This is a genomic window from Pseudomonas berkeleyensis (genome assembly GCF_014109765.1).
GTDB classification, from domain to species: domain Bacteria; phylum Pseudomonadota; class Gammaproteobacteria; order Pseudomonadales; family Pseudomonadaceae; genus Aquipseudomonas; species Aquipseudomonas berkeleyensis.
In genome coordinates this window covers 2,360,001-2,417,671 of the sequence record NZ_CP059139.1, presented here as the reverse complement: position 1 = coordinate 2,417,671, position 57,671 = coordinate 2,360,001, and the positions used below count along the sequence as shown (strand labels likewise).

Sequence of the window (57,671 nt, the reverse complement as noted above, 5' to 3'; positions counted from 1 at the left end):
ATGAACAGTACCGACCAGCCGAACATGAACGCGGCCAGCAGCGAAGAAGCCGTCCACAGCAGCAAGGTGGCCAGACTCAGCGTCACCACCAGCGGGATCAGGTCGAACAGCAGGATGCTCAGGGTCTGGTTGACCCCCAGCGCCACCTCGGACACCCGATGCGCCAGCGCCCCGGCGAACTCGCTGCTGACGAAACGATGGGAATGTTGTTGCAGGTAGGCAAACACCGCATGGGTCACGGTGCGCCGCTGCTGCGGTAACACACGGATATGCACGCCGGTGGCACCGCGGGTGAACAGCACCTCCAGCAGCACTACCCCAGCGAACACCAGCACCGGCCATTGCAACACTACCAGCGCCTGCTCAGCGCTCAACCCCTCGCTGACCAGCCGAGTAATCTGCCCCAGTCCCCAGGGCACCAGGATCGTACAGATCACCGCGGCAATCTGCAGCAGCAGGATGGCCAGGTACCAGGGCTGGTAGTGCCTGACGAAAAACAACACGAACTGCAGCGGCGTATCCGGCAGGCTGCGGATGTTCCAGTCGAGCAAGGTGCTCGGAGGGCGGGGGTTGAAGCGAAAAACGCTCATGGCGCAGGTGTCCTTGCGGCAGATGGAGGGCGCAGTTACGCGCGAAAGGTGAGTGGCAGCGTGAAACGGGTCAGCGACAGAGGTTCGCCGTTCTCCTCGTTGGCAGGCCTTGTCTTTTACGGTCGAACAACAGTGGCCTACTGCCAAAGCAGGCTGTATGCCAACTTGCAAATGCAGGAAAAACGGGCCGTTGCGAGGAGCTACGGAGATTGACGAGCGGTGGCCAGAAACACTTTGCTGAATCGCTGTTCGCTACAGGACAGCGCCATGCACAGGCAGCATTCGCGCTGCTCATCCGTATGGATGCCATACGCCGGTGACCGTAGGGTGCGCCGTGCGCACGGTCTTCGGCACCGCGTCAAAACGCTGGTGCGCACGGCGCACCCTACCGGGTTTCATCCACCTGTCACCGCGCTGCCGGCCTGGCGGCCCAGGCGGCGAAATACCAACCAGGACGCCGCGCACAGCAGACCGCACAGCAGCATGGTCAGACTCAGGTCGGAAGACTGGATCTCGCTGTGCCCACGCAGGTTCATGATGGCGCTGAGCAGCACCGCCGCCAGCCCCACGGCCAGGCTCATGCTCAGTTGCATGGACATCGCCGACAGGCTGCTGGCGCGGCTGGTCAGCTCCGCCGGTACGTCGGAGAAGGTCAACGCCCCCAGGGTGCTGAACTGCAGCGAACGGATGATGCCGCCGACGTAAAGCAGCAGGACGATCAGCCAGTACGGTGTCTGCGCCTCGAAGATCGCGCACAGAGCGATGGAGAAACCGGCCAGTAGCGAGTTGCCCATCAGCGTGCGACGGAAGCCGAAGCGTTTGACGATGCGCACCGAGAGAAACTTGATGGTCAGCGCCCCCGCTCCACCCGCCAAGGTCAGCAGACCAGCCACCAGAGGGCTGAGGCCGAAGCCGACCTGGAACAGCAGCACCAGCAGAAACGGCTGCGACGCACTGCCCAGACGAAACAGGTTGCCTGCCCAGATCGCCGTGGCGAAGGTCGGCACGCGCAGCAGGCGCAGATCGATCAGCGGGTGCGCCACACGCCTCGCATGACGCACGTAAAGCGCCGCGCTAACGATACCCAGCACCAGCAGCACGATGATCCAGCGGCTCGGCAGCAGGCCGTGACCAATGGCCTCGAAGGCGAATACCAGGCTGGCCAGACCAATGCCGCTGAGCAGGAAACCGCGGCCATCGAGTTGCGCCTCGGTTTGCGCAGGGTAATCGGGAAGGTGCCGCAGGATCATCGCGATACCGAGCACACCAATGGGCAGGTTGATCAGGAAGATCCAGTGCCACGACAGCACGCTGACCAACAGACCACCCAACGGCGGGCCGAGTACCGGCCCGATCAACGCGGGAATCGACAGGAACGCCATGGACTGCAACAGATGCTCTCGACGCGACCAGCGCAGCAGGATCACCTGCCCCACCGGTACCATCATCGCCCCGGACGCCCCCTGCAGCAGGCGTGACAGCGAGAGCTGCAGCAACGAGGTGGAAGTCGCGCAGGCCAGCGAGCTGAGCATGAACAGCACGATGGCGGCGACGAACACCCGTCGTGGCCCGAAGCGATCCGCAGCCCAACCGCTGACCGGAACGAACAGCGCCACCGCCAGCAGGTACAGCGACACCACCAGGTTCATGCGCACCGTCGGCTCGCCGAACTCCACCGCCATCTGCGGCAAGGCGGTGAGCACAGCAGTGGCGTCGAGCAGCTCCATGAACAGCGCGCAGCCGATGATCAGCGGGACGGTGCGCCTGAATGGCGTCGAAATGGGTTCGGCCTGGTTGACCTCCAGAGGTTCTCTGCAACCCACCTCAGAACAACCCGGAAGCCGGCGGCTGGGTGCCCTTGAGCTGCCAGGCGCCAACCACCGCCGCCTTCCAGTGGCGTGGATTGTGATTGGCCACGGTGCGTGCGTTGCGCCAGTGCCGGTCGAGGTTGTGCGCGCGCCCGGTGGTGGAAGCGCCGCCGACGTCGAACAACAGCTCGCCAGCCTTCAGCGCCGATTCCACCGCCAGGTACTGCGCCTGTGCCACGTCAATCGACGCGCGTGTGATCGCCTCCTGACTCAGCTCTTCGGCCCAGGCCGCGTCGATACTTTCCGCGGCGCGCAGCACCAGCGCCTCGGCAGCGAAGGCACGGGCAGAGATTTCTCCCACCGAAAGCTCCACGTAGGGATCGTCCACCGAGCGCGTGGCCGTGCTGTGCTTGATCGGTCGTGCGTACTCACGGGCAAAATGCACCGCATCGTTCAGCGCATTGCGAGCGATACCCGCCTCTACCGCCGCCAGGAACAGCTGCAGGAACGGCGTGACGATAGAACGCTGGCCCTCTTCGCCCAGGCGCTGGCGAATCTCGTGCGGATGCACGAGCACGTTATGCAGGTGGGTGGTGCCGCTGGCGGTGAGGCGCTGGCCCATGGCGTCGAAATCGTCGACCAGCTCCAGCCCCTCGCGATCACGCGGCAGGATGAACGACACCGGCTGCTCGTTCTCGTCCAGTGCCACGGCACTGACCCAGTCGGCGTACAGCGAGCCGGTACTGTAGTACTTGCTGCCATTGGCGCGGTAGTGCTCGCCTTCGCGCACGATGCGCGCGCTGATCGCGCCATTGGCGCCGCCGATCTCCCAGCCGGCGTTGCCGAACACTTCACCGGCCAGGTAACGCGGGAACCAGCGCTCGCGCTCCGCCTCGCTGCCACGTACCAGCAACCCCTCGATGAAGGAAAAGCTCGGACGCAGTGCCTGGGCGATATTGGAATCCACGGCGGCCAGGTCGACGACGAACTGCACCACCTCGCGCACGCTGGCGCCACTGCCACCGTAGGCCTGGGGAATGCGCCAGGTCAGCAGGCCATCGGCGGCCAGCTCACGGATCTGCTGTTGCGGCAGTACGCGCTGGCGTTCGCGTTCGGCGACGCCCTCGGCAATCTTGCTCAGACGGTTCTCGGCACGCTGTCGCAGGTCGGCGACGTCGAGGGTTTTGTTGGCGGTGATGCTGCTGGCCTGAAGGCTCATATCGAATATCCCGATGCGGGGGGACTGCAGCGACGCGACGGTACGCTGTGTCCCCGGACGTAGTTTCTTTCTCGTGCTCATACCCTGGTTCCGGCCAGTGCCTGAGCGATGGCAAACATCCCGAGCGGCTCAATGAGCAATGGCTTCGACACGAACGCCGCGCTCCTCATGGATGTACAGGAAGGGAATTGCCGCCAGCAGCGTGCGCGTGTAGGCATGCCTGGGCCGGGCGAACACCTCGCGCACCGGGCCGCTCTCCACCACCACGCCGTCCTTCATCACCAGCACGCGGTCGCTGACCTGCTGCACCACGCCCAGGTCGTGGGAGATGAACAGGCAGGCCAGACCCAGGCGCTGCTTGAGGTCGGCGAGCAGTTGGAGAATTTGCGCCTGCACCGACACGTCCAGCGCCGATACCGGCTCGTCGCACACCAGTACGTCGGGCTCGGCAGCCAGGGCGCGGGCGATGGCTATACGTTGGCGCATGCCGCCGGAGAGCTCGATGGGCCTTCTCGTCAGCAGCACCGGATCGAGCTGCACCAGCCGCAGCAATTCCTCGGCGCGCTGGCGACGTGCCTCGCCACGGGCTACGCCGGCCACCGCCAACGCTTCGTCCAGCACTCGTTGCACGGTGTAGCGCGGGTCGAACGAGCTCAGCGGATCCTGGAACACGACCTGGATGCGCTTGCGCTCCTCGCGCTGCTGCGCGGACGACAGCTCGCGCCAGGGGCGGCCACGCAGCAAGACCTGGCCGCCATCAGGTTTTTCCAGCGCCAGCAGCATGCGCGTCAGGGTGGTCTTGCCCGAGCCGGATTCGCCGACGATGCCCAGGGTCTCGCCGGCGCGCAGGGTGAACGAGGTCGGCGTCACCACCGTACGAGACTCTCCGTCAGGGCCGACGAAGCGCTTGCTCAACTCGCGTGCCTCGACCACCGTCGGTTGCTCGGCAAAGGCGTCGGCATTGTCGCTCGTTAGTGCCGGGTCGCGCCGCACATGCACCGCCGCCGCTGCGCGCAGCAGACTCTTGGTATAAGCCTCGCGCGGCGCGTAGAGCACCTGTTCGACCGGCCCCTGCTCGATGATCTCTCCATGGCGCATCACCGCCACGCGGTCGGCCAGGCGCGACACCACGGCCATGTCGTGGCTGACCACCAGCATCGCCCGTTCCTGACTGCGCAGCGAGATCAGCAGATCCATCACCTGCGCCTGCACCGTGGCATCGAGCGCGGTGGTCGGCTCGTCGGCGATCAGCAGATCCGGCTCGCAGGCGATGGCCGAAGCGATCAGCGCGCGCTGACGCAAGCCACCGGATAGCTGGTGCGGGTACTGGCGGGCACGCAGCTCCGGCTGCGGCACGCCAACCGCACGCAACAGCTCGATGATCCGCTCCTCGCGCTGCTCGCGGGTCAGTTCGGTATGCAAACGCAGCGCCTCGTCGATCTCGCGGCCAATCGGACGCAGCGGGTCGAGCGAACCGAGGGCATCCTGCATGACGAAGCCGATGCGCCCACCGCGGATACTCTGCCAATCACGTCCACGGCAAGTGAGCAGATCCTGCTCGTCGAAACGCAGGCGCGCCGCCTGGATCTGCGCGCCCTGCCCGGCCAGACCGACCAGAGTGCGTGAGGTGACGCTCTTGCCCGAGCCGGACTCGCCGACCAACGCCAGGCACTCGCCCCGGTAGAGCTGGAAGGACACGCCCTTGACCACCGGCGCCGCGCCGGCAAAGCCAACACGCAGGTCGCTGACGTCGATCAGCGGGGCGATGGGAGAAATCAGCGTGGTCATAGTGCCTTGCCCTCGCTGTGGCGCAACAGCGCGCGGCCCAGCGCAGTGATCGCCACCACGGTCAGGGTCACGGCGATGCCGGGCGCGGCCACCAGCCACCAGGCGTTGGCCAGGAAGTTGCGTCCCACGGAGAGCATCGCCCCCCACTCCGGCGCGGGGGGCGGCGCACCGAAACCGAGGAAGCTCAGCGAGGCACCGGCGGCGATGTTGCCGCCAACGCTGATGGTGGCGAGGATCAGGATCGGCTTGATCGCATTGGGCAGCACATGCCGCAGGATCACCAGCAGGCGCGGCAGACCGAGCGTCAGCGCCGCCTCGACATAGGGCGCTCGGCGCACCACCAGGGTCTGCGCACGCACCATGCGGGCGAAACGCGGAATGCCGGCGATGCCGATGGCGATCACCGCGTTGAGCATGCCCTGCCCCCAGAAGGTGATGATCAGCAGCGCCAGCAGCAGATCGGGAAAGGCCAGTAGCACGTCGATGAACCGCATGATCGCCGCGTCCAGCCAGCGGTGACCAAGCCCGGCAGCCAGGCCCAGCAGCACGCCGCCGACCAGGGCGATGACGGTGGCCGCCACGCCCATCAGCAGGGATGCACGAGCGCCGTGCACCAGGCGCGCGAGCACATCGCGGCCGTTCTCGTCGGTACCCAGCCAGTGCGCCGCGCTCGGTGCACGGAAGGCATCGCGGGCGCTGGCAGCCAGCGGGTCGCTGTGCACCAGCCAGCTCGGCTCGATGCTGGCCAGCACCAGCAATGTCACGAACAACCCGGCCAGCAGCAATCCAGGGCGACGCAGCGCCGGCAGCGACCAGGCTGGCAAGCGCAGGCGCGCACTCGGACGCTCGGCGCCGAACACATCGGAAGAGGAAAGACTCATGACAGGCTTCTCCACGGTCTCAGGGCGCCGGGTTGGGCAGGCGGGCATGGATGGCATTGAGCGCCGTCAGCAATTCGTCATCGAGCGGCAAAGCCAGGCTGTCCAGGTTCTCCTGCAACTGCGCCAGGCTGGTGGCGCCGCTCAGTGCGCTGGTAACGAATGGCCGACTGGTGACGAAGGCCAGCGCCAGCTGTGCCGGCGACAGATCGCGGCTGCGCGCCAGCTCGACGTATGCACGCACCGCACGCTGCGCCTCTGCACTGGCGTAGCGGGCGAAACGTCCATAGGGAGAACCTTCTGACAATCGCGCCCCCACTGGCTGCGCACCGTCGAGGTACTTGCCGCTGAGCACGCCGAAAGCGATCGGCGAATAGGCCAGCAACCCGACGCCTTCGCGATGGCTGTACTCGGCCAGGCCGACCTCGTACAGGCGGTTGAGCAGACTGTACGGATTCTGGATGCTGACGATGCGTGGCAAGCCCAGGCGTTCGGCAGCCTTGAGAAACTGCCCCACACCCCAGGGCGTCTCGTTGGACACGCCGATATGGCGGATCAACCCCTCCTTCACCAGCTCGGCGAGCGCCGCCAGGGTTTCTTCGATGGCCACGCTTTCTTCGTCATCGACCCAGGGATAGTCACGCAGGCCGAAGAAGTTGGTGCTGCGATCCGGCCAGTGCAGCTGGTAGAGGTCGAGGTAATCGGTCTGCAGGCGGTCGAGGCTGCCTTGCAGTGCAGCGCGCAGGTTCTTCGCATCGTGGTTCGACTTGCCGTCACGAATGTGGTTCTGCGATGGCGTACGTGCCGGGCCGACCGCCTTGCTAGCCAGCACGATGTCCTGGCGGCGCTTGCTCCTGGCCAGCCAGGAGCCAATGAAACGCTCGGTGCTGCCCCAGGTGTCGGCACGGGTCGGCGTGGGGTACATCTCGGCGGTGTCCACCAGGTTGACGCCCTGGGACAGCGCATAGTCGAGTTGCTGGTGGGCGTCGGCTTCACTGTTCTGGTGACCCCAGGTCATGGTGCCGAGACCGATGACGCTGACCTGGATGCCACTGTTGCCGAGTGGGCGGTATTTCATGGATGTGTCTCACGCAATGGCGGTTGTTTGTGTAGGGCGGGTGCAACCCGCCGCCGCTGGTTGGCGGTTTGCACCCGCCCTACGGATTCAGGCCGAGACGGCCTGGTTGGTGCGCTCGTACTGGCTGCGCGGGTGCGGCAAGCCCAGGTGGTCACGCAAGGTGCTGCCGGCGTACTCGTGGCGGAAAACGCCGCGTTTGCGCAGCAGCGGCACCACTTCGTCGACGAACACCTCGACGCCGGAGGGAAACATGTCCGGCATGATGTTGAAGCCGTCAGCGGCGCCGGCCAGGAACCACTGCTCGAGGCTGTCGGCGACCTGCTCGGGGGTACCGACGATCAGCCGGTGGCCGACCAGAATGCGCCGTGACAGCTCACGCACGCTGAGCTTCTCGCGTCGCGCCAGGTTCAGTTGCGCTTCGAGGAAACCGTGCGAGCCCTTGAACTCGCTGACCGGGCCGATGCGCTGCCAGGGCAGCTCGGCGTCCAGGTCGAGCTCGTCCAGTGGAATGCCGATGCGAAAGGCGATCTGCTGAGCCAGGGTGCTCTCGCCCAGGTAAGCGTTGAGGCGGTCGAAACGCGCCTGGGCCTCGGCCTCGGTGCTGCCGATCACGGTGGACAGCCCCGGCATGATCTTCAGGTGCTCGGGGTTGCGCCCCCAGGCCCGGGCACGGTTCTTCATCTCCTGGTAGAACGCCAGACCGTCGGCCAGGGTGGTCTGGGTGGTGAAAATGGCGTCGGCGTAGCGCGAACCGAGCGTCTTGCCGCCTTCGGACGAGCCGGCCTGGACGATCACCGGGCGGCCCTGCGGCGAACGCGAGACATTCAACGGCCCGCGCACCGAGAAGTGCTGGCCGACGTGGTCGATGGTGTGAACCTTGGCCGGGTCGGCGAACACGCCACGGGCGGCATCGCCGACGATGGCATCGTCCTCCCAGCTGTCCCAAAGTTTCTGTACCACTTCGACGAACTCCTCGGCTCGCCCGTAGCGCTCGGCATGCAATGCAGAACCGGCCTGGCCGAAGTTCTGCGCAGCAGCGTCGTTGTAGGTGGTGACCACGTTCCAGGCCGCACGGCCACCACTGAGATGATCCACCGAGGCCAGACGGCGGGCCAGGTTGTAGGGGTCGTTGAAGGTGCTCGATGCGGTGGCGATCACGCCGATGTGCTGGGTAGCCAGGGCGATGGCAGTGAGCAGTACGGTCGGCTCCAACCGGCCAGAGGGCTGGCGTGACACGTCACCGGCCAGCGCTGGGCCATCGGCGAGGAAGATCGCATCCAGGGTGCCGCGCTCGGAAACCCGGGCGATATGGCTGAAATAGTCGAGATCGGTCAAGGCGCCAGCCGGTGCCTCGGCCTCGCGCCAGGCAGCCGAGTGGGCGCCGAAGCCGAGGATGTTCATGCCGATGCTCATCTGCCGCTTGCTGCTGCTCATGCCAGATCCCCCTCGTTGACTGCCGGTTGTACTGGCTGCTCCTTGTCCTTCGCCTTGGCTTCGGCAAAGCGCTCGGCCCAGGCTTTGCTCGGCACGATGCCGTTGAGGTAGTAGTCGCCCAGGTAGGCCTCGCGCAGGATCGCCGGGTTGTGCGAGGCCAGCGTGCGCGCATTGCGCCAGTGCCGGTCGAGGCGCCGCGCGGCGCTGGAAGCGGAAGCACCACCGACTTCGAACAACAGCGTGGTGGCTTCCAACACCTGACCGATCACCACCTGCTGCGCCTGGTACGTGCGGATATCGGCCTCGGCGTACTGCTCGGCCGTGGCCTGACCAGACAGGTAGGCGTGCCACAGCTCGTCCAGGCTGCGCGAGACCTTCTCCACCACTGCCTCGCTGGCGAAGGCCAGGCTCGACAGGCGGCCGACCACCCGCTGCACCAGCGGATCCTGGCGCGGGCTGGACTGCCCGGGAATGCCGAAGGTGCGCGTGCGCCCCTGGACGAAGGCGATGGCGTCGCGCTGCACGGCGCGGGCGATGCCAGCCAGGGTGGCGAGGTGCACCTGCTGGTAGAAGGCGCTGATGTAGGAGTCGGTTCTGCCCTCACCCAGCTTGAAGCGGCGGAAGATCTGCTCGTCCTTGACCTCGACCCGCTCGAAACGGGTAGTGCCGCTGGCGGTCAGACGCTGGCCGAAGCCATCCCAATCATCCAGCCGGGTGACGCCGGGCGCCGTAGTCGGCACGGCAATGGCCACGTGCTCGTCGCCCTGGTTGGCCGAGACGGCGATCCAGTCGGCATACAGGGTGCCGGTGCAGTAGTACTTCTCGCCGTCGAGCAGCCAACGCCCGCCGTCTTCGGTCAAATTGACGCTGTTGCCGGTGGTTTCGGTGCGCTCGGCCATCGCCGCACCGAACAGCTCACCCGCGACCACGCGCTGAAACCAACGCGCATTGCCCTGCTCGTCCTCGTCGTTGAGGCGCCCTTCGACGAAACCGAAGTGTGCGCGAAAGATCTGCGGCAAGTTGGAATCGGCCTCGGCCAGGCGGCTGACCAGGCGGAACAGCTGCTCCAGGCTGGCACCGAAGCCGCCGTGGCGCTGCGGCACGCGTAGGCGGCCGAAGCCGGCATCGCGCAGCCAGGCCACGGCATCGTAAGGCAGCTCACGCTGCTGCTCGCGGGCGATGGCGCCTTCGGCGATGCGCTCGAAGACAGGTTGGAAAATACTCAGCAGATGCGCATCGCTGGGCGATGCGGCCTGCTCGTCGAGCGCCGCGTGGGGCGTATCGGCTTCGCTGAAGATCATCTCGGAATCCTTGCTAATAGCGGAAAGTTGCAGTGATGACGACTCGTCAAACAAGGCACGCAAGCGGCTCAGGGCAGTCACGCTGTTCATGCTCATCGCGCGTTTACCCTGGGGTCTATCAGTGGCAGCAACAGGTCGACGACGAGGTTGACCACCACATAAATCAGTGCCGCCAGCAGGGTGATGCCCAACACCATGGGCACGTCCTTGCCGTTGGCGGCATCGAGCATCAGCCGGCCGACGCCCTGACGGGCGAACAGGGTCTCGGTGATCACCGCGCCGCCGAGCAGGCTGGCGAGGATGAAGCCGGACAGAGTCACCAGCGGGATCAGCGCATGGCGCAGGGCGTGCCCTAGGCGTACGCCGGCCTCGGACAGGCCGCGCGCGCGGGCCATCATGATGAAAGGCTGTTCGAGGATGTCCTCCAGCTCCTGACGCAGCACCTGGATCAGCACTGCGGCCACCGGCAGTGCCAGAGTCAGGGTCGGCAGTACCAGGGTGCGCCAGCCGCTGGAGCCGGTCGGCGGCAGCAGGCGCAGCTGGAAGGAGAACACCAGCAACAGGAGGATGCCGAGCACGAACGACGGCATCGACGACAGCACCAGCTCGGTACCCGACGACAGCGAAGCGACCCAGGGTTTGCGGCGCGCGGTCAGCACGGCGACGACGATGGCCAGCAGCACGGCCACCAGGGCCGCGAGGAAGGCCAGTTGCAGGGTGGCGCCCAGGTGTTCGCCGATGGCGCGAGTGACCGGAATGCGCAGACGGTAGGACTCGCCCAGATCACCCTGAGCCAGGCGCCCCAGGTACTGGCCGTATTGCACGATCAACGGTTGATCGAGGCCATATTCCTGGCGCACCTGCGCCAGCACCTCCGGCGTCGGCATGGCTTCCGGCCCACCGAGAATCGCCAGCGCCGGATCGCCACCGGTCAGGTTCAGGCCGATGAACGTCAGCGTCGCCGCGCCCCACAGCACCAACACGCCGGCCAGCAGACGCCAGATGACACGCTGCAGGATGCTCATGGCCGCTCCTTGTCCAGCCAGACGCTGGTGAAGAACGGCGTGTTGTGCGAGGTATCGAAGATCAGCCCTTTGACATAGGCCTGATGCGCGACGATGTGGTGGCTCTCATAGGATGGCGCGGCGGGCACCAGTTCGGTGAGGCGCTGCTGCGCCTGCGAGTAGAGCTGCTGCAGGCGCTCGGGGTCGATGCTGCGCCGCGCTTCGCTGAGCAGGCGGTCGAGGGTTTCGTCGCGCAGACGGCCGACGTTCTGCCCGAGCAGCTTGTCGGTGGGAATCGATGCGCTGTGGTAGAGCATGAACAGCCCATCCGGGGTATTGCTGTGCCAGTAGCCGCCCCCCAGCAGTTGATAATCACCGGCGTAACGGCGCTCGGTGGTCTGCGCCAGCGGCAGCACTTCCAGTTCGATCTGCACGCCAGCCTTGCGCGCGTCGGACTGGATCGCCACCGCCACGCTGCTGGGAAACGCCGGGTTCTCGCTCATCAGCAGCTTCACGCTCAAGCGCTGGCCATCCTTGATACGGATGCCATCGGCATCGCGCTGGCTCCAGCCGGCTTCGTCGAGCAAGCGGGCAGCAGCCTGCGGGTCGTACTTCAAGGCTTCGGTGAACGAGGGATCGTAAAAGCGCGTGTTGATCGCCAGGTAATCGCTCTTGATCTGGTACTCGCCGAAGCCGATCACCCAGGCCAGGCCTTCGCGGTCGATGGCCTGGGTCAGCGCCTTGCGTACCCGCACGTCATCGAACGGGAAGCGCTCGGTGTTAAAGGTCACACTGCGAAATGGATTGCCCTTGCGGATGCGGCTGTGCAGCACCAGTTCGGGATTGGCGCGGATCGCCGCAGCATTCTGCGTTGGCGCATCCAGGGTGAAATCGTGCTGACCGGCCAGCAGCGAGCTGTAGCGAATCATCGATTCGGGCACGAAGGTCAACTCGATGCGCTCGAGGTAGGCCGGCCCCTGGTGCCGGGTGACCGCTGGCGCCCAGTTGTAGTCCTCGCGACGCACGAAGCTGGCGCCCTGCTCGCGGGTATAGCTGTGCAGCACGAAGGGGCCGCTGCCGATGGGTTTCTCGGCGATGGACTTCGGGTCTTCGAGAATCTGCTTCGGCGAAATCATGCTCAGCCAGGATTGCGCCAGCACGTCGAGAAACGCCGAATAGGGCTCGCGCAACGTCGCTTCGAAGGTGTATTCGTCGACCGCCCTGCCCTGCACGTAAGGCGCGATGTAGGCAGCGGCCAGCGGCGACTTGGTGGCCGGATCGCGCATGTGCTCGAGGTTGACCCGCACTGCTTCGGCATTGAATTTCGTACCGTCGCTGAAGGTGACGTCATCACGCAGGTGGAAGGTGTAAACGGTGCCGTCCGCGGAAATATCCCAGGACTTGGCCAGCCAGGGCGAAATGGCCCCCTGCTCGTCCTGATAGACCAGGGCGTCGTAGAGGATGCGCCCCAGCCACTGCACGTTGCCATGGGCGATGGAGTGCACGTCGAAGGTGCCGGTATCCAGCGCCACCGAGGCACGCAGGGTGCCGCCCGGTTTGCCAGGTACCTGCTCGTGATAGTCACTGGCCGGATAGCTGAGCACACCATCGACCACCTGGGCCGCCGGGGCAGGCTCAGCCGTAGCGGAGGCACTCGATGGCTCCTCGCTGGGCGAGCAGCCGGCCAGCAGCCAGAAGCTGCCCAGCACGATGGCGAGCCAGGCTCCGACGCTGACAGCCCGCTTGCCTGGAACTTCGCGTGTGTTTCGTTGCATGACGCAATTTCCTGATGAAACCGGTGAACGGCGGCGGAGTTCCCCCCGCCGCCGCATGATCAGAAGCGGAAGGCCACGCCGGTGAAGGCGCCGAAGCCATCGCCGACGTACAGCGCTGCCGCATCGTTGCCACGGGCGTTGTAGGTCGGAAGGACCGCGGTGGCGTAGTCCTCGTCGGTGAGGTTGCGCAGGTCGAGGAACACCTGCCAGCGCTGGCCCGGCTCCTCGTAGCCGAACTTCGCGCCCCAGACGGTGTAGGACGGGGCGTAGAAGCTGTTGGCGTAGTCCACCGGTGTGCTCGATGCCGTGCGTACATCCACCCCGGCATAGAAACCGCTTGGGTGCTGATACTTCAGCTCGGCCTGGTAGATGTGCTTGGGCAAGCCCGGCAGCTCGTTGGCCCGGAAGGTGTCATCGTTGCGGTAGTAGAAGTCGTTCAGGGTGTAGGCCTGACGCAGCACCAGGCTGTCGCCACGTGTGCCCTGCCAGAGCTCGGTATCCAGACCCGCTTCGATGCCCTGGTGGATGGTCGGGCTGGCGTTGTTGGTGGACGTCACTGCCGGAGTCAGGCCGGTCGCCGGAATCACCTCGACGTTGAGCAACTCGTTGTGAACCCAGGAGCGGTACAGCGCCAGGCTGCCGGAGAAGATGCCCTGTGAACCACGGATACCCACCTCGAAGGTATTGGCCTTCTGCTCCACCAGGGTCTTGGTGTAGTTGTTGGTCGGGCCGGACGGCGAGATCGACCAGGCACTGGGCGGATCGATGGAACGGCTGACGTTGGTGAACAGCTGGATATCCGGAGTCAGGTAATAACGCAGGCCCAGGCGTGGCGCGAGGCTCCAGTTGTCGTACTTGTAGTGCTGCGGGAAGGGGCTGACGTTGGCCCGGTCGGAAAACTCCACATCCACGTCGCGCACGATGTTGACCAGTGACAGGCCGCTGGTCAGCCACAGTCGCTCGGTCAGCTCCAGGTCGTTGCCGACCGAGAATACGGTATCGAAGGAACCGCTGTAGCGGGTGTCCTTGAGCAGTGCCCGCGTGGTGCCGCTGTAGGTCTTGACCTCGGCGCGATCATGCAGGGTATTGCTGAAGGCGAAGGTGGTATTGCTCTGGTGACCGAACCACTGGTCGCTGCGCAGGTAACGCAGCGAGGTGTTCAGGTCGCGCCATTGCCAGTGGTTGGGCGTTGCCGGGCTCTTCTTGCCGAGGATCTGGCTGTAGTTGTGGTAGACCAGCCCCAGCTCCAGCTTGGAGTCGTCATCGAAGGCGTAGGTGGTCTTGCTGCCGACCCAGATCGAACCGTTCTTGGTCGAATCGCCGCGCTGCGCCACGGTGGTCGGGTTGGCCTGGGTCGAGTCATCCTTGAGCTGACCGCGTGTCAGGGTGCTGGAGTTCTCGTGGTACTGCTCGCGATAGCGCACGATCAGACGTGTATCGAGCTTGGGGCTGAAGCGGTAGCCGAAGTTGGATACCACGCCCTTGGCTTTGGTGAAGGTGTAGTCCTGGTAACCGTCACGTTCGGAGTTACTCAGACTGATGTAGTAATCGGCATTGCCCTCCACGCCACCGGTACTCAGTTGCTGCTTGCGCCAGCCGAAGCTGCCCGCCTCGAAGCGGGCGTAGTTACCTGGCGAGGTATAGCCCGTGTGGGTGACCATGTTGATCGCGCCGCCGAGCGACAGCGCGGTGTAGTCATAGGCATTGGCCCCGCGCAGCACTTCGGTGTAGTTCACGCCGGAGGTTTCCAGCAGCTCGTAGGGGGTGCCGCCTGGGCCGGTCAGCGCCAGGCCATCGAAGAGGAACTTGACTCCTTCACGGAAGTAACCGGGCGAGGCGTTGGCGCCCGAGCCACGGATGGAAATCTTGATCGCATCGTTTCCGCCAGCCGATTGGGCGATCACACCCGGCTGGAATGCCAGCACATCCTCCAGCGTGGATGCACGGCCCTTCTCCACCTCGGCGTTGTCCACCACGCTGGTGCTGCCGGCAACTTCCTCCAGCCTGGCCTCGGCCTGCTGCGCTTCGCTTTTCTTCTCCCCTTTCACCACCACGGTTTCCAGCCGGGTATCGGTATTGGCCGCCACCTCCGCCGCCAAAGCCAAGTTGACCCCGCACATCAACAATGTGCCAATACTTACCGCCTTCCACAGTGGCTTGATGCCACCTGCAAAAGCCCCACCGTTCCCCTCTAAAGATAACCAGCGCACGCTGCTACTCCTATGCTCAGACAGATTCATTTTCGAGCTTCTTGTTATCTTTCTAGCGCTCTACAAAACCTATTTAGCAAGGGTCGTTCCAAAACATAAAATCATTCAAAAACAGATACTTATAAAAATATAAGAACATTCAAAAGCTACCACCTCATGGCATTCTGCTGAACCACTGTTTCGCCACGAACAGTGATTTCGGTTATATGCTTGTTCATCTTTAAACTTTGCATTCGCACTGCAATTTAAATTCAACAAGAACAACTGCATGCACAGGCGAATAACGGCCGCCAATCAACCACCGAGTGGCAGGAAGTTAATTTCGGATAGAGGCAGGAAGTGTTTGAGAATCATCGCCAGAGATGCGCATTGCACGCAGCCCGATGGGCTCCCGTAGGGTGCACCGTGCGCACCGAAGCAGCCGCCGCAACACCGACTCCGCGAAAGCCCTGGTGCGCGCGGCGTACCCTACCCAAAGCCGTTGATGCTCACGCCCTACATAGCCCTCACGTGGGGGGAATATGCGCGCCGGGAAAACTGTCCCCCAGCGCGCAACACTCACTCCAGCCAGACGCTGGTGAACACCGGTGTGTTGTGAGAGGTGTCGTAGACCACACCGCGTACCCGCGGGCCATGCGCGGTCAGGCTGTAGTTCTCGTAAAGCGGCACGGCTGGCACCAGCTCGGTCAGGCGCTGCTGCGCCTCGCTGTATAGCTGCCGACTACGCGCTTCATCCTGGGAACTTCGACCCTCGGTGAGCAATTCGTCGAGCCTGGCATCGCGCAACCGTGCCGTGTTCTGGCCGATACGCCGCGACGAAATGATCTCGTTGCTGTGATAGAGGATGTACAGGCCGTCCGGCGTGTTGGTGTGCCACACCCCGGCGCCGGTTGCCTGGTAGTCGTTGGCGGCGCGCCGGTCGAGGATATGCAGCGGCGGCAACTGGTCGATGCGCAGCTCGAAACCGACTTTCTTCACGTCGGCCTGGATCGCCACCAGATCGGTCAGCGGATACAAACCCTCGGCTGCCAGCACCTCGGCACTCAGGCGCACACCATCACGTACCCGATAGCCCTGTACATCGCGCTCACCCCAGCCGGCCTCGTCGAGCAAACGATTGGCCGTATCAGGGTCGAACTGCAGGGCTGCCTGGAACGCCGGGTCGTAATATCGGGTATTGGCGGCCAGGTAATCGCTCTTGGCTTTGAACTCGCCAAAACCGCTGATACGCACGATACCCTCGCGATCTACCGCCAGGGCGAAGGCCTTGCGCACGCGCACATCGTCGAAGGGAAACTTTTCGGTGTTGAAGGTGATGCCACGATTGGGGTTGCCCTGACGGATGCGACTGTCGAAGCGCAGCCGATCAACGGCACGGATCGCCGCGGCATTCTGCGTCGGCGCATCGGTGGTGAAGTCGTACTGCCCGGCCGCCAGCGAGCTGTAGCGGATCAGCGCCTCGGGAACGAAATCCAGCTCGATGCGTTCGAGATAGGCCGGCCCCTGATGCCGCAGAAAATCCGGCGCCCAGGCGTAATCCTCACGGCGCACCAGGCGAATACCCTGTTGGCGGGTATAGCGCTCGACCACGAAAGGCCCCGAACCCACCGGCGCCTCGGCCAGTGCCTTGGGATTCTCCACGATGGCTTTCGGCGACTGCATGGACAGCCAGGACTGCGCCAGCACGTTGAGGAACGGCGTATAGGGCTCGCGCAGGTTGGCGCGAAAGGTGTATTCATCCACCACTTCGCCGTCGATGTACGGTGCGATGTAAGCCGCTGCGAGGGGCGACTTGGTCGCGGGGTCGCGCATGTGTTCGAGGTTGATGCGCACCGCTTCGGCGTTGAATTTCGCGCCATCGCTGAAGGTCACATCGTCGCGCAGGTGGAAGGTGTAGGTCTTGCCGTCCTCGGACACCTCCCAAGCCTTGGCCAGCCAGGGCGTGATGCGCCCCTGATCATCCAGGTACACCAGGTTGTCGTAGATCAGCCTGCCCAGCCACTGGGCATTGGTATGGGAAATGGCGTGCAGATCGAGCGATCCGGTATCCAGCGCGACCGAGACCTTGAGCGTGCCACCGGGCTTGCCCGGCGTCTGTTCGAAATAGTCGCTGGCCGGGTAGATGAACGCCTGCTCTGGCGCCGCATCGCTCGTCTGCTCATCAGGCGCGTCACCACAACCGGTCAGGATCGTCAGCACCGCCAGGGCGAGCAGCCGATGTGTCGCTACAGCAATTTTCAGCATGGGGTTCTCTCCATCAACCGTGGGCAATCAGAGCCGCCCACGGTCGACGACGCTCCGGATGGAGCGTCGTCACGGGTCAGTGGAAGCGATAGGAAATCCCGGCGTACACGCCGAAACCGTCACCGACATAGAAGTTCGGCGAGTCCACGCCCCTGAGGTCGTAGGCGGTGTTCGCTGCGGTGACGTAGTGCTCGTCGGTCAGGTTGCGGGCGTCGAGGTAGACGCTCCAGCGCTCGCCCGGATCGTCGTAGCCGACCTTGGCGCCCCACAGGGTGTAGGACGGCGCCTTGAGCGTGTTGGCGTAGTCGACGTAGTAGCTCGATGCCGTGCGCAGGTTGACGCCCGCGTAGAACCCGGCCGGGTGGCGATACTGCAGCTCGGCCTGGTAGTAATGGCGCGGCAGGCTGGGCAACTCGTTGCTGCCAAACGCATCATCGTCGCGGTAGAAGAAATCGTTGAAGGTGTAGGCCTGACGCAGGATGACCTGATCGCCCCGCGCGCTTTCCCACAGACGCGTGTCCAGACCGGCCTCGATACCCTGGTGGATGGTATCGCTGGCATTGGCATTGGCCGTAACCGCGTCAGTGGTCTGAGTCGCCGGCGTGATGATCACGGTCAGCAGCTCATCGCTGATCCAGGAGCGATAGACCGACAGGCTGCCGTCGAAGATCCCGGCCGAGCCGCGCACGCCAAACTCCACCGTGGTGCCCTTCTGCGGATCAAGCGGGCGCAAATAGGCATTGGCGGTACTGCCGTGCTGCCAGGTAACGGGCGGGTCGATGGAACGGCTGACGTTACCGAACAGTTGCACCGATGGGTTGAGCTGGTAGCTCAGGCCGAGGCGTGGCGCCACGTGCCATTCGTTGTAGCTGACGTTGTCCGGGAAGGTGCTGGTATTGGCCGTGTTCGAGTATTTGATGCGCGCGGTACGGTCGATGTTGATCAGTGACAGGCCGGTGGACAGCGTGTACTGGTCGTCCAGGTGCAGCTCGTTGCCGAGGGCGAATACGGTATCGCGCGAGCCGCTGTAATCGGTGTAGCGCACCTTTTGCCAGTCGCTGCGGCGATAACCCTTGACGTCACCACGCACCAGGCGGGTATCGCTGAACGTCAGCGTGGTATCGCTGGGCAGGCCGAACAGACGGTCATCGGTGCGCAGGTAGCGCAACACGGTATTGACGTCGGTCGAGCGCCAGTCCTGCGCCGTTGCCGCGTAGCGCCAACCGTTGAGCAACGGATAGTCGTTGACGCCCAGGCCGATTTCCAGACGCGAGTCATCATCGAAACGGTAGGTCGTCTTGCTGCCGATCAGGGTCGTGCCGTCCTTGCGCCGATCCGACAACAGGCGGTTGTGGGTCGGATCATCCTTGATCTGCGCCTTGGTCAGCGTACTGCCATTGAGCAGCTTCTCCTCGCGATAGCGAATAGTCAGGCGGGTATCGAGCTTGGGATTGAAGGTATGGCCAAAATTGGCGATGAAGTCCCTGCCCTTGTTCGGTGTGTCGTCCTGATAACCGTCACGCTCGTTGTGCAGCACGGAGATGTAATAGTCGGTATCGCCGGACACTCCGCCATAGCTGAGTTGCTGCTTGCGATAGCCGAATGGTCCGAAGTCCAGACGCGCATAGGCGCCCGGCGATGTGCGGCCGGTGTGAGTGATGAAATTGATCGCGCCACCCAGTGACAGCGCGGTATGGGAGAAGGCGTTGGCACCATAGAGCACCTCGGTACGGTCGACGGCCGCCATGTTCAGCAGGTCTTCCTGGGTACCGCCCGGCCCGGTGATGGGCAAACCGTCATAGAGGAATTTGATGCCCATGACGTAGCCCTGGTAGAAAGTATTGAGGCCCGAACCACGGATGGAAATCTTGTTCGCCCCGGTACCGCTGGTGGCCTGGGCGAAAACGCCGGGCTGCAGCGCCAGTACGTCTTCGGCGTTCTGCGCCCTGCCCCGCTCCACCTCCTGGTTATCGACGACACGTGCCGCACCCGCGACCTTCTCCAGTTCGACCCTGGCTTTCTCTACCTCACTGGCTTTGCCGCCCTCGACCACCACCGTGGCCAGACGCGCATCGCTACCCTCCTCTGCAGCCTGAGCCGTGCCGCCCAGGCAAGCCAGCGCCGCCCCCAGCGCCCATAGTGCAGTTTTGCCTCCTCCCTGCGGCAAGATGTCGGACACTCCCCCGATATGACGTTTCACGTGTTATTCCCCTTAATTGATCGTTGTGCAAGGCAGGTATCTATCGGAGATACCAGGCAGCACTCAGCAGCGTCCGTGCCACAACTAAAAATCAATAATGGATAACAAGTTAGCGCCAACGAAGAACACTTTGATACCGCAACCGACGAACAATCTGCTGAACCAATGTCCGGATACGAACACCATCAAGCAGCCAACTACCACAGGCAGATATCGATATATATTAAAAGCAAATAACGTCGATAAAATTACGCGGCCGCTGTCGCGCACGACATAGCCATTGAATATGTAACGAGCGCAGGGTTCGCCATGCAAACCGCCTTAGCCCATGGTAGCCGGTGCGCACGGCGCACCCTACTTCTGCGGATACTTATGCGTAAAGACACTAATACTGCATCACCTCGAATACTTATCCGAGACACGCTGTCTTATTGGCAATATCGAATTAGCCGGAGTCGGCCTAGCAGAATATAAAGCGAATTACCGGAGCACCCATTGCAGGCGCCTCGTGAAGTTGAAGGCAGACTTTCGATCAGCCGTCCGTTTCAAGACGGTTATCTGTAGCCAGTGTTTACATGAAAAAAGGGGCCGTACTCCCTGCCCGGAAGTACGGCCCCATAAACTTAGGCTCGGTACGAAAAGTGCCTGCGCTCGGTGATGCTGCGTTAAAAACAGGCTCAGAATGCTCATTTACAGCCTGTAAACTCCGCTTCCTCACCTGTTTTTGCCTTGCCTGACCTTCGCTCGACGACTTTTCGTACAGACCCTAGCGGGCAGTGATGACTGCCAGCTTGGTGATACCGGCGCGCTCGATGGCCGCCATGGCCCGTGCCACTTCGCCGTAGTTCACGCCATCGTCGGCCTGCAATTGCACGCGCAGTTCCTCATGCACGACTTCGGCCTCCTGCTTGGCCTGGATCAGGCTGCTCTCCAGCAGATCCGCCTGAATCTCGTCCTTGTTGATGAACAGCTTGCCCTCACCGTCGATGCTCACCACCAGCGGGTCTTTCTGCTCCAGCGGGGCCACGGCCTCGGTCTTCGGCAGGTTGATCGGAATCGAGTTGGTCAGCAGCGGCGCCGTGACGATGAACACAACCAGCAGCACCAGCATGACGTCCACCAGCGGCGTGACGTTGATTTCGGAAAGGACTTCGTCGCTGTCCTGGGTCGAGAAGGCCATGTCAGACCGCCTCCTTCGCGACGCCGGCGTCGCCGGTCACAGGGGCACCCTTGCCAGCACGCGGGCTGACGATGACCTTAAATGCACTCTTCTGCGCCAGGCTGTAGAAGTCGTGGGCGAAGTCGTCGAGGTCGGCGGCGGTCAGCTTCAGGCGGCGCAGGAAGTAGTTGTAGACCAGCACCGCCGGCACGGCGACGGCGATGCCCACGCCGGTGGCGACCAGTGCGGCACCGATGGGGCCTGCCACGGTTTCCAGGCTGGCATTACCCGCCGCGCTGATGCCCTTGAGGGCTTCCATGATGCCCCACACGGTGCCGAACAGGCCGATGAAGGGCGAGGTGGAGCCGATGGAAGCGACCACCGCCAGGCCGGCTTCCAGCGAACGACGCTCGCGCTGGATCTGCTGGCGCAGGGAACGCTCGAGGCGATCCTGGTGATTGATCGACTGCGCCAGGTCGGTCGGCTGGCCACCTTGCACCTGAATCGCAGCGAAGCCGGCCTGGGCCACACGAGCGACCGCGCCGTTCTGCCCGGCGCTCTGCTCGGCGGCGCTGTCGAGGCTGGTGGCGCTCCAGAAGCCTTTCTGGAACTGGCGATCCTGATGGCGCTGGCGGGCGAACTGGATGCCCTTGATCAGCGCCAGCCCCCAGGTGACCACGGAGAAGCCGATCAGCAGCCAGATGACCGCGTGTTCGACCGATTGAAAGGGAGAATCTACGAGCAGGTTCATGATGCGTTCCTCGGGTAAGTCAGGTCGGCCGGCGTCTGCGCCAGCCTCAGTTCAAACGGAATTCCAGCGGTACCGATACCCAGCCGGCGATGGCTTCGTCGCCACGCTTGGCCGGCACGAAGCTCCAGCGCTTGACTGCGCGGATGGCGGACTCGTCGAGCACGTCGCGGCCGCTGCTGCGCTGAATCTGGATGTCGCTCGGCTTGCCATTGGCCAGCACGTGTACGCGCAGCAGAACGGTGCCTTCCCAGCCTCGCCGTTGCGCCAGCGAGGGGTACTCGGGCGCCGGGTTCTTCAGGTAGCCGGCGCTGGCCGACGGTGGAATCTCCACCGGTGGCGCGGGCGGTGCTTCTGCCACGGGCGCCGGGGTTGGCGGCGGAGGTGGCGCCTCGACCGGCTTCGGCGCCGGCTTGGCTTCCTGCTTGGGCGGCTGTGGTTTGGGCTTGGGTTTGGGCGGCGGTTTCACCGCCAGCTCCTCGACCACTGGCGGTGGTGGCTCGACCACGGGTTCCGGCTCGGGAATCACTTCCGGAGGCGGTGGCTCGACCACGGGCGGTGCCGCGCTGGTGAATTCGATGGTCATCGGTGGAATCTGCACCGGCACTTCCGGCAGCACCGGCTCGGGCCGGCTGGCCAGCCAGGAAATGGCTGCGACATGCAGGGTCAGGGCGAACACGCCGAGCAGAATCGCTTCGCGGCGGCCCAGTACCGGCTTGCCAGCTTGTGGCGCAAGGCGCTGCAGGCCCAAAGCCTGGCGTACGCTGACACCTAGATCACGTAGTTCGCCCGGCTTGCGTGTATCACGCCAGAGCACTTCGGAAAGGTTGTCGGCTTTGAGGACATTGCCCATGGGCAAGACTCCTGTTGCTGTAGGGACTGCTGATCTCTGTCGGCACCTGCGATTGCCAGGCCCGCCGTAGAGCTGCGGCGATGATTGATTCGGCTCCTTATCCCATAAAGTAATTTTTAATAAGATATTAATTTCCAAAAGGAATAAAAAAACATAAATAATTGATTAAAAAGGATTTTTTAAAAGCCATTACTGAAATGCATGGAAAAAATGCGATAAAGGCATTGCGCCCATCCAGCCCACCGGCAAAGAAGCGCGTCATGGCAGAACCAGCGGCGCTCTATCTGCCAGATCGGCCAAAGCAGGCATGCGAATAAATTCCTAAAAGGAATATGCATATCCAAATCAATAGATTGACGGAATAAAAACTGACCATTAAAACCGGCGCAATCGTGGCGACTCGCCCGCCTCTATCGACCTGCCAACGCCGGAACCCACATGGATTTGCGTCAGCTCCGCTACCTTGTCGCACTCAACGAACACCGCAGCTTCGTTCGCGCAGCCGAGGCGATGGGTATCACTCAACCGGCATTCAGCCGCAGCATCCAGGGCCTGGAGCAGGAGCTTGGCTGCGTGCTGATCGACCGTGCGAGCAAGGATCTACGCCCCACCCCAGAGGGACAGATCGCACTGCAACATGCCCTGGCGTTGATTCGCGGTGCCAGCAACCTGACCAGTGAAATCACCCAGATGAGCAAGCTGGATGCCGGCGACCTGCATTTCGGTTGTGGCCCGGCGCTGGCCACCAGCCTGCTGCCCGATGCATTGTTGGCGTTCATGCAGCGTTACCCCCGCATTCGCACGCGCTTCGAAGTGGACAACTGGGAGCAACTGAGTCGCAACCTGAACCGTGGCGAGATCGAATTCTTCATCGCCGACATCCGCCACTGCGAAGCCGACCCTGGGGTTCAGACACAACCGCTACGGCCGCGCGCAGGCCTGTTCTTCTGCCGCCCCGAGCACCCCTTGCTGGGCAAGGAAAGCCTGTCGACCAATGACCTCTTCGACTTCCCCCTGGCGGCCAGCCGTATCCCGAGCGAAGCGCGCAAGGTGTTGGCCAACCTCAGCGGCAAGATCGATATCAGCATTCATCTGGAATGCGAACAGATTCCCCTGCTGGTGCAGTTGGTCAAACGCAGCGATGCCATCGGCATCGCGACCCATGAAGCCGTGGCGGACGAGTTGGCCCGTGGTGCTCTGGTGCAACTGCACCTGCGCAACCTGCCAAGCAACCTCGATAGCCTCAGCGCCCGCTGCGGCATCGTGACCCGTACGGGTTTTCGCCTGTCCCCTGCGGCTAAGGCGATGATCGACCTGCTGTTGACACTGGATCACTCGAAGTCCGCTCAGGTGGCTTGAACGGTAACGCCATGAGGCGCTGCCCATTACGCCGCAAGGCAGAGCAGCCGGCGGCTGACGGGCATTCGTGCCCGATCCGAAAAATATAAAAATATTCTAAAAAAGTATTTATCTATTCCATTTGGCATAGATAGTCTTGCTCCACCGGACCGCCGGACACCCTGACAACACCTACAACGTCCCGCGGCTCGGCATCCTCGTCAGAAGGGCCAGCTCGCCTTCGAGGAGCACCACCATGACCCCGTTTCCCTTCGTGCGCCGGGTACTGGCCGCACTGACCCTGTCGAGCGCGACCCTGGTCGCCCAGGCCGCCGACTTCACCGTTGCCTACCAGACCACCGTCGACCCGGCCAAGGTCGCTCAGGCCGATGGTGCCTATGAAAAAGCCACCCAGGCCAAGATCGATTGGCGCAAGTTCGACGGCGGCGCTGAAGTGATCACCGCCGTTGCCTCGGGCGATGTGCAGATCGGCTACGTCGGTTCCAGCCCGCTGGCAGCGGCAGCCACTCGACAACTGCCGGTACAGACCTTCCTTATCGCCGCGCAGATCGGCGCCGCCGAAGCACTGGTCGTACGCAACGGCAGCGGCATCGACAAACCGGCCGACCTTATCGGCAAGAAGGTCGCCGTGCCGTTCGTTTCCACCGGCCACTACAGCCTGCTGGCCGCGCTCAAGCACTGGAACATCGACCCGAGCAAGGTGCAGATCCTCAACCTGGCGCCACCGGCGATCACCGCTGCCTGGCAGCGTGGCGACATCGACGCCACCTACGTCTGGGATCCGGCGCTGGGTGTGGCCAAGGAAACCGGTAAGGTGCTGATCACCTCTGGCGAGCTCAGTGAGCTGGGCGCACCGACCTTCGATGCCTGGATCGTGCGCAAGGACTTCGCCGAGAAGCATCCGGAAATCGTGCGTGCCTTCGCCAAGGTCACCCTCGATGCCTACGCCAACTACCGCAAGGATCCGCAAGCCTGGCTGGCCAACCCGGACAACATCGCCAAGGTGGTGAAACTTTCCGGCGCCAAGGCCGAAGACATCCCGCTGCTGTTGCAGGGCAACGTCTTCCCGCTGGCCGCCGACCAGGTCACCGCCCTCGGTGCGCCGACCACCCAGGCCGTCAGCGCCACCGCGGGCTTCCTCAAGGAGCAAGGCAAGGTGGACAAGGTGTTGCCGGACTACGCGCCCTACGTCAGCAACCAGTACATCACCAACTGAGCCACGTTTTTCCGGGCGGCCACGCCGCCCGGTCTCCTTTGATGCCCGGAGTCCATTCCATGCCCCGTATCCATCGCCTGTTCGCAGCCGTGGCCGCTGCTGCGTTCGCCTCGTTCAGCCAAGCTGACGACCTGACCATCGCCTACCAGACCGGCATCGATCCGACCAAGGTCGCTCAGGCCGACGGTGCCTATGAGCAAGCCATTGGCCAGAAGATCGACTGGCGCCGTTTCAACAGCGGCGCCGAAGTGGTCACCGCTATCGCCTCCGGCGACGTGCAGATCGGCAACCTCGGCTCCAGCCCACTGGCAGCCGCCGCCAGCCGCAACCTGCCCATCGTCACCTTCGTCGTCGCCGCGCAAATCAATGCCGCCGAGGCGCTGGTAGTACGCAATGGCAGCGGTATCGAGAAACCCGCCGACCTCACCGGCAAGACCCTCGCCACGCCGTTCGTGTCCACTTCGCACTACAGCCTGCTCGGTGCTCTCAAGCACTGGCAGGTCGATCCGGCCAAGGTGCGCATCGTCAACCTCAACCCGGCCGAGATCAACGCCGCCTGGCAACGCGGCAACATCGACGGCGCCTTCGTCTGGTCGCCGGCACTGGGCGAGATCAAGAAAACCGGCAAGGTGCTCACCGACGCCGCCGAAGTCGGCACCTGGGGCGCACCGACCTTCGAGGTCTGGGTCGCACGCAAGGATTTCGCAGAGAAACACCCCGAAGTGCTGGAACAGTTCGCCAAGGTCACCCTCGACAGCTTCGCCCGCTATGCGGCGGAGAAAGACCAGTGGACGGCCGACTCCGAACCGGTGCGCAAGATCGCCGCGCTGACCGGCTCCAACCCCGCGGACGTACCCGAGCTGCTGGCCGGCTCCGCCTTCCCGGATCGTCAACAACAACTGGCACTGCTCGGCGAGCGCACCGCTGGCGACATCGCCGCCACCGCCGCCTTCCTCAAGGAACAGGGCAAGGCCGACCGCGTACTGCCGGACTACTCGCCCTACGTCAGCAGCCAGTACATCAAACCCTGAACCCGCGCCTGCCTTGAAGAGAACCTGAACATGGCCCTACTCGAACTGGAGCACATCAGCGCACAGTACCCGGGCGCCGCCAACGCGGTGTTGAGCGACCTGTCCTTCAACCTCGGCCCCGAGCAACTGCTGGTCGCACTCGGTCCCTCCGGCAGCGGCAAGACCACCCTGCTCAACCTGATCGCCGGCTTCGTCTCTCCCAGCGCCGGGCGCATCAGCCTCGATGGCAAGCCCGTCGCGGGGCCTGGTGCAGAGCGTGGCGTGGTGTTTCAGGACGACGCCCTGCTGCCCTGGCAGAACGTGCTGGAGAACGTCGCCTTCGGCCTGCAGCTGGCCGGCGTGGGTCGTGCCGAGCGTGAGGCCAAGGCACGCGAACTGCTCGCACTGGTCGACCTGGCCGGCTTCGAGCAACGCCGTATCTGGGAACTCTCCGGCGGGCAGAAACAACGCGTGGGCCTGGCCCGCGCACTCACCGCCGACCCGCGTGTGCTGCTGATGGACGAACCCTTCGGTGCCCTCGACGCCTTCACCCGCGAGCAGATGCAGGAGCTGCTGCTGCAGGTCTGGCAGCGTACGCACAAACCGGTATTTCTGATCACCCACGACATCGAGGAAGCCGTATTCCTCGCCAGTGACCTGGTGCTGCTGGCCCCCAACCCCGGGCGCATCGTCGAGCACCTGCGGCTGGACTTCGGCCGCCGCTATGCCGCTGGCGAAAGCGCCCGTGCGATCAAGTCCGACCCCGCCTTCATCGAAACCCGCGAGCACGTACTCGCCCAGGTCTTTGCCCAACGGCAAGGGAGCCGCACATGAGCAGCTACGAATACCTCTACGCCAAGACGCCCGAAGAACAGCGCGCGGTGAAACCGCGTCGTGAGCTGAGCCTGCTGACCATCAGCAGCCTGAGCATCGCCAGCCTGCTCTGGCTGTGGTGGGCAGTGACCACCGCCGGGCTGATCGAGCCCCTGTTCCTGCCCAGCCCGCAAGCCGTGCTCGCCCGCGGCTGGCAACTGCTCGGCGAAGGTTACATGAACGCCAGCCTGTGGCAGCACCTGGGCGCCAGCCTCGGGCGCATCGGCCTCGGCCTGCTGGCCGCGGTACTCACCGCCGTGCCGCTGGGCATCGCCATCGGCCGCCACCGCATCGCCCGCGGCATCTTCGACCCGTTGATCGAGTTCTACCGGCCGATCCCACCGCTGGCCTACCTGCCGCTGATCGTCATCTGGTGCGGTATAGGCGAGCTGTCCAAGGTACTGCTGATCTACCTGGCGATCTTCGCCCCGGTGGCCATCGCCACCGCCACCGGCGTGCGCAACGTCGACCCGACCAAACTGCGCGCCGCGCAATCGCTCGGCGCCACGCAGGCGCAGCTGATCCGCCACGTGATCCTGCCCAGCGCCCTGCCGGACATCCTCACCGGCATCCGCATCGGCCTTGGCGTGGGCTGGTCGACCCTGGTCGCCGCCGAGCTGATCGCCGCCACCGAAGGCCTAGGCTTCATGGTGCAGTCGGCGGCGCAGTTTCTGGTCACCGACGTGGTGATCCTCGGCATCCTCGTCATAGCCCTGATCGCCTTTGCCCTGGAACTGGGCCTGCGCGCCCTGCAACGCAAACTGGTGCCATGGCACGGCCAGGCGCATTGAGAGAGAACCCGACATGACCCTGCATATCACCCCGCTCAGCCCGGCACTCGGCGCCCAGGTCAGCGGTATCGACCTGCGCCAGCCCCTCACCGCCAGCCTGCGCCAGCAAGTCGAAGACGCCCTGCTGCAATACCAGGTGCTGTTCTTCCGCGAGCAGCCCATCGAGCCACAACAGCAGGCTGCACTCGCCGCCCAGTTCGGTGACCTGCACATCCACCCGCTCTACCCCAACGTGCCCGAGCAACCTGAAATCCTCGTGCTCGACACCGCCGTGACCGACGTGCGCGACAACGCCATCTGGCACACCGACGTCAGCTTTCTGCAAACCCCGGCCCTCGGCGCGGTACTCGCCGCCAAGCAATTACCGCCCTACGGCGGCGACACCCTGTGGGCCAGCAGCAGCGCCGCCTATGACGCTCTGTCGCAGCCGCTGAAGCAATTGCTCGACGGCCTCACCGCCACCCATGACTTCACCCGTTCCTTCCCGCTGGAGCGCTTCGGCAATACGCCCGAAGCCCTGGCGCACTACCACGAGGTGCAACGCACCCACCCGCCCGTGGTACACCCGGTGATCCGCACCCACCCGGTTACCGGGCGCAAGGGTCTGTTCGTCAACGACGGCTTCACCAATCGCATCAACGAACTGGAAGCGGCCGAAAGCGACGCCCTGCTGCGCTTTCTCTTCGCCCACGCCACCCGCCCGGAATTCACCATCCGCTGGCGCTGGCAGGAGAACGATGTGGCCTTCTGGGACAACCGCATCACCCAGCACTACGCCGTCGACGACTACCGACCGCAACGGCGGGTGATGCATCGGGCGACGGTGTTGGGGGACAGGCCGAGGTAGGACGCCTTGGCGGGGGCATTTCGGTCTGAGCGATTAAAGCTCGCCTGATCGGTGCCGTTACAGATGGGACAAGGCTCTGGTTGAAGAATGCGCGCCGCGCCGATGACCAGATACCGCCCAACGACGGCCAAACGATCAGAGGACGATCCGCTACATGATAAGCGCCCCCCGTTTCAGCTCATTCACCGTGAACGATCCTGCGTCGAACAAAGTGCTGCGCGCGACCGAAATCCCCGTGGAAACGACCACCGAAATAGACGAAGTCACGAACGAAGAGTTAACGGTCAAAACCAGCAACGTGCGCATCAGCGAAGAAGCGCTCGACACGCTGAGGCTCGAACAACAAACGCAAGCCATCCGCAGCCAGCAGACTGATACCGACAAGCTGGTCATCTCGCAGAGCCAGATAATCGAGACGCCAAACGCACTCAGCGAGGATGAGCAGGCGGAATTCATGGCATGGATCAACGAAACTCCCCAAGCCAGAGTAGCCCGCGGAATCAGGGAGCATCTTCAGGTCGTCGATAGCGCGACCCACGAAGTGAGCCAGAGCACCCAGGCGCTGGAACAGACCTACAACAGCCTCATCGAACGCATCGACCTGCATCGCCCAGACCTCGCCAACAAGTCCTTTGGCTTCAGCGTCAATGCCGAAGGCCGGATCGTCCTGCTCGACACCGATGACCTGAACGCCAAACAAGTCGACTATCTGGAGCAGGCGCTCAATGGTTCCAGCACCTTGGTCAAGCAAGCCATCGATGTCGCGAACGCTCACATCGCCTTGGCGAAAGCTGAATGGCACACCCGTGGGATCGTCCTCACCCGTGAAAACTACGCGAAGACCATCGATATCGGCGCCGACCTCGCCTACCTGCGCGCGGCCAAAGCCCTCCCGCGTGGCACCGGTGAAATCCCCACCGCGCCGGTCCCGGTTCAGGATTACTGGCGACAACAGTTGGTTGACAAGGGCCAACGTGCCCCTGGTTTCAGGCCATAGCTCCCGACCATCGATGGATATCCGTTACCTCAGCGCCGGTGCCTTCGAAGGGGCTGGCGCCTGTAGGGGCATGTGGCAACGCGACCTCGAAACGGTATCGGCACAAGCGCTCGACCTTCGCGCTTGACTCTGCCCCTAGGGGCAACCTGCATGCTGCCGGCTCTCTTTAAGATCGGAGCTGGATAGCTGATGACTGCATTATCGATGGTCACCGGTGCCAACGGGCACCTTGGCAACACCCTGGTTCGGCAGTTGCTCGCCCGTGGCCAGCCGGTACGTGCCGGCGTTCGTGACCCCGCACACAGCTACGCCTTGCAAGGGCTTGGCTGCGAAGTGGTACGCGCGGAGCTACAGGACATCGACGCCCTGCGCCAATCGCTGCAAGGGGTCGATGTGCTGTATCAGGTCGCCGCCGTGTTCAAGCATTGGGCGAAGAGCCCGCAGGCTGAAATCATCGAGCCCAACGTACAGGGCACGCGCAATATCCTGCGCGCCGCCGCCGAGGCCGGCGTGCGCCGTGTCGTCTATGTCAGCTCCGTCGCGGCGGAGGGACACGACGGCCAGTATCTGGATGAAACGGTCTGGAATGACGAGCAGCGCAACCCCTACTACCTCTCCAAGATTCTCTCCGAGCGCGCCGCCTGGGAGGCGGCGCAGGCATACGGCATCTCGATGGTCACGGTATTGCCCTCAGCGATCATCGGCCCCCATGCCGAACGCCTGACCGACACCATGGGTTTTCTCGCCGCCGTGCTGGTCCGCAAACTGGTGCTGGATCCGGATTTCCATTTCAATTTCGTCGATGTGCGGGATGTCGCCGATGGCCTGATTCAAGCCGCCGAGCGAGGTCGCCCTGGCCAGCGCTACATACTCGCCAACCGCGAGTCTTCGTCGTTGGGCGAGGTGATCGCCGCCCTCGATACGCTCCGCCCTGGGCAGCGTCTGCCTGCGCGTGCGCCCAAGGTCTTGCTGCTGTCAGTCGCCATGCTGCAAATGTGGCGTGCACGCCTCACTGGCCAGCCAGCCGAATTGCTGCCCAGCCAGGTGCGCATGTTCCATGGTGTGCGCCAGCGTTATTGCATCGACAAGGCCGTCGACGAGTTGGGCTACCGACCGCGCCCGCCACAGGAGGCCCTCAGGCAGGCGTTCGAGTACCTGCTGACGCGCTGACTACAGGCGCGAACTGCCGGTTTATCTGCGCCTGCAACTCGGTCAGGCGCTGTTCCTGAAGCTGCAAGGCCTGTATCTGGGCTTGCAGCTCCTGGCGCTTGGCTTCGATCCCCTGATTGGCGAGCGCCAGGGGAAATGGCGCGTCATGCCGCTTGGCGGCCAGCAGCTCGCTCATCTCCCCCAACTTGAACCCCACCGCCTGAGCCGTGCAAATCATCTGCAGCAAGGTCAGGTGAAAAGGCGTGTAGCGTCGGTAACTGCCGAGACGCTGCGGGCTGATCAGCCCCATCTGTTCGTACAAACGAATGGCTTTGGGCGTACACCCCGACAACCTGGCCACTTCACCGATGTACATACGCCGTCCTGTCAACGCTCGATTGGGAGGCGAAGCTTAATGGCTGCACAGGGCGCTGTCTTCAGATCAGGTGGAGGGCTTTCGTGAGTGGCTGCTATCGGCCAGAAGCTGGCATTACCAATGGGATGGTTTCTCCTGAACGACCGGGGTTTAACAGCCTCAATCTTGCCAAATAACATAAGCCTGATTGATGCTAAATAAGCCAAGTCGGCCGAAAATTCGGAGGAAGTCGCGAAACTACGAATTAGACTATCTTAGTTTGTGGCGGATCTACAGAAGTCCCGCCCGGCCCTCATGTGGGTTATTAGTAAAAACTGTTAGATACACATTCCGCATAGCTTCCAAGGGTGGGTGTTGATTCTCAATTACTATGATCTGGCTGCCGCTACTATGGTGACGGATCAAGTACTCATAGAATTTCTCTTTCAAATTACTTCCTCTCAGAAGTAAATCATCATCACCTTCAGGTGCGAAATAGGCAAGAAGCGGAGAGTCGAGCACTAGGAAACCTGGGTGGGGCAAAGAGTTTTCTTGCGCATATTCAAGCAATCCTAGGCTAACAGCCGCATGCGTGATGGATCGCAACCCTTTTCCCCGGCTGCCCCTAGGCTTACCATCGATAATAAAATCGCTGGAACCCTTGTCAAACACAACCTTACACTCGCCAGGAAAATTCCAATCATTCAGAATTGACGAGATTTTATCTGATAAAGAGTTGCCAATAGTGTCGGGAATGCTGACTGCGGCCGTTGTCTTACCACCAGCCGAAGAGCTCTCTTTTTCAAGCAATAATTTACGCTGAGTTAACTGATCGATACGCTCAAAACCATTTATTTTCCTTGACAAATCTTGCCGTAGTTCAACCAAGGTTTCAAAGTCGATTTTTTCTTCATCTTTGCGTGGGGATAGCGCTTCCTTTAAAGAAGCCTCGATTTCATCGTATTCTTTCTGCTGATCTAGGTAGCCTCTTGAAAGCTCCTCTCTTTCAATCTGTAGCTCATCAATGGTTCGAACTAGGTCGACCCTGAGCTTTACAATTTTAGCAATCTCGGCGGAGGCTGCCAGAACTGCCGAGCGAATAACCGCGTCATCGTCATCTTCAAGATGCTGATTGCACGGTGCAGCACCGCACATAGGGCAGTTCACTGCATCTACATAGACGAGCATAGAGCCACTTTCTTCAATCGCCTCTAAGCGCGCAAGATCGACATCATAATGATCACGAAGGAGGTCAAACCTTGTGAAAAGGTCAGTTATTTCGTCAATGCGCTCAGAAACCAATTGCCGCTGAAATACGTTATTTTGACGCTGCTCCAAAAGCTCGGAGATTAATTCCTCATTTAGGGCAATCGATTTTCGATGTCGCTCTAGTGTAACTCCGATTTTTTCAAGCTGAGCCTCGAGCTCTTCGCGCTTGCTGTCACCCACATCAGCATTCAACTCGAGAATCAAATCATCAAGCAAAGAAATCTTGCCTGAGTTGTCGATCGCTCTCGCTGCCGGGGTATTGATTGCTGAGTCATCCATGCCCGTAACAAGCAATTTAACGGTAGCTAATTCAGAGGTTTTTGTAGTGAATTGACCGCTCCAGAACGGTGACCCCTTGGTAGCAATCTCTTCCTCCTGGACAATGACAAGTCTTGCTATGTTTCGGAACCCCAGGCTCTGTAAAGTGGATTTCGCGCTGCTTTTCAGAACCTTCTTGCCGAGCAGTCCAAGCTTATCGAGCAAGAATCCCGAAAGGTTATCTATACTGCCGTGAGCGTGAGTAGCCTTTAGTACCGTTGATCCATCTTGACTGCCCTCGATCAGCTTAAAGCCTCCACCATTTATCGCTCGCTCCAAACTCCACTCTTCACCAGAGCCTGACTCTAACGACAAAGTTATTCGATCATACCCCTCCAGTTCATCAATTTTTCTAAGCTCAGAGCCACCTAACATATAATCGATTGTCTCAGCCAGATAGGATTTACCAGTATCCGACGCACCACAAATTACGTTCACGCCATCAAAAAAATCTACATGTCGCTCATCAGCCGGCCCAGAGAACTGAACACATCGCAACTGGAAGCTAAATTCACTCATTATTCCGAGCCTCTCTGTTCAAGAGCCTGAAATTCACTGGCCCATCTAAAGATTCGATGAGTAATTTTTCGGACTTCATCTGTAGGTGTACTTCCATACGTCTCATACGCCCACTTGGCTCTGTCTAACAACATAAGAGAATAATTTGATGTGAGTGAGGATATAAATGGCTGAGCGGCATCGGTAGCGATGTAGCTGAACCCTTCATGCGACGCAATCCGACTTAACAGCCCCCGCCTAACCATCAGCTTCAACCCTGACTCTATCAATCCTCTGCGCACAAGAAGCTCACCTGCTCGCAAAGGTAATGGTGCATGTAGACTACTAGGCCCTCTGGCATCTTCAGAGTGCACTACCAAATAGTCCATCTCCACCAAGCGCTGTAGATCCATTGCCATTGGAAAGGCAGCAGTTAGAATGGCTAGAGAACGTACCCCTGTCTCCAAAGGGCCATTGAAAGGGTTATTATCTGTTGATTCAGTCATTCTCAGTAACCCACATTAACCGATCATCATTTGCCAACTGATGGCATATGCCCTGACGATCTTGGGTTTTGAATGCTGAGGCTAATGGATTTGCTGAGGCAGCAATGGTTGAAGAATGGGTAATAGTGGCCTTCATTCGTGCAAATCCGTCTGCATGGTCATCCTCACAAACATCTACAACCCCATGGAATATTTCATCTTGCAGGGCTGCGAAGGTACCTTCAGGTACAGTATCTCTAGCGAAGTTCCTTAAAGACTCAGCATGGTAAAAACGCTCTCTCTGCCGGAGATAGTCTTTCTTTAGTGCGCCGTGAGACTCAAGATCAGTCTCGTCAATTATGGTTCTCTTAAGATGATTCCCATAAGCATCAAATATCTGCCGGATATAGCGGCTTTCACTTCCGGTTGGCACTGCTGGAGGTTTCAATGAGTCGGGCCTGAATGGAAGTCCACCACCAAACCTCACGGCATGGAACTGAGTACGGCTATGACCATCTATCAGTTCGGCAACGGATTTTGACGAAAATATTGAGAAATCGAATGACTGAAAATAATCGAGAAGCTCGTCCGATAGCGGAATCTCCATCGTCGATGTGATCCCATTTTTACAATATTGGCCCCAATTCTCCTCCGCCTTAAATTGTAGCTCCTCAGGATTGCTCAGAAGCTGCTCTAAGGTAGTTCCGATGTCTTGAGAGCCAGCAAAATAATGCTTGCGTGGAGGGGCATAATGTCCTTTAAACGAATAGTAAATTATCTTCCCAATCTCGACCCAGATATCACTAGGTCGGAGCGGGTGACCATATCGCTTACACTGATAATTATCCCAGGTGCCTTTGAATCCTTCAGGAGAGCAAAAGCCTGCGATGTCTACACCCAAGTCCCCCGAGCCTCCGAAGCGTCGGACTTTTGGGTATTCAGTCTTCAGGCTACTTCCCCATTCCTCTACGAATTCCTCCCACTCTTCTGGGCTGAAGCTTCGAACTCGAAGGGGTTTAGGTACCGGAATACCACTTATTACATGCGTCGAGGATGCGGAAGACGTCCGTTCCCTCGGGGTAATTTCTTGTAGATCGATGTCCGATATCACAATGCTCGCCTGCTATGTTGGAGCAGTGGCCCCCAGTATCCGAGGTGCCGATGTTTTCACTCCCCAGGATCTAAAACGTCCGTGCTGGGGGTGGGCCGACGCTAGCAGAATGCCACTTTCTCGTCTATCGCATGAGCATGCAGTCACCACCATTCTTGGACGCCCGCTAATAGCGCTGGATTCAACGGTAAAAAGGGGGGCGCACAACAAAGGGACAGATTTATTTTCTCTACTCTAATGCCTGCTTTTGGCCGATAGCTGCCGCTCCACACCTTGCCCTGCGCCCTCTCCTACGCTAGAGTCCGCCCTGTCACGGTCAATCCCGTGGCCGGGCGTCAGAACCCGAAATAAACCAAGGCGCGGTAGCGCCATAGCTGAGTAGCCGGCGCTTTTTTTGTGCCTGGTTACCGCATTTCTATGGTGGGCCGCACGGGGCAGGCTTCGGCCTGGCCGGTTGCCTTGGTTGCCGGTTTCTGACCCCCGTGCGGTCCGCCTCCCATCACCGCGTCAGAACGGCGGGAAGCGGCTCCTTAAACAAACCAAGGAGCATATGGAGAATGCACTATCCCCCTTTTACCCAAGGGCTCCGCCCTGGGCTGCTGGCTGTTGTGCCGACTTCCGTTTTGGAGGTGCTGCATGACCAAGTCTGAATCCGTCGTTATCCCCTTTCCTTCACCACGCAATCCCTTGCAGAGCTTTGTCGCGGACGAGTGTCCGTTGCAGGCAGCAGCCGAGTATCGGGCAGCGTTGCTGGCCAAGCTGTTGCGGCGAATGCCGGAACCGGAGTTGGCCAATAGCACCAGTGCGCTGCTAAGCGAGTTGATCGTGCTCTACCGCAGAGCAATCGCCCAGGCATCCGGGAGGGCTGCCCATGATTGAGTTGCAACGGTACCTCACTCACCTGCCTGCTCATGACGGGCAACCGGCTGCCGACTTCGGTTGGAGCGCAGATTGCCAGGCGAGCTTCGGTCACGGCGTGCAAACCGCGCAGGCCTGGCTGGATGACGCCAACAGCGGCTGGCTATGGGCCAATCTGCTGCTGGAGCGCCAGCTGTACCCGCCGGGTGCTCAGCGCCATGCCTTCGAGCTGGGCTTTCTCAGCCGTATCCACCAGCGTCTGTGCTCCCCCTTGGGTGGCGATCACAGGGCAAAGCGCACGGAGTTCAAGCTGTAGGCAATCGGCGTGGCGCCTGTGCGTTTGCAGTTTGCTCTCGCACAGGCGCCAGCCATCCACCTCCGTGGAACACCTGGAAATGGTAAGACCCTATCAGAGGGCGATCCCGTCAACATAAAAGCCGCGAGGTAGAACCGTGAAGTACATCATTGAAGCTTTTGACAAAGAAACTGAACTTCTAGCCTTTGAGATTGCTCTTCCTGATGGTTGCGATGCTCAGCTAGCAGCAATTATGGGTTGGTCAACACCTCAACGCGGCGATGAGGGATATAACCTTAGTGCCGAGCAGATGGTTGCAATTGAGAAATTAGCGGGCAGGCACTTCCACGAAGAAAACTATATTTTTCAGCTCACATGCAATACAGATTAAAGTTATTAGATAACAACTGAAGCCACCCACCTTCAGAATAAGTTGAAGAAGCCTCAACTGACGCACCATCCGTAACTAAGGAGCGGGGAATGGAAGGCTGTTTATAGGTTTCAGAAAATAAGTCAGCAGACCATTAAAGTACTGGCATGAAGAGTTTTGCCCGGGAGCCCGCCCTTGACTAAGCAAGTAGGGTGGACTCAGGAGCGCCAGCGAACAGTCCACCAACAGAGTAAAAGATGCACTACTTCGCGCCACGGATCGCCATACGACAATACGTAGCGTTGTGTGCAGGCCATTCAGCGGTGCGCACAGCGCACCCTACGGTCGTGCTGAACGTTAGGGGTTGGCATGCTGCCGGACGCCTTGGCTTAGAGCCAGCGCCTTACCGTGCGGCAGTACTGTTCGAAGTCGTTGCCGAAGAGGTTGGCCAGGGCGCGTTCCTCCGGGCTGATCTGAAAGCGGTTCATGAACAGTACGAAGCCCAGCACGCCCAACACTGAAACCGGCGAGCCCAGCAGAATCGACCAGGCCAGCAAGACCGTCGCGAAGCCCAGGTACATGGGGTTGCGCGTGTAACGATAGATGCCCGAACTGACCAGTGCCGATGCCGTTTCTGGTTGCAGCGGGTTGACCGTGGTGCTGGCCTGGCGGAAGGAGGCAACACCTGCCAGGCAGATGAAGGCGCCCACCAGCAAGACCGTGAGCGCGAGGCCGACGCGCCACTCGATGGGCAACGCCAGCGCCCCTGGCAGGTGGTAGGCCGCCAACCACATCAGCACGCCGAACAGGGCTGCGACCACTACCGGGGGTATGCGATTTTCCAGTACGTCCATGACGTCATTTCCTTGTATTGGCGACTTCGTTGCGAGCTTCTGGTGCAGTGGCTCGGGTTGCGGCACAGCCGATGAACTGCGCCTGCGAAGAGAACCTAGGGCGTCTCGCGGCTCATTGAACAAGAGGATGAAGGCTGTAGCTACTACAGGGTCAAGCGCCAATGGCTCGGCAACAGGCCGGCGCCCTGCAATGCCGCGCGAAACGCCCGTCAGCTATAGCACCGCGCGAATACCGGCGAACACCAGCAGATGAAGCGGATAGAAGAAATAGCCCCAGCGCGTGACCGGCCAGATGCGCCAGGTGATGGTCGTGCGCAGCAGCCACAAGCCGATAAGAGGCGCAGCGAACTCCGCCGCGATGCTGATGCCGACGACCTCACCTGACCAGCCTTCCGCCCAACGATTGCGGCTGTTGGCGAGCACACAGAGCAGCGCCGGCAGCAACCACGCGGGCCCAGGCCGCTGGATCGCGATGACCAGCGCAGCCGGCACCAGGGCGCCGAACACGCCGTACATCAGGCGCTCGTGCATCGCTGCGGCCAGGGTCAGGCTCAACAGCCCCAGCAGCAGACCATGGCGTCCCTGATGATGGACACCCCAGGCGATCAGCAGGCCGATCAGCAAGGTGGGCATGATGTTCAGCGTGCTACTGGTGGAGAGCAGGCGGTAAGGCAGTTCGGAGACAACGCAGAAGGCCACCAGCCACGCCAGATAGCGACCGTTGGCATCGGTAAACAATTGGCCTGGCCGTGAGCGGCAAACGTTGGCCGCGACACCCAGGCAGAACAATGGAAACGCCAGCCGCCCCACAAAGAACAGCCAGGCTTCCGCTTGCGGCCAGAGGTAACGCGAGTGGTCGATGACCATGCTCAGCATGGCCAGCCACTTGATCAGATCCAGGCTGCTGTCACGCCTCGCCTGGGTTTCCGGGTTCGTGCCGGATGCCGTGAGGGTGGACATCATTCCCCTACCCTGTCAGCCCAATCCAGCCATGCCAACCGACGTAGACCCCTACGGCGATGATCAGTGCACTGGAGAGATAAGGCGCACGCCGCGCCACGCTGTTCAACCAGGGCCATCGACTGGACGCCTGCCTGGCGCCGATGGCGGCTGCGACACCAACGCTGACCAGTGTCAGCGCCAGCCCGATGCTGAAACACATCACCAGCACGGCGCCCAGGGCAACTTCTTTGACTTGCAGGCATAGCAACAACACGGTGATGGCGGCCGGACAGGGAATGAGCCCGCCGGTCAGGCCGAACAGCATCACCTGGCCGGTCGTGACGTTACGACTGCTGAAGCGCTTACGGATATCGTTGGCATGCGCACGCGCATGGGCATCCTCGTAGTCCGCCTGCGGCAGCTCCAGACCATCCCTATCCGCGTGGGCGTGGTCATGCTCATGGAAGCTCAGGTCATAGTCATGTGAATGGCCTGCGTGCCCCAGGCTCAGGCGTGCGGTGAATGCGTGTGGCTCAGGAATCGCGTCCAGCGACTCCAGATAGCCGCCTCGGTCGACGAAGCGGAACGGATGGGTCTGACCGTCGCAGCGGGTCGTGAGCACGCTGACCTGGTCAGCCGACCAGGCATGGCCAGTCAGTGCACGCAGTCGCCAGCGTGGCGGAACGCCGTCCTCGAAGATCGACAGCTCGACACGCCCGTGGCCGGTGTCGAGCTGGTGCGTTTCGTCTGCATGGTGATGGTCGTCCTGTTCGAAACGCCACATCCGTTCGCCACGCCAGGTGCGCCAGAACATCCACAGGGAGATGGCGACGATGATCACCGCCGACGCGAGCTGGAAGTATGGCTCGGTGGTCTCGGCGTCGAGATTCTGGCCGAGGTACATACCGCCCAGTGCCACCAGCCAGACCACGGCCGTATGCGAGACGGTGGCAGCCAGGCCAAGCACAACGGCCTGCTTCACGCTGCCGCGAATGGCGATGATGAAGGCGGCCATCATCGTTTTCGAATGCCCTGGCTCCAGGCCATGCAGGGCACCGAGCAGGATAGCCGTGGGGAAATAAAGCCAGGCGTGCGCTGCTCCCTGCTGCAGCAATTCGGCGAAGCTCGACATGACGGCTCCTACAGGTATTTGGTGATCTGCTTGAACTCTTCCAGTGGTGCGCGCTGGCCACTGGTGAGTGCCCCAACGGTGTCTTCGAGGCAGTGATCGATGTGATCCTGAATCAGGGTTCGCTTGGCCTGGCAGACCGCCTTCTCCACCGCATGCAGCTGCTGGGCGATATCCACGCAGGCACGGCCGTTTTCGATCATGGTGACGATGCTGCGCAGGTGCCCTTCGGCACGCTTCAACCGTTTGACGATGTCGCCATGGCTCTGGTGCGGGTGATCGTGTTCGTGCTGGCTCATCAGGAGGCTCTCATGCGGGATAGCGCTGCCACATCCTATCCTCCTGGGGAGGATAGCGAAAGAGCGTCGGAATGGAGAGTCGGTAGGTATCGGTGCCCGCGGCGCCCCCTTACCCCGCGTTACCCCGCGCGGATAGCCGTGCACGTCGGCTGCTTTCAGCCTGGAGTAAGGCAACTTGAGAAAGGCGGAATTTACAGGTCTCCAGGGCCCGCCCAATACGGGTTCCGCCTGCGCAGGCCAGATACAGCTTCACACTCGCCCCCGAACCGCACACCACGTTGTCACGACGCGATGACACCCGGTCGAGCAACCTGAGGCAGGATGGGCTGTGGTTCGGGATGCCAAGTGATACCATTGCGCGCTTCGACGCCGCGCTGAGCACCACCAGGCCCCGGCGCCAGATGCCCGACACGTCCACCTTGCCTTACCAGCCTTAGCGGCTCGTCTGCCGGCAGGGTCGTAGCGTTCACTCACATGCGCAGGTTCGTCTTCCTCGGTTCGGGCCGGGTCGAAAGGCTCGAAGCGGTATCCACCGTTAAACAGCGCACCTCAGTTACTGATAGGTAAGTCCTTTGATCTCCACCGCGAATATCACCATGCAGTTCGGCGCCAAGCCGCTGTTCGAGAACGTTTCCGTCAAGTTCAACAACGGCAACCGCTACGGTCTGATCGGCGCCAACGGCTGCGGCAAGTCGACCTTCATGAAAATTCTTGGTGGCGATCTCGAGCCCTCCGGTGGCCAGGTGATGCTCGAGCCGAACGTGCGCCTGGGCAAACTGCGCCAGGATCAGTTCGCCTACGAAGAATTCAACGTGATCGACACCGTGATCATGGGCCACGAGGAGCTGTGGAAGGTCAAGGCCGAGCGCGACCGCATCTACTCGCTGCCGGAAATGAGCGAAGAAGACGGCATGAAGGTCGGCGAACTCGAAGGCGAGTTCGCCGAGATGGACGGCTACACCGCCGAGTCCCGCGCTGGCGAGCTGTTGCTCGGCCTGGGTATTCCGCTGGAACAGCATTTCGGCCCGATGAGCGAAGTCGCCCCCGGCTGGAAGCTGCGCGTGCTGCTGGCCCAGGCGCTGTTCTCCGATCCGGACGTGCTGCTGCTCGACGAACCGACCAACCACCTGGACATCAACACCATCCGCTGGCTGGAAAACATCCTCACGGCGCGTAACAGCACCATGATCATCATTTCCCACGACCGTCACTTCCTCAACGCGGTCTGCACCCATATGGCCGACCTGGATTACGGCGAACTGCGCCTGTTCCCGGGCAACTACGACGAGTACATGACTGCCGCGACCCAGTCGCGCGAGCAACTGCTGGCCGACAACGCCAAGAAGAAGGCGCAGATCGCCGAGCTGCAGACCTTCGTCAGCCGCTTCTCGGCCAACGCCTCGAAAGCCAAGCAGGCCACCAGCCGCGCCAAGCAGATCGACAAGATCCAGCTGGCCGAGGTCAAGCCGTCGAGCCGCGTCAGCCCGTTCATCCGCTTCGAGCAGACCAAGAAACTGCACCGCCAGGCAGTGACCATCGAGAAGGTGTCCAAGGCCTTCGACGACAAGGTGCTGTTCAAGAACTTCAGCTTCACCGTCGAAGCCGGCGAGCGCGTAGCGATCATCGGCCCCAACGGTATCGGCAAGACCACCCTGCTGCGCACCCTGGTAGGCGAGATGGCCCCGGATGCCGGTTCGGTGAAATGGACGGAGAGCGCCGAGGTGGGCTACTACGCGCAGGATCACGCCCACGACTTCGAAGATGACGTGACCCTGTTCGACTGGATGGGCCAGTGGACGACCGGCGAGCAGGTGATTCGCGGTACCCTCGGGCGCATGCTGTTCTCCAACGACGAGATCCTCAAGTCAGTCAAGGTCATCTCCGGTGGTGAACAAGGCCGCATGCTGTTCGGCAAGCTGATCCTGCAGAAGCCCAACGTGCTGGTGATGGACGAACCGACCAACCACCTGGACATGGAATCGATCGAGGCGCTCAACCTGGCGCTGGAGAACTATCCGGGCACGCTGATCTTCGTCAGCCATGACCGCGAGTTCGTCGGCTCCCTGGCCACACGCATCATCGAACTGTCGGATAACGGCGTGACCGACTTCAGCGGCACCTACGACGACTACCTGCGCAGCCAGGGCATCATCGTCTGATACCTGCCGCACAATGAAAAAGCCCGCTTTCGCGGGCTTTTTCGTTTCAGGCGTCAGCTCAGGCTTTGGCGAACAGCTCGCTGATACGCTGCGCTGCGCCTTTCATGGCCTCTGCACGCGGCTCTTCGCCATAGGCCAGACCTTCTGCGCGAACGATCTCGATATCGTCGATGCCGACGAAGTTCAGAATGCGCACCAGATAGTCTTCATGCGCCTGGCCGGAGGGCTGGCCAGCGTGAATGCCACCAGCGCTGGAAACGATGACCACAGTCTTGCCGCCTGCCAGTCCGACCGGGCCATTCTCGGTGTACTTGAAGGTTTTGCCAGCGACGGCGATGCGGTCGATCCAGGCCTTCAGTTGGCTGGGAATGGCGAAGTTGTACATCGGTGCGCCGATGACGATGGCGTCAGCTGCGAGGAACTCTTCTACGGTGCGCTCGGCCAGTTCGACCTCGTGCTTCTGCGCAGCGTCACGCAGTTCGGCCGGGGTACCAGCAGCCACCAGGCTGGCGGCGGAGAGATGGCTCAGCGCATCGCTGGCCAGGTCGCGGTAAGTCACTTGAACATCGGACTCGGCGGCGCTCCAGGCCTTGACCACATCACGGCTGAGCTGACGGGAAGCGGACGCATCACCCAGGATGCTGGAATCGAGGTGCAGCAGTTTCATTAGGCTCTCCAGAGTGGCATGCGCCGTGGCGACGCGAAGGAGGTAGATGCTACCCATGGAGCCAATAGTCGATAAGATGGCAAAAATGCGATAGTTCGTCCCACTGATAGGACACTGATATGCATGATCTCAACGATCTGTTCTATTTCGCCAAGGTGGTGGAGGCCGGTGGTTTCGCCGCAGCCGGGCGCGCACTGGGCATTCCCAAGTCGCGCCTGTCGCGGCGTATCGCCGAGCTGGAACAACGTCTCGGCGCGCGCCTGCTGCAACGTTCGACACGCAAACTGGCGCTGACCGATATCGGCGAGCGTTACCTGCGCCATTGCCAGGCGATGTTGCTGGAGGCCGAACAGGCCGAGGAGACAGTGGCCAACCTGACCAGCGAGCCGCGCGGTCGGATACGTTTCTCCACTCCGCCCGGCGTGGCCTTGCTGCCCGGCCTGATCAACGAGTTCCTCGCCCGCTACCCCAAGGTGCAGCTGGAAGTGGTGCAGACCACTCGCCGCATCGACCTGCTGAACGAGGCCATCGACGTCGCCCTGCGCGTGCGCAACGTCGATGATGAGGAACCAGGGCTGATCACTCGCCGTCTGCTGCCGGCCCGCGCCCATGTGGTGGCACGGCCGGATCTGGTCGCCGGGCTACGCCTCGAACAACCGGAGGATCTGCAACAGTTGCCGGCCCTGGGCGCCATCGGCGCTGACCGGCGCATCCATCTGCGCTTTTGTCACGCCACGTCCCAGGAGTTTCGTGAAATCGCCCTGGAGGCGCGCCTGGCCGTCGACGACTTCCCCATGCGCAAGTCGGCGGCACTCGCAGGTGTGGGCATCACCCTGCTGCCCACCACGCATTGCCATGAGGAATTGGCCGATGGCCGGCTGATCGCCCTGCTGCCGGAGTGGACGGTGCCGCAAGGCCACATCCAGCTGGCCTATACCCACAGGCGCGGCATGTCGCCGGCAGTCCGCGCCTGGATCGAGCTCCTGAGCGACGCCTTCAGCCGCTGGAGCTTCCCGCTCTGACTCAGATGCGGAACTGACGCACCAGCGCCCCGAGGCGATCACCGAGGCCCGCCAGGCTGCGGGCAGTCTGCGCACCACGCTCGGTTTCGTCGGCCACGCTGTCCACGGCGACGGCGATCTGGTGCACGCTGCGGTTGATCTCCTCGGCCACGGCCGTCTGCTCCTCGGCGGCGCTGGCGATCTGTGCGTTCATCGCGTTGATGGTGGCGATCAGTTGGGCGATGGCATCGAGCGACTCACCGGCCTTGTTCGCCTGCTCGCTGGTCAGCTCGCCGGCATCGCTGGAACGCCGCATCGAAGTGACCGACTGCTGCGTGCCTTGTTGCAGACGGTCGATCATGCCCTGGATTTCCTGGGTGCTCTGCTGGGTACGGCTGGCCAGCGCACGCACTTCATCGGCGACCACGGCGAAACCCCGTCCGGCCTCGCCCGCGCGCGCCGCCTCGATGGCGGCGTTGAGTGCCAGCAGGTTGGTCTGCTCGGCAATGGAGCGGATCACATCGAGCACGCTGACGATGGACTGCACGTCCTGCTGCAGGCTGTCGAGCGATACGCCGCTGCTGCGGATGTCCTCCACCAGCGAGTGAATGCGCTGGATGCTGCCATCGACCACGCTCTTGGCTGCCTGCCCTTCACGGTCGGTCTGCTGCGCGGCTTCGGCGGCGTTCTGCGCACTTTTGGCCACTTCATGTGCTGCCGCCGACATTTCGTTGATCGCCGTGGCCACCTGATCGGTTTCATGACGCTGTTGCGCCATGGCCTGCTCGGAACGTTGCGCCTGATCCGACACCTGGGTGACCAGCTCGGTGAGCTGCCCGGTCATATCGACGATCTGCCGCACCAGGCCATGCACCTTCTCGACGAAGCGGTTGAACGATCCGGCCAGTTGACCCAGCTCATCCTGGCTGGTGATCGGCAGGCGCCGGGTCAGGTCACCCTCGCCCGCGGCGATGTCGTCAAGGTTGGCTTTGATCTGTTGTAGCGGACGCAGGAAGGCGTTGCCCAGCCAGACACCGATCACGCCGAACACCAGCAGCAGAATCGCTGCGACTACCACGATGCTGGTGATGATGGTGCCAATGCGCCGGTCGATCTCCGCTTGCACCTCGGTGATCCGCGCCTCGACACCGTCGAGGTTCAGCGCGGTGCCAAGGGCCATGTCCCACTTCGGCAGGTAATAGCTGTAGGCGAGCTTGGGCACCTGCACGGATTCGTTGCCCGGCAGCGGTGACGAGTAGTTGACGAAGTAGGTGTTGTTCTTCGCCACGTTGACCAGCTCGCGGTTGATGTAGACGCCATTGGAGTCGCGTCGGTCGGCCAGGCTCTTGCCGACATCCACCGGGCTGTCGCCCCGGAACAGGCGCACGACGTTGGAGTCATGGCCGAAGAAGTAGCCATCGGCGCCGTATTTGATCTTCGAGAGAATGGCGATGGCCTGTTCGCGGCTGGCCATGTCGCCTTGCGCCGCACCATCGTAGAGGCCCTTTACCGAACCCATGGCGATCTGGATGTAGTGCTCCAGTTCGCTGCGTTTTTCCTGCAGCAGACGCTCGCGCGTCTCGGCCACCTCGTCCGCGGCCAGGCTCTGCAGCACCCTCGCCGCCGTGCCGCTTAGCACCAGCGCGAAGAGGATCACGGGAACCAGCGCAAGCAGTATTACTTTGGCTTTCAATGTCAGGCGCATTTCTTGTTGTCCTTGTAAGCAGAGCCGCAACAAAACGGGGCTACCGATATATCGGCAGCCCCGTGAAGGAATTAAACGACCACAAGCGCCGAAAACTTAATCCGGCGCAGGCACGCCTTTACAGGATCATAGCGGCGGCCCAGCCGAACGCCAGCAGCGGCAGGTTGTAGTGCAGGAAGGTAGGCACCACGCTGTCCCAGATGTGATTGTGCTGGCCGTCGACGTTCAGGCCCGAGGTTGGGCCAAGGGTGGAATCGGAAGCGGGCGAGCCGGCATCGCCGATGGCGCCGGCAGTGCCGACGATACACACGGTGGCCAGCGGGCTGAAGCCCAGTTGCACGCACAGCGGCACGAAGATCGCGGCGATGATCGGTACGGTGGAGAACGACGAGCCGATGCCCATGGTCACCAACAGCCCGACCAAGAGCATCATCAGCACACCCAGGCCGCGGCTGTCGCCGATCCAGCCGGCGGAGGCGTCCACCAGGCTCTTCACTTCGCCCGTGGCGGTCATCACCTCGGCGAAACCCTGGGCGGAAATCATGATGAAGCCGATCATGGCCATCATCTTCATGCCTTCGGTGAACAGGTCGTCGGCTTCTTTCCAACGCACCACACCCGACACGGTGAAGATCACGAATCCCAGCAGCGCGCCAACGATCATCGAGTCCAGCCACAACTGCACGACGAAGGCTACCGCCACGGCCACCCCGGCGACGATCAACGTCTTGGGGTTGTACTGAGCACTCACGCGCTCGGCCTGTTCGATCTTCTCCAGGTCATAGACGCGCTTCTTGCGGTAGCTGAAGAACACCGCGACCAGCAGACCGAACAGCATGCCCAGGGCCGGGATCAGCATGGCTTCGGTGACGTTGACACCGCTGACGTCCACACCGCCCTTGGCCACGTTGGCCAGCAGGATGTTGTTGAGGAAGATGTTGCCGAAACCGACAGGCAGGAACATGTACGGCGTGATCAGACCGAAGGTGATGACGCAGGCGATCAGGCGGCGGTCGATCTGCAGCTTGGTCAGCACGTACAGCAGCGGCGGCACCAGCAGCGGAATGAAGGCGATGTGGATCGGCAGGACGTTCTGCGACGCCACCGAAACCGCCAGCAGCAGGCAGATCAGCAGCCACTTGACGCCATTGGCACCAGCCTCGCTCTGCTGACGACCAACCAGAGCCAGGGCCTTGTCAGCCAGGGCATGGGCCAGGCCGGACTTTGCGATGGCAACGGCAAAGGCGCCGAGCAACGCGTAGGACAGCGCCACCGTGGCACCGGCCCCCAAGCCCTTGTTGAAGGCGGCCAGCGAGCCGTCCATGCCCAGGCCACCGATCAGGCCACCGGCCAAGGCGCCGATGATCAGCGCTACCACCACGTGAATGCGACACAAACTGAGCACCAGCATGATGCCGACCGCGGCTATTACTGCGTTCATAAAGCGTTCCACCTACAGAGCTATCGAACCGGTGCAAACAATTACCGGAGAGGTTTGCGGCGCCGTTAGAGCCTGTTCAAAGTCTCGCGAGCTAGAGCCAGGCAAGGCGAAATCGAGCGAAGAACGCACTGGGCTCGCATTCGAGTTTACGAGCTGTAAATGAGCATTCTGACCGGGCTGGCGTTCCAGCTTGATTCAGCGCTGCATGGCCGACGCGCAGCAGACTTTGAACACGCTCTTACAAGTGCCCGAGCGCTACGGCTACGGGGTAGCGGCCACAAAAAGCCACGTACTCTGCCGGATGCAGCCTGGGATGTCAAAAGCACAATCGTGCAGAATTTCAATCAAAACCGTGCATAATATTGACCTCCATCAGGCGCTGATCAAGAAAGCTGTCAGCCAACCGATAACCCGCTGTAGCCCGCCATAGAAAGGAACGCACCATGCTGTTCAGCCGCCTTTCGATCCAGTTGAAAATCACCCTGCTCGCCGGCCTCTGCCTGCTGGCCATCGTCACACTGCTGGTGGGTGCCTCGCAGTATCAGTCCAGCCACAGCGCCGGCCTGGTTCGCGCCGCCAGCTCGAACATGCTGGAAGAAAGCGCCAAGCTGCGTCTGAAGGCACGCGGCGAATTGCAGGCGATCCGTATCCAGCGCTACTTCATGGATGCCTATCAGTACGGCAAGGGGTTCTCGCGACAGATCCTGTTTCTGCGCGAGCAGGCGGAAAAGCGCTTTCTCGATGCCTTCGACCTGCGCGAAGACCTCAATCGTCAGGTGCGCAGCAGCCTGGAGGCCAACCCCTCCCTGCTCGGCCTGTACCTGGTGTTCGAAGCCAATGCCCTCGATGGCAAGGACGAACTATTCGCCGAACAACCGGAGCTGGGCAGCAACGAGGCGGGACGATTTGCGCTGTACTGGGCACAACCTACGGTCGGCCAATTGGAGGCCGAAGTGATGACTGAGCAACTGCTCGGCGATACCACCCCTGGCGACAATGGCGTCGCTTACAACGCCTGGTACACCTGCCCTCGTGAAACCCGTCAACCTTGTGTGCTGGAGCCTTATTACGACGAGGTCGGCGGCCAGAAAACGCTGATGACCAGCATCGCCTTTCCTCTGGAACTCGATGGCAAGATCATCGGCGTCATGGGCGTGGATATCAGCCTGGCCAGCCTGCAGCAGATCAGCCAGGAGGCCAACCGTGAGCTGTACGACGGCCAGGGTCATATCAGCATCTTCAGCCCCAATGCTTTGCTCGCTGGGCATAGCCGCGATGGCAGCCTGCTCAGCCTGCCGGTCGAGCGCGCCTTTCCCGATAATGCCAGCGAATTGCGCGGCCTGATCCAGAGTGGCGCCGACGCGGAACTCAATCACGGCGAGATGCTGCGCGAGCTCAGCCCCTTCAAGCCCATTCCTGAAGCCAAACCCTGGACGGTGCTGCTGGAAGTACCTCAAGCAGTGCTGCTGGAGCGCGCCAACGCGCTCGGTGTGCAACTGGATGAACGCCGCGCCACCGACAGCCTCACCGCCCTACTGCTGGGCTTGGTCGCAGTCATCGTTGGCTTGGTACTGATGTGGCTGACCGCACGCGGCGTGACCCGACCCATTCTCGGCGTGGCCGCCATGCTCAAGGACATCGCCAGCGGCGAAGGCGACCTGACACGCCGCCTGCAGTATGCCAAGCAGGATGAGCTGGGCGAGCTGGCCGGCTGGTTCAACCGCTTCCTCGACAAGCTGCAACCGATCATCGCTGACGTGAAGAACAGCGTGCTCGACGCCCGTGGCACCGCCGACCAATCCGCCGCCATCGCCAGCCAGACCAGCGCCGGCATGCAGCAGCAATACCGCGAAGTCGATCAGGTCGCCACCGCCTTCCAGGAAATGAGCGCCACTGCGCAGGACGTCGCACACAACGCCGCACAGGCTGCCGAAGCGGCGCGTAATGCCGACCAGGCCAGCCGTGAAGGCTTGCAGGTAATCGATACGACCACCAACACCATCGAACTGTTGGCCAACGAAATGAACGTGGCCATGCAGGAGGTCGAAGGCCTGGCCAGCAGTAGCGAGCAGATCGGCTCGGTGCTCGAAGTGATCCGCTCCATCGCCGAGCAGACCAACCTGCTGGCACTCAATGCCGCCATCGAGGCAGCCCGCGCCGGTGAAGCGGGCCGTGGTTTTGCCGTGGTCGCCGACGAAGTGCGCAACCTGGCCAAACGCACCCAGGATTCGGTCGAGGAAATCCGCCAGGTGATCGAGGGCTTGCAAAGCGGCACTCGCGAAGTGGTCAGCACCATGCACAGCAGCCATCGTCAGGCTCAGGGCAGCGTCGAGCAGGTGCAACTGGCCGTGGCCGCCTTGCAGCGCATCAGCCAGGCGGTCAGCACCATCACCGACATGAACCTGCAGATCGCCAGCGCCGCCGAGGAGCAGAGTTCGGTCGCCGAGGAGATCAACCGCAACGTCGCCGCCATTCGCGACGTTACCGAATCCATCAGCAGTCAGGCACAGGAGTCCGCACAGGTCAGCCAGAACCTCAACCGCCTGGCCAACCACCAGCAGAGCCTGATGGATCAGTTCCGCGTGTGAGGTGAGGTGCGCCATGCGCACCGAAGGATCACCGAGATGAGTCAGCTCCGCGCATGACGCCAAACAACTGTTTTTATGGCGGCTGCGCCCTTGCCGCGCAGGTAGGTGTTCGCCTAGCCTGCGCCTTCATTTTTCAGGGGAAGCAGCATGCTCAACATCGCCTTGGTCGCCGGCTCCAGCCGCAACAACAGTCAATCGGGAAAGGTCGCGCGCTTTCTTCGCCAGCGCCTGATCGAACAAGGTCACACCACGCAGGATCACAGCGACATCATCGATCTCGGCCTGGCGCCCTTGCCGCTGTGGCCAGCCGAAGACAACGGCCCCTGGGAGCTCTACCGCCAGCAGTTGGCTGCAGCCGATGCTGTGATCATCATCGCGCCGGAGTGGAACGGCATGGCCTGCCCGGCGATCAAGAACTTCTTCATCTACGCCAGCAAGGCCGAACTGGCACACAAGCCGGGCTTGTTGGTGGGCGTGTCCTCCGGTATCGGCGGCGCCTACCCGATCAGCGAACTTCGCGCCTCCAGCTACAAGAACTGCCGCCTGTGCTACCTGCCCGAGCACCTGATCGTGCGCCAGGTAGAGAAAGTGCTGAACGTACCGCAGCCAGTAGACGAAGCCGACGAGCGCATTCGCGACCGCAGCGATTACGCCCTCGACGTACTGGTGCGCTACGCCCACGCCCTTAAACCGGTACGCGCCGCCATCGGTTTCGAAAACCCGACCTTCGCCAACGGTATGTAAGGCATAGCACGCACGTCTACAGGATGGGTTAGCGGCCTCGTAGACGTGCGCTGCGTAACCCTCCGGCGCTGGATTGCCCGGCGCGATGCCATGCGCCCGAACTCGGCTCAGCGCCGCGGCAAACTCACCATCACTCGCAGCCCGCCCAGCGGGCTGTCCTGCAACTCGATTCGGCCATTCCAGGCCTCGATGATGTCGCGCACGATACCCAGGCCCAGGCCGTGTCCTGCCACCTGCTCGTCCAGACGCGTGCCACGTCCGAGCACGGCCTCACGGCGCTCGGCATCGATGCCAGGGCCGTCGTCATCGACAGACAGGCGATAACCCTCGGCACTCTCCTCGACCGTCAACTGAACCTTCTGCTCGGCCCATTTGCAGGCGTTGTCCAACAGGTTGCCGAGCAACTCCAGCAGATCCTCACGGTCACGCGGCAACACCAACCCCGCGGGCGCCTGCCAATCCAGGCTCAGGCCACGGTCGTGGATCATCGCCAAGGTGGCGAACAGCCCCGGTAACTCCTGGGCGCAGTCAAAACGCGCGCCGGGTAATGCTTCACCGGCAAGGCGCGCGCGTCCCAGTTCGCGACTGAGGCGTTGTTCGATCTGCTCCAGTTGTTCGCGCATGCTGGCGCGCAAGGCCGGGTGAGCAGCCAGCTCTTCGCGTCCGGCGAGGCTGATCAACACGGCCAGCGGCGTCTTCAGCGCATGCCCCAGGTTGCCCAGGGCGTTCCGTGAACGCTTCAAGGTGTCCTCGGTGTGAGCCAGCAAATGGTTGATCTGCGCCACCAGGGATTCCAGCTCTTCGGGCACCTCGGCGTCTAGATCGGTACGACAGCCTTGCTGCAGCTGCACGATCTGCTGGCGCACCTGTTCCAGCGGGCGTAATGCGCGGCGCACCGTGTAGCGCTGCGCGATCAGAATCAACAGCAGCGCCGCGCCGCCCAAGCCCAGCCCCAGCCACTGCATGCGGCGAAAACTCTGCAGGATTGGCTGGTAATCCATCGCCACGCTGATCGACAGGTTCTCACCGTAGCGACGGTAATCGGCGCGATAGATCAACAGGCGCTGCCCCTGCGGGCCATCCCCCAGTTCCGTTTGCATCCCCAGACCATCGGGCTTGAGCAATTCACGATCCCACAACGAACGCGACCGCCAACTGCGGTCGGAAAAATCGATACGAAAATAGTGGCCGGAGAATTGCCGTTGGAACGACGGATCGAGGCGTCGCTCGTCCAACTGCAGGCCAGCCGGGCCACGCACCAATGCCGCCAGCAGGCCCTGCGCTTCATCGCGCAGGTCTCCTTCCAGATAGGTACGCAGACCACGGTCAAAGACCCACAGACTGGCTTGCGCCAGAATCAGCCCCACCAGCAGCAGCGTACCGGCAAGGCCAAGGCCAAGCCGGCGCTGAATCGACCTCAACCCTGCTCTCCGGTAAAGCGATAGCCCTGCCCGCGGCGGGTCTCGATCACGTTGCGCCCAAGCTTGCCGCGCAGTCGATTGACATGCACTTCGATGACGTTGGAGTCACGCTCGGTCTCGCCGTCATACAGATGGTCGGCCAGATGACTCTTGGACAGGATCTGCCCCGGGTGCAGCATGAAATAACGCAGCAGACGAAACTCGGCGGCAGTCAGGTCGATGGCTTCGCCACCCGATGTCACGCACTGGCGGCTCTCGTCCAGTTGCAGGCCAGCAGCCTCCAGTTGTGGCTGATTGGCCAAGCCATGCGCACGGCGCAGCAGCGCCTGGATGCGCAGCGCCAGTTCCTCAGGGTGGAAGGGTTTGGTCAGGTAATCATCGGCGCCAGCCTTGAGCCCTTCGATCCGTTCGGCCCAGGAGCCGCGCGCGGTCAGCACCAGAACCGGGGTAGCCAGGCCAGCGGCGCGCCATTCCTTCAGCACCTCCAGGCCAGGCTTGCCCGGCAGACCGAGGTCGAGAATGATCAGGTCATAAGGCTCGCTGGCACCCTGATAGGCAGCGTCCCGACCATCTGCCAACCAATCCACGGCATAACCCTGTCGGTTCAGACTGGCCGTCAGCTCGTCGGCCAGGGGTACATGGTCTTCCACCAGCAACAGGCGCATCAGTCGTCTTCCTCATCCTTCAGAATCCTGCCGTCGCGGGCATCCAGCTCGAGCTCACGCACCACGCCCGAGGTGGTCAGGATTTCCACTTCGTAGACCAGCACACCATCCTCTTCCTCCAGCTCGGCTTCCAACAGGGTGGAGCCGGGATAAGCCTTGCCAACGTGCTGCATCAGTTGCTCGAAGGGCATGATGATACCCTCGCGCCGCAGGCGCAGCGCCTCATCCTGATCGAGATCACGGGCAAAGCCCGGTGCGGCGGCAAAACCGCAACTCAGGCTCAACAGCAGCAGAGCGGCACTACGCAAGTTCATCAATCGTCCTGGTGGTTCTTCAGAATTTCACCGGTGCTGGCATCCAGCTCCAGATCCCACTGCACGCCTTGAGCGTCACGCAGCTCGATCTGGTAGATGTAGCGGCCGTACTCGTCTTCGAGCTCGGTTTCTTCGATGCGGGCACCTGGATGTTGAGCCAGGGCTGCTTCGTTGAGCTGCTCGAAGGATTTGATGGTTCCAGCATCACGCAGGCGCAGGGCTTCATCCGGCCCCAGGTCACGCGCCTGGGCAATGGTAGCGGCACTGACGAGGGTGGCAAGCGTCGCGAGGCTGATCAATCGTTTCATGGGTTTCTTCTCCAGCAGTGAATCCGTGCCTGTCACTCTAGGGCCTGGCACTTAATCCAAACTGAATTCGACCGCATCATTCACCTCATGAAGTTGCTTGGCCTGCTCGTCCACGCCTCTATAATCGCCAGCTTGCATAACGGAGGCATTGATGAGCGCGATCCATATCAAGTCCCCTGCCCTGACCATCAAGGCTGGCCCTCGGGCATTGGCGCGAATTCGTCAGAATGGTTTGAGCCCTACGGATGTCGGCATCCTGCCTGGCGCTGCAGGCGGGCCAAAGGGCATTGGTATCCAGGGGCTGGACTTGGCACTGTTCGGCGACTGGCTACTGCGCGCCCCACGCGAACGCGCTCTGATCGGCGCCTCCATCGGCTCCTGGCGTTTCGCCAGTGCCTGCCTGCCAGATCCGGCCGCCGGCATCCGTCGGCTTGGCGAGCTCTACACCTCTCAGCGTTTCGCCAAAGGCGTGAGCATGGCCGATGTGTCAGGCAGTTGCCGGCAGATGCTCAATGAGCTGCTCGCCGATCAGGATGCCGCCATCATCACCAACCCACACTATCGCCTGCATATCGTCGTGGTGAAGAGCCATGGCCTGCTGCAGCACGATCATCGCGGCAAACTGAGCCTGGGCCTGTCCTCCGTCATCGGCAATAACCTGCTGGCCAGACAACGCCTGGGACGCCACTTCGACCGAGTGATCCTGCACGATGCCCGGCAAGTCCCACCGCTGGCGCAGCTCAGTGACTTTCGCTCGCACTTTCATGCCCTGACAACGGAGAACCTGCGCCACGCGCTACTGGCTTCGGGTTCGATTCCCATGGTGATGGAGGCAATTCGCGAGATTCCCGGCCTGGAGCCTGGCGCTTATCGTGATGGCGGCCTGCTCGACTATCACCTCGACCTGCCCTATGACGGTGAGGACATCGTGCTCTATCCGCACTTCACCGATCGCGTGATCCCCGGCTGGTTCGACAAGAGCATGCCCTGGCGCCGTGGTGACCGCACACGCCTGCAGAATGCCCTGTTGCTCGCGCCTTCGCGTGACTACCTGGCGCGCCTGCCACACGGCAAACTGCCGGATCGCACCGACTTCAAACGCTACCTGGGCAATGACGAAGGACGCGAGCGTTACTGGCGTCAGGCCATGGCCGAAAGCGTTCGGCTAGGCGATGAGTTTCTCGAGTTGGTCGAAAGCGGCCGTCTGGCCGAACGCCTGCAACCGCTTTGATGATTGCGGCCAGTATCGCCCAGTAATATGCGTAGATCAGGGAGGATCGATGAAGCTTGCAGTAGCAATCATCCACGGTATTGGTAACCAGCTCGATAGCCGCGACCACGAAGGCCAGCACCAGTTCGCGCAGCGCCTAATTCAGGGCCTGCGCCTGCAGCTCGGCGAGGACGCGCAGCAGGTCGCATTCCAGAGCCTGTATTGGGCTAGCGTGCTGGATAAACGCGAAGAAGCCTATCTTGCCAAGCTTGCCCACGAACCCGTTACCTGGCGATGGCTACGCCGCATCGTCACGCTGTTTCTCGGAGATGCGGCCGGCTACCGCAAGGTCAGCGAAGCCTACGACACGACCTATCAGGAAGTGCATCAGTGCATGCGCAATGGGCTCACCGCATTGCGTGCCCAGGTAGGGCCGCAAACCCCACTACTGGTGCTGACTCACTCGCTGGGTGGCCATATCTTCTCCAACTTCGCCTGGGATCAACAGAAGCTCAATGCCACACCCAGTTGCCCGCATGACCCCTTCCTGGCATTGGAAACGCTCGCGGGCATCGTCACCTTTGGCTGCAATATCCCCTTGTTCACATTTGCCTACGACCCGGTGCAACCCATCCGCTTTCCAGGGCACTGCCTGACCGAGCCAGTGCGCGAACAGGCGCGCTGGCTGAACCTCTACGCCCCTGCCGACCCGCTGGGCTACCCACTGCGCCCCATCAAGGGTTATGAAGCAGTGGTTCACGAAGACCGCGCCATGCCGGTCGGCCCCTGGTACAAACGCCATACTCCGCTGAGCCATATGGCCTACTGGCAGGATCGAGGTTTTCACCGCTATCTGACGCAACAGATACGCCGACTGCTGAACGCACAGGCCAGTGAGCAGACCTGATAAACTGCGCCGCTTCACGCCCTTCAGGCCGAATCACTACGCGAGCGCTGTTCAGTGGAATTGTTCAAAGAGTTCATCTTCGAGGCGGCCCATCGCCTGCCCCACGTACCGGAAGGCCACAAGTGTGGCCGTCTGCATGGCCACTCCTTCCGTGTCGCCATTTATATCGAAGGTGAAGTCGATCCCTATACCGGCTGGATTCGCGACTTCTCCGAGATCAAGGCGATTTTCAAGCCGATCTACGAGCAGCTCGACCACAACTACCTGAACGACATCCCCGGCCTGGAAAACCCCACCAGCGAAGTGCTCGCCAAGTGGATCTGGCAGCAGGTCAAACCGCTGCTACCTGAACTGTCTCGTGTGCGCATCCATGAAACCTGCACCAGCGGCTGCGAATACCGCGGCGACTGACCCCAGCCCATAAGCCCCAAAGGCCACCTGACGGTGGCCTTTTCGTTTCTGCACGATCCCCGTAGGGTGCGCCATGCGCACCGGTAGTTCGGCGTCCTTGGTGGTGCGCTCAGCGCACCCTACGCGAAGCGCTATTTTCCGCACCACAAAGAAGAAACCCCCGCCTCTTTCGAAGCGGGGGTTTCGTATAGGAGCTTGATGATGATCCGGCCGGCGCTCCGGTGGCCGGCATTCCGGTACTCTCACCGCCACATCATTGTTTTCTTGACGCAAAAGTGAACGCCCTGACCAGTTACCTGATCAGGGCGTTCGTATAGGAGCTTGACGATGACCTACTCTCACATGGTGAAGCACCACACTACCATCGGCGATGCGTCGTTTCACTACTGAGTTCGGGATGGGATCAGGTGGTTCCAACGCTCTATGGTCGTCAAGCAATTTGTTGCTGTCTCGGGGTTAGCCGCTACAGCGAATTGGGTATGTGATTCGTAATTTGTAGTTCTTGCAAACTTTCGGCTTTCTGTCGACTTCACCATCGACACCCTCTGCTTTGAGGGCAGATTGTTTGGGTGTTATATGGTCAAGCCTCACGGGCAATTAGTATTGGTTAGCTCAACGCCTCACAGCGCTTACACACCCAACCTATCAACGTCGTAGTCTTCGACGGCCCTTTAGGGAGCTCAAGGCTCCAGTGAGATCTCATCTTGAGGCAAGTTTCCCGCTTAGATGCTTTCAGCGGTTATCTTTTCCGAACATAGCTACCCGGCAATGCCACTGGCGTGACAACCGGAACACCAGAGGTTCGTCCAACCCGGTCCTCTCGTACTAAGGTCAGCCCCTCTCAAATCTCAAACGTCCACGGCAGATAGGGACCGAACTGTCTCACGACGTTCTAAACCCAGCTCGCGTACCACTTTAAATGGCGAACAGCCATACCCTTGGGACCGGCTTCAGCCCCAGGATGTGATGAGCCGACATCGAGGTGCCAAACACCGCCGTCGATATGAACTCTTGGGCGGTATCAGCCTGTTATCCCCGGAGTACCTTTTATCCGTTGAGCGATGGCCCTTCCATACAGAACCACCGGATCACTAAGACCTACTTTCGTACCTGCTCGACGTGTCTGTCTCGCAGTCAAGCGCGCTTTTGCCTTTATACTCTACGACCGATTTCCGACCGGTCTGAGCGCACCTTCGTACTCCTCCGTTACTCTTTGGGAGGAGACCGCCCCAGTCAAACTACCCACCATACACTGTCCTCGATCCGGATAACGGACCAGAGTTAGAACCTCAAGGTTGCCAGGGTGGTATTTCAAGGATGGCTCCATGAGAACTGGCGTCCCCACTTCAAAGCCTCCCACCTATCCTACACAAGCAAGCTCAAAGTCCAGTGCAAAGCTATAGTAAAGGTTCACGGGGTCTTTCCGTCTAGCCGCGGATACACTGCATCTTCACAGCGATTTCAATTTCACTGAGTCTCGGGTGGAGACAGCGCCGCCATCGTTACGCCATTCGTGCAGGTCGGAACTTACCCGACAAGGAATTTCGCTACCTTAGGACCGTTATAGTTACGGCCGCCGTTTACCGGGGCTTCGATCAAGAGCTTCGCTTGCGCTAACCCCATCAATTAACCTTCCGGCACCGGGCAGGCGTCACACCCTACGTCCACTTTCGTGTTTGCAGAGTGCTGTGTTTTTAATAAACAGTCGCAGCGGCCTGGTATCTTCGACCGGCATGGGCTTACGTAGTAAATACTTCACCCTCACCGGCGCACCTTCTCCCGAAGTTACGGTGCCATTTTGCCTAGTTCCTTCACCCGAGTTCTCTCAAGCGCCTTGGTATTCTCTACCTAACCACCTGTGTCGGTTTGGGGTACGGTTCCTAGTTACCTGAAGCTTAGAAGCTTTTCCTGGAAGCATGGCATCAACCACTTCGCATTCTAAAAGAACGCTCGTCATCAGCTCTCGGCCTTGATCTCCCGGATTTACCTAAGAAATCAGCCTACCACCTTAAACACGGACAACCAACGCCGTGCTGGCCTAGCCTTCTCCGTCCCTCCATCGCAGTAACTAGAAGTACGGGAATATTAACCCGTTTCCCATCGACTACGCATTTCTGCCTCGCCTTAGGGGCCGACTAACCCTGCGTCGATTAACGTTGCGCAGGAAACCTTGGTCTTTCGGCGTGCGAGTTTTTCACTCGCATTGTCGTTACTCATGTCAGCATTCGCACTTCTGATACCTCCAGCAAGCTTCTCAACTCACCTTCACAGGCTTACAGAACGCTCCTCTACCGCTCATCCAAAGGATGAACCCGTAGCTTCGGTGTATGGTTTGAGCCCCGTTACATCTTCCGCGCAGGCCGACTCGACTAGTGAGCTATTACGCTTTCTTTAAAGGGTGGCTGCTTCTAAGCCAACCTCCTAGCTGTCTAAGCCTTCCCACATCGTTTCCCACTTAACCATAACTTTGGGACCTTAGCTGACGGTCTGGGTTGTTTCCCTTTTCACGACGGACGTTAGCACCCGCCGTGTGTCTCCCGTGCTGACACTTGCTGGTATTCGGAGTTTGCATCGGTTTGGTAAGTCGGGATGACCCCCTAGCCGAAACAGTGCTCTACCCCCAGCAGTGATACACGAGGCGCTACCTAAATAGCTTTCGAGGAGAACCAGCTATCTCCGAGCTTGATTAGCCTTTCACTCCGATCCACAGGTCATCCGCTAACTTTTCAACGGTAGTCGGTTCGGTCCTCCAGTCAGTGTTACCTAACCTTCAACCTGCCCATGGATAGATCGCCCGGTTTCGGGTCTATACCCAG

Annotated in this window: 49 protein-coding genes, 2 rRNA genes and 3 pseudogenes (2 of these 54 cut by a window edge); 20 read left to right on the top strand and 34 right to left on the bottom strand. The window is 61.5% G+C overall.

Annotated elements, in window-relative coordinates:
- The 16 genes from HS968_RS11225 to HS968_RS11150 form a co-directional block, all read right to left on the bottom strand.
- Positions 1–590: the beginning of an ABC transporter ATP-binding protein gene (locus tag HS968_RS11225; protein ID WP_182371295.1), read on the bottom strand. It extends 1,243 nt beyond the left edge of the window; the window shows 590 of its 1,833 coding nt (coding positions 1–590); the start codon lies at positions 588–590; its stop codon lies off the left edge, out of view.
- 395 nt (positions 591–985) lie between these two features.
- A complete protein-coding gene (locus HS968_RS11220) occupies positions 986–2,317 on the bottom strand; it encodes an MFS transporter (RefSeq protein ID WP_182371611.1) in 1,332 nt (443 codons plus the stop codon).
- 97 nt (positions 2,318–2,414) lie between these two features.
- On the bottom strand, positions 2,415–3,617 hold the full coding sequence (locus HS968_RS11215; protein WP_182371294.1) for an acyl-CoA dehydrogenase family protein: 1,203 nt from the start codon (positions 3,615–3,617) through the stop codon (positions 2,415–2,417).
- Positions 3,618–3,746: 129 nt separating this feature from the next.
- Positions 3,747–5,405, bottom strand: a complete 1,659-nt coding sequence (locus HS968_RS11210) for a dipeptide ABC transporter ATP-binding protein (RefSeq protein ID WP_182371293.1) — start codon at positions 5,403–5,405, stop codon at positions 3,747–3,749.
- Positions 5,402–6,286: an ABC transporter permease gene (locus HS968_RS11205; RefSeq protein ID WP_182371292.1), complete on the bottom strand. Its 885-nt coding sequence runs from the start codon at positions 6,284–6,286 to the stop codon at positions 5,402–5,404. The genes HS968_RS11210 and HS968_RS11205 overlap by 4 nt, the downstream gene beginning before the upstream one ends.
- A gap of 19 nt (positions 6,287–6,305) precedes the next feature.
- Entirely contained in the window at positions 6,306–7,361 is a 1,056-nt protein-coding gene (locus HS968_RS11200; RefSeq protein ID WP_182371291.1) for an NADP(H)-dependent aldo-keto reductase, read from the bottom strand.
- Between the two features lie 87 nt (positions 7,362–7,448).
- A complete protein-coding gene (locus tag HS968_RS11195) occupies positions 7,449–8,795 on the bottom strand; it encodes an LLM class flavin-dependent oxidoreductase (protein WP_182371290.1) in 1,347 nt (448 codons plus the stop codon).
- Positions 8,792–10,186 carry an acyl-CoA dehydrogenase family protein gene (locus HS968_RS11190; RefSeq protein ID WP_182371289.1) on the bottom strand — a complete coding sequence of 465 codons (1,395 nt, stop codon included), beginning with the start codon at positions 10,184–10,186 and terminating at the stop codon, positions 8,792–8,794. The genes HS968_RS11195 and HS968_RS11190 overlap by 4 nt, the downstream gene beginning before the upstream one ends.
- A 2-nt stretch (positions 10,187–10,188) precedes the next feature.
- Positions 10,189–11,121, bottom strand: a complete 933-nt coding sequence (locus HS968_RS11185) for an ABC transporter permease (protein WP_182371288.1) — start codon at positions 11,119–11,121, stop codon at positions 10,189–10,191.
- A complete protein-coding gene (locus tag HS968_RS11180) occupies positions 11,118–12,875 on the bottom strand; it encodes an ABC transporter substrate-binding protein (protein WP_182371287.1) in 1,758 nt (585 codons plus the stop codon). Before HS968_RS11180 ends, HS968_RS11185 begins: the two co-directional genes overlap by 4 nt.
- Before the next feature lie 59 nt (positions 12,876–12,934).
- Positions 12,935–14,995: a TonB-dependent receptor family protein gene (locus HS968_RS11175; protein ID WP_182371286.1), complete on the bottom strand. Its 2,061-nt coding sequence runs from the start codon at positions 14,993–14,995 to the stop codon at positions 12,935–12,937.
- Positions 14,996–15,643: 648 nt separating this feature from the next.
- Positions 15,644–17,329: an ABC transporter substrate-binding protein gene (locus HS968_RS11170; RefSeq protein WP_182371285.1), complete on the bottom strand. Its 1,686-nt coding sequence runs from the start codon at positions 17,327–17,329 to the stop codon at positions 15,644–15,646.
- A 76-nt stretch (positions 17,330–17,405) separates the two neighbouring features.
- Entirely contained in the window at positions 17,406–19,529 is a 2,124-nt protein-coding gene (locus HS968_RS11165) for a TonB-dependent receptor family protein (RefSeq protein WP_238338937.1), read from the bottom strand.
- Positions 19,530–20,295: 766 nt separating this feature from the next.
- Positions 20,296–20,709, bottom strand: coding sequence for an ExbD/TolR family protein (locus HS968_RS11160; RefSeq protein ID WP_106742232.1), 414 nt, complete (start codon positions 20,707–20,709; stop codon positions 20,296–20,298).
- A 1-nt stretch (position 20,710) separates the two neighbouring features.
- Positions 20,711–21,439, bottom strand: coding sequence for a MotA/TolQ/ExbB proton channel family protein (locus tag HS968_RS11155; RefSeq protein ID WP_182371284.1), 729 nt, complete (start codon positions 21,437–21,439; stop codon positions 20,711–20,713).
- Positions 21,440–21,485: 46 nt separating this feature from the next.
- Positions 21,486–22,289 carry an energy transducer TonB gene (locus HS968_RS11150; RefSeq protein WP_182371283.1) on the bottom strand — a complete coding sequence of 268 codons (804 nt, stop codon included), beginning with the start codon at positions 22,287–22,289 and terminating at the stop codon, positions 21,486–21,488.
- 438 nt (positions 22,290–22,727) lie between these two features.
- Here HS968_RS11150 and HS968_RS11145 point away from each other — a divergent pair, with 438 nt between their 5' ends.
- The 8 genes from HS968_RS11145 to HS968_RS11110 all read left to right on the top strand — a co-directional run bounded on the left by HS968_RS11145 (position 22,728) and on the right by HS968_RS11110 (position 30,552).
- Positions 22,728–23,648: a LysR family transcriptional regulator gene (locus HS968_RS11145; protein WP_182371282.1), complete on the top strand. Its 921-nt coding sequence runs from the start codon at positions 22,728–22,730 to the stop codon at positions 23,646–23,648.
- Between the two features lie 235 nt (positions 23,649–23,883).
- A complete protein-coding gene (gene tauA, locus HS968_RS11140; RefSeq protein WP_182371281.1) occupies positions 23,884–24,864 on the top strand; it encodes a taurine ABC transporter substrate-binding protein in 981 nt (326 codons plus the stop codon).
- 59 nt (positions 24,865–24,923) lie between these two features.
- Positions 24,924–25,895 (top strand): taurine ABC transporter substrate-binding protein, encoded by a 972-nt coding sequence (tauA, locus tag HS968_RS11135; RefSeq protein ID WP_182371280.1) that lies wholly within the window; start codon positions 24,924–24,926, stop codon positions 25,893–25,895.
- Between the two features lie 30 nt (positions 25,896–25,925).
- Entirely contained in the window at positions 25,926–26,708 is a 783-nt protein-coding gene (gene tauB / locus HS968_RS11130; protein WP_182371279.1) for a taurine ABC transporter ATP-binding subunit, read from the top strand.
- Entirely contained in the window at positions 26,705–27,538 is an 834-nt protein-coding gene (tauC, locus tag HS968_RS11125) for a taurine ABC transporter permease TauC (protein ID WP_182371278.1), read from the top strand. Before tauB ends, tauC begins: the two co-directional genes overlap by 4 nt.
- Before the next feature lie 13 nt (positions 27,539–27,551).
- Positions 27,552–28,385 carry a taurine dioxygenase gene (tauD, locus tag HS968_RS11120; RefSeq protein ID WP_182371277.1) on the top strand — a complete coding sequence of 278 codons (834 nt, stop codon included), beginning with the start codon at positions 27,552–27,554 and terminating at the stop codon, positions 28,383–28,385.
- Between the two features lie 154 nt (positions 28,386–28,539).
- Positions 28,540–29,382, top strand: a complete 843-nt coding sequence (locus tag HS968_RS11115) for a hypothetical protein (protein ID WP_182371276.1) — start codon at positions 28,540–28,542, stop codon at positions 29,380–29,382.
- A gap of 204 nt (positions 29,383–29,586) precedes the next feature.
- A complete protein-coding gene (locus HS968_RS11110; RefSeq protein WP_182371609.1) occupies positions 29,587–30,552 on the top strand; it encodes an NAD-dependent epimerase/dehydratase family protein in 966 nt (321 codons plus the stop codon).
- On the opposite strand, the gene HS968_RS11105 is transcribed toward HS968_RS11110, so the two are convergent.
- From HS968_RS11105 to HS968_RS11095, 4 genes are all read right to left on the bottom strand, one after another.
- Entirely contained in the window at positions 30,518–30,907 is a 390-nt protein-coding gene (locus HS968_RS11105) for a MerR family transcriptional regulator (protein ID WP_182371275.1), read from the bottom strand. The genes HS968_RS11110 and HS968_RS11105 overlap by 35 nt on opposite strands.
- Positions 30,908–31,177: 270 nt before the next feature.
- Positions 31,178–32,992: a coiled-coil domain-containing protein gene (locus tag HS968_RS11100; protein ID WP_182371274.1), complete on the bottom strand. Its 1,815-nt coding sequence runs from the start codon at positions 32,990–32,992 to the stop codon at positions 31,178–31,180.
- Positions 32,992–33,477: an ABC-three component system middle component 2 gene (locus HS968_RS26685; protein ID WP_407681648.1), complete on the bottom strand. Its 486-nt coding sequence runs from the start codon at positions 33,475–33,477 to the stop codon at positions 32,992–32,994. Before HS968_RS26685 ends, HS968_RS11100 begins: the two co-directional genes overlap by 1 nt.
- Positions 33,470–34,357 carry an ABC-three component system protein gene (locus tag HS968_RS11095; RefSeq protein WP_202884206.1) on the bottom strand — a complete coding sequence of 296 codons (888 nt, stop codon included), beginning with the start codon at positions 34,355–34,357 and terminating at the stop codon, positions 33,470–33,472. The genes HS968_RS26685 and HS968_RS11095 overlap by 8 nt, the downstream gene beginning before the upstream one ends.
- Positions 34,358–35,203: 846 nt before the next feature.
- Here HS968_RS11095 and HS968_RS11090 point away from each other — a divergent pair.
- The 3 genes from HS968_RS11090 to HS968_RS11080 all read left to right on the top strand — a co-directional run bounded on the left by HS968_RS11090 (position 35,204) and on the right by HS968_RS11080 (position 36,111).
- The gene (locus tag HS968_RS11090) at positions 35,204–35,446 is read left to right on the top strand and encodes a hypothetical protein (RefSeq protein WP_106739622.1); all 243 of its coding nucleotides are present in this window, start codon (positions 35,204–35,206) and stop codon (positions 35,444–35,446) included.
- The gene (locus tag HS968_RS11085; protein WP_119690965.1) at positions 35,439–35,741 is read left to right on the top strand and encodes a LasR-specific antiactivator QslA; all 303 of its coding nucleotides are present in this window, start codon (positions 35,439–35,441) and stop codon (positions 35,739–35,741) included. Before HS968_RS11090 ends, HS968_RS11085 begins: the two co-directional genes overlap by 8 nt.
- 136 nt (positions 35,742–35,877) lie before the next feature.
- Entirely contained in the window at positions 35,878–36,111 is a 234-nt protein-coding gene (locus HS968_RS11080) for a DUF7683 domain-containing protein (protein WP_119690964.1), read from the top strand.
- Positions 36,112–36,479: 368 nt separating this feature from the next.
- On the opposite strand, the gene HS968_RS11075 is transcribed toward HS968_RS11080, so the two are convergent.
- The 4 genes from HS968_RS11075 to HS968_RS11060 form a co-directional block, all read right to left on the bottom strand.
- Entirely contained in the window at positions 36,480–36,944 is a 465-nt protein-coding gene (locus HS968_RS11075; RefSeq protein ID WP_182371272.1) for a methyltransferase family protein, read from the bottom strand.
- 213 nt (positions 36,945–37,157) lie between these two features.
- Positions 37,158–37,907, bottom strand: coding sequence for a TraX family protein (locus tag HS968_RS11070; RefSeq protein WP_238338936.1), 750 nt, complete (start codon positions 37,905–37,907; stop codon positions 37,158–37,160).
- A 4-nt stretch (positions 37,908–37,911) separates the two neighbouring features.
- Positions 37,912–39,018, bottom strand: coding sequence for a nickel/cobalt efflux protein RcnA (locus HS968_RS11065; RefSeq protein ID WP_182371271.1), 1,107 nt, complete (start codon positions 39,016–39,018; stop codon positions 37,912–37,914).
- 8 nt (positions 39,019–39,026) lie between these two features.
- Positions 39,027–39,314 (bottom strand): metal-sensing transcriptional repressor, encoded by a 288-nt coding sequence (locus HS968_RS11060; protein WP_182371270.1) that lies wholly within the window; start codon positions 39,312–39,314, stop codon positions 39,027–39,029.
- A gap of 572 nt (positions 39,315–39,886) precedes the next feature.
- Here HS968_RS11060 and HS968_RS11055 point away from each other — a divergent pair.
- Positions 39,887–41,473, top strand: a complete 1,587-nt coding sequence (locus HS968_RS11055) for an ABC-F family ATPase (protein WP_182371269.1) — start codon at positions 39,887–39,889, stop codon at positions 41,471–41,473.
- 58 nt (positions 41,474–41,531) lie between these two features.
- Here HS968_RS11055 and HS968_RS11050 read toward each other — a convergent pair whose 3' ends face one another.
- The gene (locus HS968_RS11050; RefSeq protein WP_182371268.1) at positions 41,532–42,140 is read right to left on the bottom strand and encodes an FMN-dependent NADH-azoreductase; all 609 of its coding nucleotides are present in this window, start codon (positions 42,138–42,140) and stop codon (positions 41,532–41,534) included.
- Between the two features lie 119 nt (positions 42,141–42,259).
- Here HS968_RS11050 and HS968_RS11045 point away from each other — a divergent pair, with 119 nt between their 5' ends.
- Positions 42,260–43,162: a LysR substrate-binding domain-containing protein gene (locus HS968_RS11045; protein ID WP_179621774.1), complete on the top strand. Its 903-nt coding sequence runs from the start codon at positions 42,260–42,262 to the stop codon at positions 43,160–43,162.
- A 1-nt stretch (position 43,163) separates the two neighbouring features.
- On the opposite strand, the pseudogene HS968_RS26680 reads toward HS968_RS11045, so the two are convergent.
- The 3 genes and pseudogenes from HS968_RS26680 to HS968_RS11035 all read right to left on the bottom strand — a co-directional run.
- Positions 43,164–44,162 (bottom strand): annotated as a pseudogene (locus tag HS968_RS26680) (methyl-accepting chemotaxis protein); the annotation flags it as partial.
- A 159-nt stretch (positions 44,163–44,321) separates the two neighbouring features.
- Positions 44,322–44,846 (bottom strand): annotated as a pseudogene (locus HS968_RS26675) (cache domain-containing protein); the annotation flags it as partial.
- A 118-nt stretch (positions 44,847–44,964) separates the two neighbouring features.
- Positions 44,965–46,287 carry a Na+/H+ antiporter family protein gene (locus HS968_RS11035; protein ID WP_182371267.1) on the bottom strand — a complete coding sequence of 441 codons (1,323 nt, stop codon included), beginning with the start codon at positions 46,285–46,287 and terminating at the stop codon, positions 44,965–44,967.
- Between the two features lie 159 nt (positions 46,288–46,446).
- On the opposite strand from HS968_RS11035, the gene HS968_RS11030 reads away from it, so the two are divergent.
- From HS968_RS11030 to HS968_RS11020, 4 genes and pseudogenes are all read left to right on the top strand, one after another.
- On the top strand, positions 46,447–46,647 hold the full coding sequence (locus tag HS968_RS11030) for a hypothetical protein (RefSeq protein ID WP_182371266.1): 201 nt from the start codon (positions 46,447–46,449) through the stop codon (positions 46,645–46,647).
- Positions 46,648–46,730: 83 nt separating this feature from the next.
- Positions 46,731–47,969: pseudogene (locus HS968_RS26670) on the top strand (PDC sensor domain-containing protein); the annotation flags it as partial.
- Between the two features lie 150 nt (positions 47,970–48,119).
- On the top strand, positions 48,120–48,875 hold the full coding sequence (locus HS968_RS26665; protein ID WP_407681655.1) for a methyl-accepting chemotaxis protein: 756 nt from the start codon (positions 48,120–48,122) through the stop codon (positions 48,873–48,875).
- 147 nt (positions 48,876–49,022) lie between these two features.
- Entirely contained in the window at positions 49,023–49,619 is a 597-nt protein-coding gene (locus HS968_RS11020; protein ID WP_182371264.1) for an NADPH-dependent FMN reductase, read from the top strand.
- A 107-nt stretch (positions 49,620–49,726) separates the two neighbouring features.
- Here the strand turns inward: HS968_RS11020 and HS968_RS11015 are convergent, their stop codons facing one another.
- Genes HS968_RS11015 through HS968_RS11000 form a run of 4 tightly spaced genes read right to left on the bottom strand, consistent with a single transcriptional unit; the run spans position 49,727 to position 52,327 of the window.
- Positions 49,727–51,040, bottom strand: coding sequence for an ATP-binding protein (locus tag HS968_RS11015; protein ID WP_182371263.1), 1,314 nt, complete (start codon positions 51,038–51,040; stop codon positions 49,727–49,729).
- Positions 51,037–51,705, bottom strand: coding sequence for a response regulator transcription factor (locus tag HS968_RS11010; protein ID WP_182371262.1), 669 nt, complete (start codon positions 51,703–51,705; stop codon positions 51,037–51,039). The genes HS968_RS11015 and HS968_RS11010 overlap by 4 nt, the downstream gene beginning before the upstream one ends.
- Entirely contained in the window at positions 51,705–52,019 is a 315-nt protein-coding gene (locus tag HS968_RS11005) for a PepSY domain-containing protein (protein ID WP_182371261.1), read from the bottom strand. The genes HS968_RS11010 and HS968_RS11005 overlap by 1 nt, the downstream gene beginning before the upstream one ends.
- On the bottom strand, positions 52,019–52,327 hold the full coding sequence (locus HS968_RS11000; protein ID WP_106742303.1) for a PepSY domain-containing protein: 309 nt from the start codon (positions 52,325–52,327) through the stop codon (positions 52,019–52,021). The genes HS968_RS11005 and HS968_RS11000 overlap by 1 nt, the downstream gene beginning before the upstream one ends.
- A 151-nt stretch (positions 52,328–52,478) precedes the next feature.
- Between HS968_RS11000 and HS968_RS10995 the strand changes: the two genes are divergently transcribed.
- From HS968_RS10995 to queD, 3 genes are read left to right on the top strand one after another with little or no spacing between them, the layout of a single operon-like run.
- A complete protein-coding gene (locus HS968_RS10995) occupies positions 52,479–53,558 on the top strand; it encodes a patatin-like phospholipase family protein (protein ID WP_182371260.1) in 1,080 nt (359 codons plus the stop codon).
- Positions 53,559–53,607: 49 nt separating this feature from the next.
- The gene (locus tag HS968_RS10990; protein ID WP_182371259.1) at positions 53,608–54,444 is read left to right on the top strand and encodes a hypothetical protein; all 837 of its coding nucleotides are present in this window, start codon (positions 53,608–53,610) and stop codon (positions 54,442–54,444) included.
- A gap of 54 nt (positions 54,445–54,498) precedes the next feature.
- Positions 54,499–54,855: a 6-carboxytetrahydropterin synthase QueD gene (gene queD, locus HS968_RS10985; protein WP_003461315.1), complete on the top strand. Its 357-nt coding sequence runs from the start codon at positions 54,499–54,501 to the stop codon at positions 54,853–54,855.
- A gap of 319 nt (positions 54,856–55,174) precedes the next feature.
- Here the strand turns inward: queD and rrf are convergent.
- Positions 55,175–55,290 (bottom strand): 5S ribosomal RNA (gene rrf / locus HS968_RS10980).
- Between the two features lie 141 nt (positions 55,291–55,431).
- Positions 55,432–57,671, bottom strand: a 23S ribosomal RNA gene (locus tag HS968_RS10975) (it continues 651 nt past the right edge of the window).

Excerpts from the sequence above, each read along its gene's own strand:
- HS968_RS26685 (WP_407681648.1), bottom strand. The coding sequence starts at position 33,477 with ATGACTGAATCAACAGATAATAACCCTTTCAATGGCCCTTTGGAGACA.
- HS968_RS11200 (WP_182371291.1), bottom strand. The coding sequence starts at position 7,361 with ATGAAATACCGCCCACTCGGCAACAGTGGCATCCAGGTCAGCGTCATC.
- HS968_RS11005 (WP_182371261.1), bottom strand. The coding sequence starts at position 52,019 with ATGAACTTGCGTAGTGCCGCTCTGCTGCTGTTGAGCCTGAGTTGCGGT.
- HS968_RS11090 (WP_106739622.1), top strand. The coding sequence starts at position 35,204 with ATGACCAAGTCTGAATCCGTCGTTATCCCCTTTCCTTCACCACGCAAT.
- HS968_RS11115 (WP_182371276.1), top strand. The coding sequence starts at position 28,540 with ATGATAAGCGCCCCCCGTTTCAGCTCATTCACCGTGAACGATCCTGCG.
- HS968_RS11190 (WP_182371289.1), bottom strand. The coding sequence starts at position 10,186 with ATGAACAGCGTGACTGCCCTGAGCCGCTTGCGTGCCTTGTTTGACGAG.
- HS968_RS11210 (WP_182371293.1), bottom strand. The coding sequence starts at position 5,405 with ATGACCACGCTGATTTCTCCCATCGCCCCGCTGATCGACGTCAGCGAC.
- tauC (WP_182371278.1), top strand. The coding sequence starts at position 26,705 with ATGAGCAGCTACGAATACCTCTACGCCAAGACGCCCGAAGAACAGCGC.
- HS968_RS11145 (WP_182371282.1), top strand. The coding sequence starts at position 22,728 with ATGGATTTGCGTCAGCTCCGCTACCTTGTCGCACTCAACGAACACCGC.
- HS968_RS26665 (WP_407681655.1), top strand. The coding sequence starts at position 48,120 with ATGCAGCAGCAATACCGCGAAGTCGATCAGGTCGCCACCGCCTTCCAG.
- HS968_RS11205 (WP_182371292.1), bottom strand. The coding sequence starts at position 6,286 with ATGAGTCTTTCCTCTTCCGATGTGTTCGGCGCCGAGCGTCCGAGTGCG.
- tauD (WP_182371277.1), top strand. The coding sequence starts at position 27,552 with ATGACCCTGCATATCACCCCGCTCAGCCCGGCACTCGGCGCCCAGGTC.
- HS968_RS11220 (WP_182371611.1), bottom strand. The coding sequence starts at position 2,317 with ATGGAGCTGCTCGACGCCACTGCTGTGCTCACCGCCTTGCCGCAGATG.
- tauB (WP_182371279.1), top strand. The coding sequence starts at position 25,926 with ATGGCCCTACTCGAACTGGAGCACATCAGCGCACAGTACCCGGGCGCC.
- HS968_RS11070 (WP_238338936.1), bottom strand. The coding sequence starts at position 37,907 with ATGATGTCCACCCTCACGGCATCCGGCACGAACCCGGAAACCCAGGCG.
- HS968_RS11105 (WP_182371275.1), bottom strand. The coding sequence starts at position 30,907 with ATGTACATCGGTGAAGTGGCCAGGTTGTCGGGGTGTACGCCCAAAGCC.
- HS968_RS11180 (WP_182371287.1), bottom strand. The coding sequence starts at position 12,875 with ATGCAACGAAACACACGCGAAGTTCCAGGCAAGCGGGCTGTCAGCGTC.
- HS968_RS11010 (WP_182371262.1), bottom strand. The coding sequence starts at position 51,705 with ATGCGCCTGTTGCTGGTGGAAGACCATGTACCCCTGGCCGACGAGCTG.
- HS968_RS11150 (WP_182371283.1), bottom strand. The coding sequence starts at position 22,289 with ATGGGCAATGTCCTCAAAGCCGACAACCTTTCCGAAGTGCTCTGGCGT.
- HS968_RS11110 (WP_182371609.1), top strand. The coding sequence starts at position 29,587 with ATGGTCACCGGTGCCAACGGGCACCTTGGCAACACCCTGGTTCGGCAG.
- tauA (WP_182371280.1), top strand. The coding sequence starts at position 24,924 with ATGCCCCGTATCCATCGCCTGTTCGCAGCCGTGGCCGCTGCTGCGTTC.
- HS968_RS11000 (WP_106742303.1), bottom strand. The coding sequence starts at position 52,327 with ATGAAACGATTGATCAGCCTCGCGACGCTTGCCACCCTCGTCAGTGCC.
- HS968_RS11155 (WP_182371284.1), bottom strand. The coding sequence starts at position 21,439 with ATGAACCTGCTCGTAGATTCTCCCTTTCAATCGGTCGAACACGCGGTC.
- tauA (WP_182371281.1), top strand. The coding sequence starts at position 23,884 with ATGACCCCGTTTCCCTTCGTGCGCCGGGTACTGGCCGCACTGACCCTG.
- HS968_RS10990 (WP_182371259.1), top strand. The coding sequence starts at position 53,608 with ATGAAGCTTGCAGTAGCAATCATCCACGGTATTGGTAACCAGCTCGAT.
- HS968_RS11215 (WP_182371294.1), bottom strand. The coding sequence starts at position 3,617 with ATGAGCCTTCAGGCCAGCAGCATCACCGCCAACAAAACCCTCGACGTC.
- HS968_RS11045 (WP_179621774.1), top strand. The coding sequence starts at position 42,260 with ATGCATGATCTCAACGATCTGTTCTATTTCGCCAAGGTGGTGGAGGCC.
- HS968_RS11075 (WP_182371272.1), bottom strand. The coding sequence starts at position 36,944 with ATGGACGTACTGGAAAATCGCATACCCCCGGTAGTGGTCGCAGCCCTG.
- HS968_RS10995 (WP_182371260.1), top strand. The coding sequence starts at position 52,479 with ATGAGCGCGATCCATATCAAGTCCCCTGCCCTGACCATCAAGGCTGGC.
- HS968_RS11100 (WP_182371274.1), bottom strand. The coding sequence starts at position 32,992 with ATGAGTGAATTTAGCTTCCAGTTGCGATGTGTTCAGTTCTCTGGGCCG.
- HS968_RS11050 (WP_182371268.1), bottom strand. The coding sequence starts at position 42,140 with ATGAAACTGCTGCACCTCGATTCCAGCATCCTGGGTGATGCGTCCGCT.
- HS968_RS11175 (WP_182371286.1), bottom strand. The coding sequence starts at position 14,995 with ATGTGCGGGGTCAACTTGGCTTTGGCGGCGGAGGTGGCGGCCAATACC.
- HS968_RS11030 (WP_182371266.1), top strand. The coding sequence starts at position 46,447 with ATGAGCATTCTGACCGGGCTGGCGTTCCAGCTTGATTCAGCGCTGCAT.
- HS968_RS11035 (WP_182371267.1), bottom strand. The coding sequence starts at position 46,287 with ATGAACGCAGTAATAGCCGCGGTCGGCATCATGCTGGTGCTCAGTTTG.
- HS968_RS11195 (WP_182371290.1), bottom strand. The coding sequence starts at position 8,795 with ATGAGCAGCAGCAAGCGGCAGATGAGCATCGGCATGAACATCCTCGGC.
- HS968_RS11185 (WP_182371288.1), bottom strand. The coding sequence starts at position 11,121 with ATGAGCATCCTGCAGCGTGTCATCTGGCGTCTGCTGGCCGGCGTGTTG.
- HS968_RS11085 (WP_119690965.1), top strand. The coding sequence starts at position 35,439 with ATGATTGAGTTGCAACGGTACCTCACTCACCTGCCTGCTCATGACGGG.
- HS968_RS11065 (WP_182371271.1), bottom strand. The coding sequence starts at position 39,018 with ATGTCGAGCTTCGCCGAATTGCTGCAGCAGGGAGCAGCGCACGCCTGG.
- HS968_RS11060 (WP_182371270.1), bottom strand. The coding sequence starts at position 39,314 with ATGAGCCAGCACGAACACGATCACCCGCACCAGAGCCATGGCGACATC.
- HS968_RS11020 (WP_182371264.1), top strand. The coding sequence starts at position 49,023 with ATGCTCAACATCGCCTTGGTCGCCGGCTCCAGCCGCAACAACAGTCAA.
- HS968_RS11170 (WP_182371285.1), bottom strand. The coding sequence starts at position 17,329 with ATGCTGAAAATTGCTGTAGCGACACATCGGCTGCTCGCCCTGGCGGTG.
- HS968_RS11160 (WP_106742232.1), bottom strand. The coding sequence starts at position 20,709 with ATGGCCTTCTCGACCCAGGACAGCGACGAAGTCCTTTCCGAAATCAAC.